Below are 57,671 nucleotides of genomic sequence, written 5' to 3' on the forward strand. Positions count from 1 at the left end.
ATAGAACAGCTTTAAAAAATAACTTTAAAAATAGTGCCTTAAAAAATTAAATTTTAAAAAACAATCAAAGATATTAAAAAATACGATGCTATGTTATGGATTTAAGCATGTTTTTTTTGTGAATTATCAACCATAATGTTGACTGAGCTTGTTTTAAGACAGAGTTGAGCTATGCCTACATTAGATGAAATGACCACAGCAACTGATGATCAGTCTGAATTGACGATGTCAGTTTTGATGACGCCTGATATGGCAAATTTTTCAGGTAATGTTCATGGTGGTACGATTCTAAAACTACTAGACCAAGTCGCTTATGCTTGCGCAAGTCGTTATTCGGGTGGCTACGTGGTGACTTTATCTGTAGATAAAGTAAATTTTAAAGAACCTATTTATGTAGGTGAGTTGGTAACCTTCTTGGCAAGTGTGAACCATGTAGGTCGTACTTCAATGGAAGTTGGTATCCGTGTTGAAGCGCAAAATATCCAGAAGCGGACAGTGCGCCATACCAATAGCTGTTATTTCACGATGGTTGCTGTTGATGAACAGGGCAAGCCATGTGAAGTACCTCAATTAAATCTAAATACAGAATGGAAGCGCTGCCGCTTTGAAGCTGCTGAGCATCGCAAGGTTTTACGTCTTCAAGAAAATCACAACCCATCTTGTAGCATGTATAAGAAAACTTCTTAAAAAAGATTGAATTAAAAAAGGATCGAACCGCAGCATGGTTCGATCCTTTTTCTTCTTTACCAAAATTCAGCGTCCATTTTTCATTTCAGTAAAATTATCTCTGAGCTTGGAGGAGAATGCTGAGAGAATTAACGAGTTGCAGGAGCAGCTTCAGAAGCAGAACCTACAGCATCAGATGCAGCATTTGCAGTGTTTGCTTGTTCTTGAGTTGAAACAACAACTTTTTCTTCACCAGCAGCGTTATGTGCTTGGTCGTGCTTAGAAGCAGCAAAAGTTGAAGCAGCAGTTAAAGCAAGTGTAGTAGCGAGTAAAGTTTTAGCTAATTTCATTTTATGGCATCCTTAAATTTCATTTAAAAATAAATTAAACCTAATCGTTCATACATACCTGAAACCTGTATGGCTGAATGACTAAGCTAGGACACATGCTAAGCCGAGGTTGGTATTACATCAATTAACTTAACAATCTATTACGGCTATCTTAACAATAATGAAATATACGGGTCATTTATGTGAGCAATCTGTAAAATAAAGGGACTTAAATACACCTTAAAATGTGAAAAAATATTTCTTATCGAGTAAAAAAAAGCCAACTCTGTTACGTAAACCTAACACTCTGGCATGAATTGTGAATATGTTTGAATAGGATATTTCGTTTGAATTGTAGAGGTTAAAAGTTAATTTAGATAATTGATGAGATGCCTGTCACAAATTGAGAGCTTTAGCCTGATAATTGAAAAGTATATCTTCAAAGTGAAAAATCATTTTCATGGGATTTAAACAGTGATATACCTTTCTTAGTTTTTTATACTTTGTTGATTTGAGCCGCTTGTGAAACTGATAGCCCCAAAAACTGTTCCCACCCATATTATTTCCGGTTTTTTAGGGGCAGGAAAAACCACGTTGTTACAGCATTTATTAAGCCAAAAGCCTAAAGATGAGGTTTGGGCTGTATTAATGAATGAATTTGGGCAAATTGGAGTAGACCAACAACTCTTACCCCAAGAAGAAGGATATGCGGTCAAAGAACTATTAGGGGGCTGTCTATGTTGTAGCAGTCAATTACCGATGCATATTGCTTTAGCCCGTCTATTGAGTGAACAAAAGCCAGATCGACTCTTTATTGAGCCGACTGGACTTGGACATCCTTCTCAGTTATTTGACCAACTGACTGAACCTTATTGGCAAAGTAGTTTAGCTATGCGAGCACTGATTACGGTGGTAGATGGCAGTCGTTTGCACGATACCAATTGGGTTAAACAAAACCTTTATGAAGATCAGTTAAAAGCTGCTCAAATTGTGGTGGTATCACATACCGATGTGATGACTTTTGAAGATGATCAGGCGCTTGAGCTATTAAAAGACGAATACCAGCCTTATCACCAAGAGTGGATTAAAATTGAACATGGTCAGTTAGCGTTAAATAAAATTGATGTAGCTGCTCGTTTAACTGAGCGATCTATACAACCTTTACTTAAACTTCAAAAGCAAATGACTGAAACCGAAGTCACAAAGGAAATTCAGCAATTACCTTATCATTATGTCGAGTCGGCACAAGGTTATATTGTGGCAGGTTGGAAATTACCTAGACGCTGGAAATTCGATTTTTATGCTTTGCTAGACCTATTATGTGCGCAGCAGGATTGGCTAAGAATCAAGGGAATTTTTAATACAGATCAAGGGTGGAAAGTTTTTAACTTTAATCCTGATCAGTTTAATTATAAGTCAGGTGAAGAGGGCATTGATAACCGTATTGAAATCATTAGCGAACATAACCATGATTGGTTGGCTTTTGAAACAGCATTACTTGCCTGTCAGCTTGAAGAGTAGAGAACATTAAACAAAAAGTAATTCAATGTTCTCTGAATAGTGGGATTAAGGTTTGCTATCTAACACAGCTTTAGCTTGCGCATGGTCAATATCTTTTTCCCAGTGAGCAATCACTACGGTCGCGACACAGTTACCAATTAAGTTGGTACAGGCACGAATAATTCCAATAAACCAGTCGACTGAAAGTAGAAGCACTAAGCCAATTGCAGGGAGACTTGGTATCACTGAAAGTGTGGCTGCAAGAATAACTAAAGCCGAGCCTGGAATACCGTGAGCGCCTTTAGATGTAATGAGCGAAACCAGCAAAATAGCCAGTAAGTCATGCATAGACAAATCAATATTGCAGGCCTGTGCAATAAAGATCACCCCTAAAGTTAAGTAAATTGAAAATCCGTCTAGATTAAAAGAATAACCGGTAGGTATGACTAACCCTACAGTTGAATCTTTGATTCCCAAATTTTTGAGTTTTTTCATAATTTGTGGAAGAACAGAGTCAGAAGAAGCGGTACCTAAAACAATAGCGAGTTCATCTTTAAAATAGCCCACAAATTTGAAAATATTGAGACCAGTAAGTTTTAAAATTGAACCTAAAACAATAACGACAAATAAAATGCAGGTTGCATAAAATAGTAAAACTAAATAACCCAATTGTAGGAGTGAATCTAAACCAAATTTGGCAGTCGTATAAGCCACTGAACCGAATACACCAATTGGAGCTAATCGAATAATAAGTCCCATAATTTTAAAGAAGACTTCTGAAAAAGCTTCAAGTGCTTGACGTACCAGCTCTGCTAAATGTTTAGGAATTAAAAGTAGGGAAACACCAAATAAAATAGCGATCAATAAAACCTGTAAAATATCGCCGTTTGCAAAAGCAGCAGTGAAGGTTTTTGGAATAATATTGAGTAGAAATTCCGAACCTGTATGCATCTCGTGGGCACGTTCGGTATAGGTACTTAAATCTTTTGCATCTAAATGGCTAATATCGATATTCATACCGACGCCCGGTTTAAATACATAGGCCACAATAATGCCTAAAATTAAGGCAATAGTAGTAACCACTTCAAAATAAAGAATGGTTTTTGCACCGACTTTGCCCATTTTTTTTATGTCATTTGCACCATAGATTCCCAGTACAACAACACAAAACACAATTGGTGCAATAAGCATCTTAATTAAAGAAATAAAACCATCACCTAATGGCTTGAGAGATAGGGAGAAATCATGGAAACCGATTCCAACTGCAACTCCAAGGAATAGAGCACAAAGAACCTGTAAAAATAAACTACGCTTGAGCTTTAGCCACATAAGTCATCAATTTTAGCAAGAGGAAAATATATCTCTCTAAAGCAAAAAGCCGGCCAACTATAACTTGAGGGGAGCGTTTTGGAAGAATATGCAAATTTCACATGACTATGCTTTGGATTGTTCAGTTTTTTTATAATTTCTTATCCAAAATCGAGTATCCTTAGCGCCAAATTTTGGGACATATTAATCATGGCGCTTAAAGCAACAATTTATAAGGCAGACTTGAATATTGCCAATATGGATGACCATATTTATGGTGATTATCAACTGACGCTTGCCTTGCATCCTTCGGAAACTTTAGAACGCTTAATGGTTCGTTTGATGGCCTTTGCTCGTTTCGCAAGTGATGAGCTTGAGTTTACTAAAGACCTTTTTGAAACTGACGAGCCCGCGTTATGGCAAAAAGATTTAACGGGTCAGTTAGAAACATGGATTGAAGTTGGTTTGCCATCTGAAGATAAAGTCAAAAAAGCCAGTGCACGTTGTAAAACAGTGGCGATTGTTGTTTATGGCACACAAGTCGAAGACTGGTGGAAACGAAACAGTAAAATTAAAACGTTAAGTAACGTTCAGGTTTGGCAAATTGCCCCTCAAAGTACAGTAGAGCTAGAGCAACTGTGTGAACGTACGATGCAGCTTCAATTAAATGTCATGGACAACGAGTGGACGCTTTTAGGTGAAAAGGGTCAAGCAAATGTTGTGTGGACACAGTTACAGTAACACAGAAAAGCGCAACAAATTCTACAGATTCAGTTGGTACACTAATGTACCAACTGCGATTTTAAAGATTCAGATTAAAGGGTAAACCATGTCAAATGAATTAGAAATTATCGATTTAAAAGTAGGCGAGGGTAAAGAGGCTGTTAAAGGCGCTTTAATCACGACTCACTATACCGGTTGGTTAGAAGATGGCACAAAATTCGATTCTTCAATTGATCGCGGTAATTATTTTGAATGTGTGATTGGAACAGGCCGTGTAATTAAAGGCTGGGACCAAGGCATTATGGGAATGAAAGTTGGCGGCAAGCGTAAATTAATCGTACCTGCTCATTTAGCTTATGGCGAGCGTAAAATGGGTAAGATTATCCCAGCTAATTCTAATTTAATTTTTGAAATTGAATTATTCGATGTCAAAACTCGTGACTAGTGAAGAACTTAAAGCCCTTTAGAGGGCTTTCTTGTTTATATGAGCTTTAAATATAAATACATTATTAATTTATATTTTAGCTTTATGAATATTTAAGATTATTTTCAGATTATTTGATTATAAATGCTAACTGAAAAACTGTTCATTTATGGGCAGGATGATATTAAGACCAAATTTCAAAAAAGTTTGCGTTCTAAAAATCAAACTTCGCATAAATAATCTATATTGTTATTGAGACGCTATTTCATGATTATCCGCTTTGCATCTCCTTTGTTGAACATATCACTTGGCTTGGCTTTGGCTGGCTTGTCGGGTATGGCATTAGCCAAACCACCTAAACTGGACGCATCAACACTTACAGTTATTGGTTATCATGAAATTACCGATACTAAAAATGCATTAATTCCTCAATATGCAGTAACGACGCAACAATTTACACAGCATGTTGAATGGCTGCAAAAAAATGGATTCCATTTTATTACGGTTGATCAGTTGATCCGTGCTCATCAAGGTAAATTTCAACTACCTACAAAACCTGTTCTATTAACTGTAGATGATGGTTATCAATCTTTTTATCAAAATGCTTATCCTGTCATTAAAGCTAAAAAAATCCCTGTTGTCCTTGCAGTGGTTGGTTCATGGTTAGAGCCTAAGGCAGGACAGAAAGTTGATTTTTCAGGTGAAGAAATTCCACGTGATAAAATCTTAAGCTGGGGTGAGCTTAAAGAGATGCAAGATAGTGGCTTTGTAGAGATTGCAAGCCATAGCTACCATTTGCACCGCGGTATTACAGGCAATCCACAAGGCAACTCTGAACCTGCTGCAACAACTCGTTTTTATGACGCTAAAACTCAAACTTATGAAAACGATGAACAGTATCAATCACGTATCTATAACGACTTAAAGAAAAATAATGAGCTACTCAAAGCTCATGGCTTACGTTCACCACGTATTATGGTCTGGCCTTATGGTCGCTATAATATGCAAACAGTTCAAATTGCTAAAAAGCTTGGTATGCCAATTACCATTACACTTGATGATGGGGCTGATCACGCAAAACAATCTCTACAAAATATGAGCCGTATTTTGGTAGAAGGCGATATGACGACTGATGATTTGGCTCAAGAAATTAAAAATCGTGAATTGAATTTAACGGATAACAATCGTCCGCAAAAAATTATGCATGTCGATCTGGACTATATTTATGATCCAGACCCGAAACAGCAAGAACGTAATTTAGGTCACTTGTTAGACCGAATTAATGCGATGGGTGTAAATACTGTCTATTTACAAGCATTTTCAGATCCAGATGCGAATGGCTCTGCTGATATGGTGTATTTCCCAAACCGCCATATTCCAATGCGTGCTGACTTGTTTAACCGTGTTGCATGGCAAATTCAAACGCGTACGCCTGTAAGTCGTATTTATGCGTGGATGCCTTTATTGGCATGGGAACTACCAAAAACTGATCCAGTTTCTAAAGACTTAGTTGTGACAGAACAGGCAAAATCTGGTGAACACCTCAACATGGGTTATATCCGTTTAAGTCCATTTTCACCAGAGGCGCGCCAAACTATTCGCGAGATTTATCAAGATTTGGCGAAGTCATCTTCATTTAACGGCATTTTATTCCATGATGATGTCACCTTATCTGACTATGAAGATGCAAGCCCGGAAGCATTAAAAGCCTATGCAAAACAAGGCTTGCCAACAGATTTGGCAAAAATCCGTGATAACGATCAAGATTTGCAAAAATGGACTGCATATAAGACAAAATATCTAGATGATTTTGCAATGCAACTCGTTGATGACGTGCGACAATATGAACCGTTCTTGCTCACCGCACGTAACTTATACGCGCAAGTTGCTTTAAAACCATACGCAGAAAACTGGTATTCACAATCGCTTGAAGAGTCATTAAAACGTTATGACTTTACGGCTATTATGGCAATGCCTTATATGGAACAGGTAGATAATGCCGATCAGTTCTATAAAGATATGGTTGATCGCGTGAAACAATATCCAAATGGCATTAAGAAAACCGTTTTTGAATTACAGGCAACTGACTGGCGTAAAAACGAAAAGGTACCTTCAACTGAAATGGCTGCAACAATTCATTCTCTTTATCAGCAAGGTGTAATGCATGTCGGATATTATCCAGATGACCCAATTAAAGATCATCCGGATGTGGACACTATGCATAAAGCATTTGCTGAAAAATCATCTCGTCTTGTGCCGTAGTTGAGGCTAAAACATGACAATCTTTGCTGCAATATGGTCGCATGCCTTAAAATTCGTTTTCTATTATCCATTATTCATGTCGTATTTATGGATGATTGGCGCGATCATTTTCTATTGGAAAGAACGTCAGGCTCCGCCTTACGATCAACCTGCTCCATTAGAGAGTTATCCAAAAGTTGCTGTATTAATTCCTTGTTTTAATGAAGGGGATAATGCAGAAGAAACCATTAGCCATGCATTAAAACTGGACTATCCTCATTTTGAAGTGATTGCGATTAATGATGGTAGCTCGGACAATACTGGTGAGGTACTTGACCGTTTAGCCGCACAACATGAAAAACTCCGTGTTGTTCATTTGGCTCAAAACCAAGGTAAAGCGATGGGGCTGCAAGCCGGAAGCTTAATGACCGATGCCGAGTTTTTAATTGGTATTGATGGTGATGCTTTACTTGATCCTCATGCAGCAAAGTGGATGATTCGTCATTTTCAGGAAAATCCAACAGTTGCAGCTGTGACAGGTAACCCACGTATCCGTACTCGTTCAACTTTATTAGGGCGTATTCAGGTCGGTGAGTTTTCTTCGATTGTCGGCATGATTAAACGTGCACAACGTACCTTTGGACGCTTATTTACCGTATCTGGTGTTATTACCGCTTTTCGTAAGAGCGCTGTTCATCAAGTGGATTATTGGTCACCAAATATGTTGACTGAAGATATCGATATTACGTGGAAATTGCAGCGTGCAGGCTGGGACATTCGTTTTGAACCGAATGCCTTAGTCTGGATTTTAATGCCTGAAACTTTAAACGGTTTGTGGAAACAGCGTTTACGTTGGGCTATGGGTGGGGCACAGGTATTAATTAAAAATATTGATGTGTTCACTAAGCCAAAATTAAATTTTTTATGGCCATTAATGTTTGAGCTGTGCTTAACCTTAGTTTGGTCGTATTTAATGCTCGCGATGGCTTTATTATGGTTGGTACATTTTATTTTACCAGTCCCTGCTTTAGCCGTTGTGAGCTCTCCATTTTTACCGTATGGTAGCGGTATTTTATTGGGGGCGACTTGTCTCATTCAGTTTGCTTTAAGCAAATGGATGGATAGTCGTTATGAACCACATCTAGGAAAAAACTATTTCTGGATGATCTGGTATCCATTGGTCTTTTGGCTAATCACCATCTCGGCAACTATTGTGGCATTTCCGAAAGTTTTAAAACGTGGAGATGAGAAACGTGCGCGTTGGGTGAGCCCGGATCGGGGCATTCGTGGATGAAATGCAAGAGTCATGAGATTTTAAAGATCGTGCTGTATTGATGTCTGGGGAAAACCACAGCACTTCGTTAGGTAAAGAGAGAAATGAAGACAAATTCGTTGATTATTGATTTACGTCGTCAATTACCATGGCATAAACGCTATGCTTCTACAACAAGCACAGCCATGATGTGGGCGGTTTGGTTGTTGCTGTGGCGTCCATTTGTACTGATCTGGGTATTGGCTGAACTCCAAAAAACACATTTAGTTCACCGTTTGTTTAGTGCCTTTGGTTTGGGCATTGAACATGGCATTACTGCGTTAATTGCTTGTGCAATTTGCTTATTGTTGTGGAGTCATGTGCTGCCTGAGCATCGTGTTGGCGGTAATGCGCTTAAAGCAAAACAGACAGATGATTATGCGCGTTATTTTGATTTACCTGAACATGAAATTGAGCAGGGACGTAGTCAGAAAATTACAGTCGTTCACCATGATGAACTAGGTAAAATCATTAGAGTTGAATAAAGCATATTAATGAAAAAAGCCCGCATCATGTGGGCTTTTTTTACATTAATTTCGCTATATCCATAAGTTTTAAACTGGAGAGTGCAGTGCTTGTGCGGGTATTATTTACCTTTGAAAACAGGAGGTCGTTTTTGCAACATGGCAAAAACACCTTCTTGAACATCTTCTGTTGTGAGCAATGGTTGAAGATGGCTTTGCAATTGCTTAAAGGCAACCTCGTAACCTTCGTTAATAGCTTCACGAGCAGAGGCGAGGGTCGCTTTTACAGCAAGAGGAGCAGCTTGCGCAACATGTTCAGCAAGTTCTATTGCACGGTTGAGCTGAGAACCATCTGGGCATATTTCGGTAATCAGGTTCATATCAAATGCTGCTTTTGCATCGAAAGAGTCACCAGTGAGTAAATAACGCATGGCTTTGGCCCAGCCTGCGGCTTGAGTAAAACGGGCGGTTGCTCCGCCAAAAGGTAAGATGCCACGTTGGACTTCCATTTGAGCAAATTGTGTATTTTCACTCGCAATCGTAATATCTGCGTTAAGAAATAGTTCTATACCAGCGGTATAACAATAACCTTGTACCGCTACTATCAAAGGTTTACTGAGCTTTTGGCCGATTGTGCCCCAAGGGTTAATTTCATTTTCACTAAAATCAAAAACACCTGTAGCGAGTTTAGGTTGTAACTCAACTAGGTCCAAACCAGCTGTAAAATGATCGCCATGAGCAAAAATAACCGCGCAGCGCAGGGCATCATTATTTTCATATTCGGTGAGTGCTAGTGATAAGTCTTTGATCATGTGACTATCAAAAGCATTACGTTTTGCTGCTCGATCTAGACCAATTAAAAAAATATGCCCGCGAGTTTCACGGCTGACTTTTCCTTCTTGATTTGACATATTGTCATGCTCTTTATTCGTCTTTAATCATGTTTTAAACAATCATTTAAAAACTAGCAAATATAATTTGTTGATGACTCGATCAGTATTTCTTTTGTCTATGTATTGAAGTAAATCAAATTCATGCGAAAGGACCAATCCTAAGATAACGTCAATTTCTATCATTTATTTAAATTAGCAGTTTGCTTCGCTTTATATTTTTCTCATAATACCTCGTCAAATTGATCTCAATAAGCAGCTGTTTTTATGTCACCTCTAGAAATCTTTGCGGTCTTGATTAGCCTGATTGGAGTCGGATTAACGGTAATCCGTAATATGTGGTGTTGGCTGTTTAATTTCTTTGCCTTTGTTTTATATGCGTATTTGTTTTACGAATTTAAGCTATATGGCGAAACGATTTTGCAGTTCTTTTTTATGGTGGTAAATTTTTATGGCTTTTACTACTGGCTTAAAGGAAAGCAGCAAGATCACGATATTCGAATTGAACCGATAGCAGTTCAAACCGCTATCATCCAAATGATTATTGCTGCGGTAGGTGGCTTGCTTTTTGGCTTAATTCTGAAAAACTTTACTGATGCAGCAGTTCCTATGCTCGACTCACAACTTGCCGCATTTAGTTTGCTCGCAACGTATTGGACTAGCCGAAAACATATTGCGACTTGGATACTTTGGGTATTTGTCGATATTATTTATGTCGGGATGTTCATCTATAAAGATTTATTTTTAACAGCTGCTTTGTATGCAGCATTTGTTTTGATGGCCGCTTATGGTTGGTATCAATGGGAAAAAGTTAAAAAGAAACAGCTTTTAGCCTCGAACCAGCTTTAATTTGGAGAGCGATCATGTTGTTTAGCTTAGAGGTTTATAAACAACAACAGTTTGATCAAATGGCTGAAAAAATAATGGTCAAGCCAAAAGAATATTGTGAATTTAATTCTGTATCTGATTTTTATAACGCCGCGTGGCTCAACGGTTTTCCACAAGGTACTCAGGTCTCTGCGACAGGTTTAGATGATGGTGCTGAATAGTTTTATGCAGTTATTCAGTTTAAACAACAGTATTTAAGATTTGATATTAAAGAAAATAATTCGACAATTATCTTTAAGGATATGAATGGGAACGTTTTAAAAAGTAACTTTTAACTTATGAAATAAAATCTAAAAAAAGCGACTTAACGTCGCTTTTTTTTAATAAATAAATTTGGAAATTTTATTCGCTGTTTCAACAACTAGGTTTGCGATATCTTCTTTAAATGTTCTTTCATCATAAGTGGTAATTGGACAACTTACAGAGATAACAGCGACCATTTTACCATTTGACTGTTTAAAAATAGGTGCTGCACAGGCTGCCATATCATGGTTGTAATGACCCCAGCTCACCATGGTTTTTTGAGTTTTTACGTAAGAGAGTCTTTGCAATAAAGCTTTTAAATTGGTTGGCGTCAGTTCAGAGAAACTGTCCCAATCGCTAAAATTGCGGTAACGCTGACGTACTTCAGTTTCAGGTAAATCAGATAAAAGCATTTGACCAATGACGGTTGCATGGGCAGGCCAGCGAGTTCCTAAACTAATGTTGCTCGTGAAGGTTCCCATAGACTGGATATTATTTACAAAGACAATATGAGTACCTTCTAAAATAGAAAGATGTACAGCGAGTTTGGTTTGGTCACGTAGTTCTTTCATTAATGGTGTCGATAAATCGAGTAATGAAAGTTTAGATAAACTATTAAAACCAAGCTCCATGACTTTAGAATCGAGAGCGTAAGTTTTTTGAGATGCTTTTCTTAAATAGCCACAAGATTCGAGTGTATAGATCAGGCGAAATGCACTAGAACGGTTCACTTCTAAAATTTCAGCAATTTCTGTAATGGTCATTTCTTGCGCTTGTTGATTAAATGCTTGCAAGATAGCTAAACCCCGTACAAGTCCGGGAACTAAATATCGGTCATCATTTTTTGTTGTTTCCGATTCGTGCGAATCTTCTTCAATTGCTATGCTCATTCGTGTCATTTTCCTATAAATAAAACATGATTCAATTTGGGGCATGCTGCTTTATTTTATAACTATTGTAATTGTTAAAAATGCATAAAACAATTTTTATATTTAAAACTTTGTTTCCTTCTTGAAACGTAACAAAATATTTAAAAATTAATAACACAATGAATTTTATATTTATTTTTACTTTGACAAAAAATGATCAAGGGGATTATGCTTAGCTTGTGTTTTGAAAATCAAATTATGTTTTGTATATAAAACAAAATGAGGACGCAAGGTATGAGTTGGATCTCAGTTTGTCAGCAGGGTGACGTTAGCGAAGATGAGCCGAAAGCCATCGAAATTGAAGGGAAAAAAATAGGCATATTTTTCGTCGATGAAAATTACTTTGCTATCGAAAATGTTTGCCCTCATGCGTATGCCTTATTAACCGAAGGATTTATCGAAGATCAGACTGTTGAATGTCCATTGCACGAAGCAATTTTTGACATTCAAACAGGTGAGCTAAAAAGTGGGCCAGGGTGTAGAAACCTATGTACGTACCCAGTTCGTGTTGAAGGACAGGATATTCAAATTCAACTCTAGTCCTCACATGTACAAGGAAGCAGAACAATGAAGACATTTAATGAAAAGTTGGCAAGCTGGATTCATGCAACGCCGGCAACCGAAGCAGGTATCAACAATATTCAAATTCCAGGTCAATCTGAATTGTTGGTTTGGCAGACACGTTATAAAGAGCCAACTCTCTATGAACAAGATTTTGTAAAAAACTTGATTCAGGCATTTTCTGCGGGCGCAACAGAGTTAGATGACGTTGTTTCTGCACTTAATCAACAGGGTTTCCGCTGTGAATCTGGTGATGAATGGACTTCTGCAAGCTTTACAGAAGAAATGCAACGTTTAGGTTATTGATTCAAGGAAGAATAAAATGAACGCAATCGTATCAACTTCACAAAGCGCTGAAGAATATTTAGAACTTGGTTTACGTGACCAATGGCATCCGGTTTTAGCAAGTTGGGAAGTCGCTGCTAATCCAGTCGGAATTACCCGTTTAGGCGAAAATATTGTGGTTTGGCGTGATGCCGAAGGTCAGGTTCATGCACTTGAAGATCGCTGTCCACACCGCGGTGCTCGTCTTTCCCTTGGTTGGAACTTAGGTGACCGAGTTGCTTGCTGGTATCACGGTGTTGAAGTTCGTGCTGATGGTGTGGTTGCTGATGTGCCAGCGGTTCATGAATGTCCAATGACCGGCACTAAATGTTTAAAGAACTATCCTGTCATTGAGCAACATGGCGCAATCTTCATCTGGTTTGGTATTGATGCAAATGAACAACCAGCACCGCTTGAGTTCCCAGAGCAACTTGCAAGTGAAGAGTGGAGTGCGTTCCTTTGCCAAGCAGACTGGAAAGTAAACCATCAATACGCGATTGATAACGTGATGGACCCAATGCATGGGACCTATTTACATGCGACATCGCACTCGATGGCAGATGGTGAACGTACTGCAGAGATGAAGCACCGCACGACCGATAATGGCTTTGTTTTTGAAAAAGAAGGTCAAACAGGTGTGAACTTTGACTGGGTTGAATATGGTTCAACAGGTGCAAGCTGGTTACGTCTTTCAATTCCATACCGTAAACAATTTGGCCCAGGTGGTGAATTCTGGATTGTGGGTTATGCAACGCCAATTGATGCCAACAATACTCGCGTATTTTTCTGGCGCTGCCGTAAGGTGAGTGGTTGGCAACGTAATGTATGGCGTTTCTTATATCGCAATCACTTAGAACAATTGCATTGGGATGTATTGGAACAAGACCGAATTATTTTAGAAAATCTTGCGCCAAATGCGCGTGAAAAAGAATTCCTCTATCAACACGATGTTGGTCTTGCACGTTTACGCCGTTTAATGAAAAAAGAAGCTGAGAAGCAATTAAAGAAAATTGCTGCACTAAATGCATCAAACCGTATCGAGATGCAGGAAGAAGCTCATGGCTAATGTAGCGTTGTTGCAAGGCAAAAAAGTTTTAGTGACTGGTGCTGCGCGTGGTTTAGGCCGAGATTTCGCTCAAGCCATTGCCGAAGCTGGCGCTGAAGTTGTGATGGCAGATATTTTGTCTGACTTGGTGCAACAAGAAGCACAGGCGTTACAGCAACAAGGGCTAAACGTTCATGCTGTCACCGTTGACCTTGCCAATGCAGACTCTATTGAAAATGCGGTTGCAAAAAGTGTGGAAGTATTACAAGGACTAGACGGACTTGTGAACTGTGCGGCACTGGCAACCAATGTCGGTGGAAAAAATATGATTGATTATGATCCTGAACTTTGGGATCGGGTCATGAATATTAATGTGAAAGGCACATGGCTCATCAGTAAGGCATGCGTTCCCCATTTAAAGCAATCGGCTGCAGGCAAGATCATTAATGTTGCTTCCGATACAGCACTTTGGGGCGCACCGAACCTGATGGCTTATGTTGCTAGTAAAGGTGCAATTGTTGCCATGACGCGTTCAATGGCAAGAGAGTTGGGACAGTTCAATATCTGTGTCAACACCTTGTCACCGGGCCTTACTCTGGTTGAAGCAACCGAGTATGTGCCACAGGAACGTCATGATTTATATGTCAACGGAAGAGCGATTCAACGTCAGCAACTTCCACAAGATTTAAATGGAACAGCATTGTATCTACTGTCGGATTTGTCCTCTTTTGTGACAGGTCAAAATATTCCGGTCAATGGCGGTTTTGTCTTTAACTAAGGAGTAGTCAAATGATTACAGGGATCGAGATTTTAAAGTTTGGAGTTGAAGATAGAGCCGCTTCAAACAAGTTTTTGGCAGATTTTGGTTTAAGCCAAAGTACTTCGGATATTGAAGGTACTGATCTTTACCAAACCCAAAATGGTAGCAAGATTTATCTATTTAATTGTGATGATGAGCGTTTGCCGACTGCTATTGAACAAGGTTCAACTTTACGTGAAGTGACTTGGGGCGTTGATAGTGCTCAAGACCTTGAAGACTTGGCAGCTCGTTTGGCCGATGTAGAAGGTTTTAAACGTACTGAAAATACAGTTGAGTGTATTGACCCAAATGGCATGACCATTCGTTTTGAACAAAGTTTTGTTAAAGAAGTACCTGAACTTAAAACGGAAGGTATTAACCAATACGGCAACATTCAACGTGTGAATGCAGCAAGTCCTGTCTATGAAAAAGGTCAACCTGTTGCGATTGGACATGTGGTGTTCTTCACACCGGATTTGGCAACAACTGAAAACTTCTATATTGAAAAAGTAGGTTTCCATTTATCTGATGCTTACAAAAATCGCGGTGCATTCTTACGTTGCCGCGGTGAAGGTTATCACCATGATTTATTCTTGCTCAGTGTTCCGAATAAACCTGCTGGCTTAAATCACGTTGCGTTTGTCGTTCGCGATATCCATGAGGTGATTGGGGGCGGTTTAAATATGAATCGTTCGGAGTGGTCAACCTTTATTGGACCAGGACGTCATCCAATTTCTTCTGCTTATTTCTGGTATGTCAACTCACCATTAGGTGGTGCATTTGAATACTACACCAACGATGATTATTTGACAGAAGAATGGCAACCACGTGTAGAAGAACATCGTCTAGAGCTTTTCACTGAATGGGCGATTGAGGGTGGTCTTGATGACACAACCCGCCGTCAGGTGAAGCCTGTTTAACAGGTATTGCTTTACAAGGAAGATGGCTATGGAAAAGATAGTAATTGTAGGTGCCGGACAGGCAGCGGGTTGGGCAGTAAGTACCTTGCGTCAAAATGGGTATGTGGGCGAAATTCACGTGGTTTCAAATGAAGATCAAGTGTTTTATGAGCGTCCGCCACTGTCTAAGCAAGTACTTTCAAAAGAAGCAACGTATGAAAGTTTGAATCTGTTCTCTCCTGAACAGGTTCAAGAGTTCAACGTTCAATGGCATAAACCGGAAATTGCGACAAAAGTCGATCGTGAGCAAAAACAGGTTCATTTAGAAAGTGGTCAGATTTTGCCGTATGACAAATTGCTGATTGCAACTGGAAGCCGTGCACGTGTACCCGTCAATACATGGCAGTTCATTCCAAATGTTGTGACTTTACGCAATGTGCATGACTGTGAACGTTTGGCTGAAATTTTAAAGAATGCAAAAAATGTCGCTGTGATTGGCGGTGGCTGGATTGGTTTAGAAATTGCTGCAACTGCACGTAAGCAAGGTAAAGATGTTCATATTTTTGAATATGGCGACCGTTTATGTGCAAGAAGCGTGAGCCCGGAAGTTTCTGCATTTTTAAAAAATATGCATGAAACTCAAGGTACAAAAATTCATTTAGACAGCAAGAGTCTTCATTTAGTTGAAGCGCCAAATCAAAAAGTTGAAGTGGTGAATCACCCACAAAATAGCCAGTTATTTGACTGTGTCGTAGTAGGTGCAGGCGCTGAGATTGCCAAAGAGTTAGGTGTACATGCTGGTCTCGATGTGAAAGATGGCATTGTAGTGAATTGTTTTGGGCAAACTTCAGATCAAAACATTTATGCCGCAGGTGATGTCGCGATTCATCCGGGTTTGGGTTATTGCATTCAGTCTTGGGCAAATGCACAAAATCAGGCGATTGCAGCAGCAAAGTCGATGCTCGGCATTGAAACTGAATATACCGATATTCCATGGCTTTGGTCAGATCAATATCACTTTAATATCCAGATTTTAGGTACGTATCAACCTGAAAAAACGAAGGAAGTAGTCATTCGCCAAGGTGAGGAAGATCAGGTGAGCTATTTATATCTGGACCATGAAAATCGTTTGCTCAACATGATTGCCATTAATGATTCTAAACTGATCAAACTGGCAAAACGTTGGATGCAAGCCAACACCGTTTTAGATCCAAAACTATTAGCAGATGCTGAATTTAATGTCATGAAGTTAAAACCGTAAACATTAAATCTGGTTCTCATTACCAAATCGAAGGAATGACACATGAGTAATGAAGAAAAAAGTGGATTGAAGCATTGGGTACCTGCTTTTGTCCTTATGGTGTGTGTGGTACTGGCGTTTTTCGACAAGATTAGTATTGCGGTTTTATTTTCAGATCCTCATTTTCAAAGTGCAATGGGAATTGCTGAAGATAAGGCCAAGCTCGGATGGCTCATGACAAGTTTCTTACTTGCTTATGGTTTTTCATCAGTCTTTCTAAGCTTTTTGGGTGACATCTTTAACCCAAAGAAAATGCTGTTCTGGAGCGTAACGTCGTGGGGCGTACTCATGTTCTGTATGGGGTTCACCACCAGTTATTCAGGCATGTTGGTTTTACGTGTACTGCTTGGTTTAGCAGAAGGCCCGTTATTTGCCTTGGCATACACCATTGTTAAGCAGACTTATACGGACCGTCAGCAGGCACGTGCTTCTACCATGTTCTTACTTGGAACACCGATAGGTGCATTCCTTGGGTTCCCGATCACTGCAAATGTTTTAGCTCACCACGACTGGCACACCACTTTTTTTGTGATGGCTGCGCTAACCCTGATTGCGATTTTTAGCATTGTTTTTGGTCTGCGTAACTTGCAGCTCAAGAAAACTGTCGAAATTGAGGGCGAGAGTAAACGCACTAATTTCAAAGGTCATATTGCCAATACTAAATTGCTGCTCAGCAACAGCGCATTCTGGTTGGTTTGTCTCTTTAACATTGCGTTGATGACGTATTTGTGGGGCTTAAACAGCTGGGTTCCTTCTTACTTAATGCAAGACAAAGGATTCAATCTCAAAGAGTTTGGGATGTATTCAAGCTTTCCATTCATTGCCATGTTAATTGGCGAAATTATCGGTGCGTTTTTATCTGACAAGTTAGGCCGCCGCGCAATTCAAGTATTTAGCGGTTTATTACTCGCGGGCATCTTCATGTATGTGATGGTCATTATGACTGAGCCATTATTGATTATTGCTGCCATGTCTTTAAGTGCTATGGCATGGGGTTTTGGAGTAGCAGCTGTATTTGCTCTGCTTGCAAGAGTAACGACCTCAAATGTAGGGGCGACTGCGGGTGGAATATTTAATGGTTTAGGTAATTTTGCAAGTGCAATTGCGCCTGTTCTTATCGGTTACATCGTGATGCAAACACACAGTTTTAATTTAGGAATTACCTTCTTGGCTGCTGTCGCTGTCATTGGGTCGTTGTTCTTGGTTCCTCTTTTAAAACGTTATTAATTCACTGTATAGGAGTTTAAAAAATGACTACACAACAATTCGAATCGTGGGCACAACCAGAGGGTGCTTCTTTAGAAGATTGGTTAAACACACGTATTGCTCGCTTTGAGACACGTAAATATGACTTCGATGCTTTGAAGTTCCAAGCAGATTACGACCCGAAATATCGCCGTGCACAAATGCGTTACATGGGTACGGGTGCAACAGGTGTTGCAAATGATGGTAACACCGTTCCAGCAGAAAACTTCACGTTTTCAACCATGGTTCTACCACCACAGTGTGAAGGCCCTTTACACATTCATCACGATGTTGAAGAAGTTTTCTTTATGCTCCGCGGCGAAATTGATTTGTTCATTGAGCACAACGGCGAAAAATTTGAAACCCGTTTAAAAGAGCGTGATCTGATTTCAATTCCACCGGGAATCTACCGTGGTCTGTTTAACCCAGGTCAAGAAGATGCCTTGATGTGTGTGATGTTAGGAACAGGTAAACCAACCATTCCGAACTATCCGCCAGAGCATCCATTGTCTCAAATCAAACGTTAATTGTTTGATGAAGTGAATGAAAGGAACGAATTGAAAATGATGACACTCATTGAAAAGTTAGCAGAATTTCCGGTGAAAACCGTTACTGTTCAAGGCCAGCAGCAAGCCTATCGGGAAGCCGGTCAGGGTGAGTACCTTGTGCTGTTGCATGGCATTAGTTCAGGTTCTGCTTCATGGGTAAACCAACTTGAAGTGCTGTCTCATCATTTTCATGTCATTGCCTGGGATGCACCGGGCTATGGCAAATCAGATGAACTTTTAACTGATCAGCCCAATGCTACTGACTACGCAAAGCGTTTGGCAGCATTGTTAGATGTTTTAAAAATTGAAAAAGCAATTGTGGTCGGACACTCATTAGGTGCCTTACAGGCCAGTGCATTTGCTGCACTTTACCCAGAGCGAGTGGAACATTTAGTTGTTGCTAACTTGGCACAAGGCTATCAACGCCACGATGAACAAACACAAATTCAGGTTTTTGAAAAAAGACCAAAAATGTTGAAAGAACTAGGCGCTAAAGGAATGGCTGAAAGCCGTGGACCTCATTTGATTTATAAACAAGAGCCACAAGCCTTAGCTTTAGTTTCAGAGGTGATGCAGCAGCTGACCCTAAAAGGTTTCACCCATGCATCGTACTTACTGGCATATGACGAAATACGTAATTACTTAACCCATTTAAAAGTCCCATGCACAGTCATTGCAGGGCAGCAAGATCAAATCACTCCTGCGTTAGGTATACAAGAGCTTGCTCAGGAATTGCAGTTGGAACAGCGCTTCGTCATAGAAGATGCAGGACATTTAAGTTATGTCGACCAACCGCAAGCATTTAACCAAATTATGTTGACGATTCAGGAACAATCGTAAGAGAGATTAAGGATTATGAGCTTCCAAGTTGAAGGAAAAGTTGCAGTTGTTACCGGTGGCTCATCTGGGATTGGGCTGGCTGCTGTTGAAATACTGGTTGCAGAGGGTGCAAAAGTTGCTTGGTGTGGTCGCGATGAAGAGCGTTTAAATGCTTCAAAGCACTATATTTTAGAAAAATTTCCACATGCCAATATTTTTACCAAAGCATGCAATGTATTGAAAAAAGAAGAAGTTCAGCAATTTGCCAAAGAGGTCAAACTCAATTTGGGCAATGTGGATATGCTCATTAACAATGCTGGACAAGGCCGTGTTTCAAATTTTGAAAATACACAAGATGAAGACTGGATGAAAGAAATTGAGCTGAAATATTTCAGTGTTTTACATCCGGTACGGGCTTTTCTTGACGACTTAAAACAGTCGGCAAATGCCTCAATTACCAATGTGAACTCGTTACTGGCATTGCAACCGGAACCGCACATGATTGCGACTTCATCTGCACGCGCTGCACTGTTGAATTTAACCCATTCGTTGGCGCATGAGTTTACTCAATATGGTGTTCGCGTGAATTCAATTTTACTCGGAATGGTCGAATCTGCGCAGTGGAAACGCCGTTATGAAACCCGTTCAGATTTAAATCTGTCATGGGAAGAATGGACAGGCAATATCGCAAAAAATCGTGGGATTCCTATGCAGCGTTTAGGTCGTCCAGAAGAGCCTGCACGTGCTTTAGTTTTCTTGGCATCACCATTGGCATCTTACACCACAGGTTCGGCAATAGATGTCTCAGGTGGTTTTAACAAACATTTATAAATATTAGGTGCTGTCATGAAAAAGTTGATGATGATTGGTTTTGGCGCAATGGCAGCAGAAGTGTATGCCCACTTGCCTCAAGATCTGCAACTCAAATGGATTGTCGTGCCATCTCGTAGCATTGAAAAAGTTCAATCACAAGTCTCGTCTGACATTCAGGTGATTTCAGATATTGAGCAATGCGATGGTACCCCAGACTATGTCATTGAGGTGGCAGGTCAAGCAGCAGTGAAAGAGCATGCTCAAAAAGTTTTAGCGAAAGGTTGGACCATTGGTCTGATTTCGGTGGGTACGTTGGCTGATAGCGAATTTTTGGTTCAGCTTAAGCAAACTGCCGAAAAAAATGATGCACATCTGCATTTACTTGCAGGGGCTATCGCAGGCATTGACGGTATTTCTGCGGCTAAAGAAGGTGGCTTGCAAAAGGTCACTTATAAAGGCTGTAAAAGCCCAAAAAGTTGGAAGGGCAGTTATGCAGAGCAATTGGTCGATCTAGACCATGTTGCTGAAGCTACAGTCTTTTTCACAGGAACCGCGCGTGAAGCTGCCATGAAATTTCCCGCGAATGCCAACGTTGCAGCAACCATTGCACTTGCAGGGCTTGGAATGGATGAAACCATGGTTGAGTTAACTGTTGATCCAACCATCAACAAAAACAAACACACCATTGTGGCAGAAGGTGGTTTTGGACAAATGACTATTGAACTGGTGGGCGTGCCATTGCCAAGTAACCCCAAAACATCAACTTTGGCTGCGCTTAGCGTGATTCGTGCTTGTCGCAACAGTGTAGAAGCAATACAGATTTAAGAAGGATTTGATCATGGCAAAGGAAATTTATATTGCAGGTGAATGGCGATTAGGCCGTGGTGCAGTCATTCAAAGCCTGTTTCCGGCAGATCAGTCGGTAAACGCTGAGCTTTCAACAGCAACGCTTGAAGATGTAAATGAGGCAATTGAAAAAGCGGATCAGGCGTGGCGTCAACCTAGCTGGAGAAACAGCTTGCCGCATGAGCGTGCACGTATTCTCTATAAAGTTGCAGACATTATTGAAGCGCGTGTAGATGAATTAGCCAAATTACAAACACGTGATAATGGTAAGCCTTTAACTGAAACTCGTGGCTTGGTCATGAGCGCTGCGGCGACTGCACGTTATGTTGCTGCGGCATGTGAAACGTTGAACGATGAGCTCACCACTCAACGTGCTCCAGACTTTATGACCATGAGCGTGCATGAACCTGTAGGCGTTGTGGCAGCCATTACTCCTTGGAACTCTCCAATTGCGAGTGAAGTTCAAAAGCTTGCTCCAGCTTTGGCAGCAGGAAATGCCGTGGTGTTAAAACCAGCTGAAGCGACTTCACTGATTGCTTTAGAGCTTGCCAAAATTTTTGAAGAAGCAGGTTTACCAAAAGGCTTACTCAGCGTGCTAGTTGGGCGCGGTTCTGTGATTGGTGATGCAATTGCTCAGCACCCATTGGTTCGTAAAATTTCTTTTACAGGTGGAACAACCACGGGGCGTCATTTGGCACACATTGCCGCTGACAAACTGATTACTACTTCGCTTGAGTTAGGTGGTAAGTCACCAACCATCGTTCTGCCAGATGCGGATGTCGAACTGGCAGCTAAAGGTGTGGCGTACGGAATTTTTAGCTCGGCAGGCCAAGCGTGTATCGCAGGTTCTCGCTTGTTTATTCATAGTAGTCTTTACGATCAGTTTTTAACGCGTTTGGTTGAAATTACCAAAGGCTTACGTGTGGGCCATCCAGAACAAGCTGATGTGCATTTAGGTCCACTGGTCAATGACAAACATTTGCAGTCAGTTGACCGTTATGTGCAGCTTGCTAAAAGCGAAGGTGGTCAGGTTCTAATTGGTGGTGAAGCGCTTACGGCTGGTGACTATGCCAAAGGAAGCTATTACTTACCCACCATTATCACGGGCTTAAATAACAGTGCTCAAACCTGTCAGGAAGAAATTTTTGGCCCTGTTTTAGTCGTTATGAAATATGACAACGAGCAAGATTTAATTGCCCAAGCCAATGACAGTTGTTTTGGCCTTGCTGCAGGTATCTGGACTGAAAGCTATCGCAAAGCTTGGCGTATTGCACGTGCCTTAGAAGTGGGAACGGTATGGATTAATACCTACAAAAAATTCTCGATTAGTGCGCCGTTTGGTGGCTTTAAAGACAGTGGAATCGGGCGCGAAAAAGGCCGTTTAGGCATTTTATCGTACATGCAACAAAAGAGTATTTATATGGGGCTGAATGAACAGCCTAACCCTTGGTGCGATTAATAAATTCAAGGACTGAAAACAAATTTTGAGGAACAGACATGACTGAACGTGTAAATGTAGGCGAAGCAATCGCAAGAGTTTTAGAAGCGCACCAAGTTGATAGTATTTATGGTGTTATTTCCATCCACAATTTACCTATTGCCGATGCGATAGGGCGCCGTGAAAAAATGCGCTTTGTAGCAGCCCGTGGTGAAGCGGGTGCGGTTACTATGGCAGATGCACACTCACGCTTTAAAGGCCTAGGTGTTGCGTTAACCAGTACGGGTGCTGGTGCTGGTAATGCGGTGGGTTCGTTGATTGAAGCAATGAATGCGGGTAGCCCTGTAGTGCATTTAACGGGTCAAGTTGAGCGTGAATATCTCGACCGTGATGCAAGCTTCATTCATGAAACCAAAGACCAACTTACATTCTTGCGTGCATCGAGCAAAGCGGCGTTCCGTATTACCAGTCCAGACAATGCTGTTGGTGTGATTCGTGAAGCCATCCGTGTTGCAACTACAGTTCCAATGGGTCCCGTTAGTGTTGAGCTCCCAATTGATGTACAGGCAGCAGAAATTGATTTGCCACTTAACTTAGGGCCAGTCAAAGCACTTGAGTTACCACAGGCAGAGCAAGCAGAAATTGATCTTCTTGTCAGCGAAATCAAAAAAGCAAAACGTCCGATTTTCTGGATTGGCGGTGGAACTTTAAATAGCGTTGCCGAAGTTAAAGCAATTGCAGATTTAGGTATTCCTGTTGTGTCATCTACACATGGTCGTGGGGTGTTGGCAGATGATCATCCACGTAGTTTGGGTGCTTTCCATAACTCGGCGGGTGTTGAGCAGTTATTAAAAGATGCTGACCTGATGGTTGTGGTGGGTTCTCGTTTACGTAGTAATGAAACTAAAACTTATTCGGTTGAATTCCCTGAAAACATTATTCAAGTGGATGCAAACCCAGTGGCACAGCAACGTAATTACAAAATCCGCAACTTCATTTGTGGCGATGCTAAAGATGTCTTAACACGTGTGTTAGAACAGCTTCAAGGCACTTCAAAAGTTGATGCTGATTACGATGCTGCTGTAGTAACGGCTAAACAGGCTGCAATTGATGCGCTGCGTAAACAAATCGATCAGTACGCATTAATTTGTGATCACTTGCGTGCAGCTTTACCTCAAGACGGTATTTTTGTACGTGACATCACCATGTCGGGTAGTACATGGGGCAGTCGTTTATTCCCAGTACAAGCACCAAACCAAAACATCCACTCACTCGCGGGTGCAATTGGTTTAGGTCTTGCAACAGCAATCGGTGCTTCAGTTGCTAACCCTGATAAAAAAGTAATTGGTTTAGTCGGTGATGGCGGCTTAATGCTGGGTATTGGTGAAATTGCAACTATGGTGCAAGAAAACACCAACATGGTCTTAATGATTATGAATGACGGTGGTTATGGCGTAATGCGTGGCATTCAAAATAACTACTTTGGTGGTCGTCAGTATTTCAATGAATTGCATACACCTGACTACAAACTCCTTGGCGAATCAATGGGTGTGAAAAGCTGGAAAGTCGGTAGTGCAGATGAGTTTAAAACGGTTATTCAAGAGGCTGTTGCTTTTGAAGGGCCAACCGTGATTGAGCTCGATATGAACTCGATTGGACCATTAAACTTCGCGGGTCCACCGCAAAAGAAACTGTATTAACCAGTTTGGATGGTTTAGTACATATGCGATGGGAGCTGCTAAGCCATCCTTTTTTTAGATAAATTTTTTTGTCTAAAAAATAATAAAAACGAAGTTTTACAGGTAAAACAAATAAAGTTCCAGCAGGACGCTGGAACTCAATCAAGGATGTAGAGATGAAAAAGACTTCATTGATCATGGCATTCATTGCACAGCTTACGCTGGGGGTAAGCGTCAATGCATTTGCAAAAGACTCATTGCTTGAATGGAAAAGTGATGACGGCACCGACTCATTAAAGTTAGGTGGGGTGGTTCGGTTAAATCAACGCTATGAAGATTGGGAAGGGCCAAACCGTGGTTTTGGTAAGCTCCATTTTGATATTTTCAGGGTAGATCTCAAAGGAAAGTTTGATGATGCCTATATCAATGCCAGTTATATGTTTCAAGACCAACAGAAAACGTCCATTGAAAAAGCATATGTTGGCTATAACCTAGATGCGAATAACAGCATTGAAGCGGGCCTAGTTTATAAGCCTTTTACGATTTATCCTTATCCGCAAAATGGCTGGACCTACCACATCCCATTCTTTTTAGGTTATGGCAACAATATTGCGCCGGGGATTAACTGGAATTATCACAACAAAGATTGGGATGTAAAACTCGGTTATTACCCGCAAATGTTAGAGACGAATTTGCGTTATTCCCCTGAGAGTGCAACTTATGATGACTTAGCAGGAAATGCATTTCCATCTCAAAAAGCCTATCAAAATGAAAAACGCAATCAGGTGAATACCCGCATTGTTCGCAAGTTAGAAACTGATTTCGGTAAGCAAGAGTTTGGTGTATCGGGTGCAATTGCCCAGCTACATAATGATATTACCGATAAAGACGGCAAATATTATGCAGTCGGTTTGCATACTGAAAACAACTACAAACGCTTTAATTTACAAAGCTCGGTCATCCACTATCAATACGATGCTAAAAATCCGGATGGTGTAAATAGTGATATGACTTTGATGGGAGCGAATGGCCTTACGCCTGCTTATTTCATTGCTTCGGAAGGTACGATTGCCAGTTTAAACCTTGCCTATACATTGCCTGTGACCAATATGGGCAAGCTAAAAGCCATTAAGTTTTATAATGACTATAGTTATCTCGATAAAAAACGTGATGATTGGTCAGATTCGCAAATGAACACTACAGGGATGATGTTTATTGCTTCACCATTTATGGTTTGGGCAGATTATACGTGGGGTAAAAACTCTAACATCATTGGTGGCTCGACCAACTCAACAGGGTATACCTCTGCCACTTCACCAAATAGTGATAAGTGGCTATACCGTATTAACTTTAATATCGGGTTTACTTTCTAAAGTAAGCTGCAATAAAAAACCACGCAATTGGCGTGGTTTTTTATTTAATAAATGAAAATTTTTAATACCTGTTTTTTTCAAACTTATTCCAAAACACAAAGGCAGTCACAAAGGCCAAAATGGTTAGCGCGAAAATATAATACATCGCACCAATATCACTATATTGACTGAGCCAATGCACTAAAGGCAGGGTCATACCACCAACAATTGCATACGATAAATTATAAGAAAATGAAATGCCCGAGAAGCGAACAGGCGCGGGGAACATTTTGACCATACTGCTCGACACCATGCCGACGGTACCAGAGCATAGACCCAACAACATATATAAACCAAAAATGGTTGAATGTGCCGCGTGCCCCAAACTGTTATAAAAAACTGCTGCTGTGAGTGCCACGGCAAGCGCACCGACCATCATGACTTTGCCACAGCCAAAACGGTCAGCAAAATAGCCTGCCAAAATACAGCCTACCATTTGCATGACAATGGCTGCACTTTGCATTTCAAAAGTTTGAGCACGCTCAAAGCCAAACGTACCAGTTAATAAATTTGGCATGGCTAAAATCACCACCACCACACAACCTGTTAAAAACCATGTAAATAACATACCAATCGCTACGGCTGTTTTATGCGTTTTTAAGACTTGTTTTACAGGCATTTCTTTTGAGATTTCTTTGCGAGCCTGCATAGCTTTAAACACAGGCGTTTCTTTTAAATAAGTCCGTAAATAAAGTGCAACCAGACCAAAAATACCACCTGCAATGAAAGGAATACGCCATGCCCAGTCATGGATTTGTCCTTCACTAAAATTCAGTGAAATCCATAAAGACATCAGTGCACCCAATAAAATTCCTAAAGACAGCCCAGCGGTGAGTAAACCATTTGCCACTCCAATTTTTCTTTCTGGTACGTGTTCCGATACAAAGGTCCATGCAGCTGGAATTTCACCCCCAATCGCAATACCTTGCACCACACGCATAAGCAATAAAAGTAGTGGTGCCAAATATCCGATATTTTCAAAGGTCGGTAATATCCCGATAAACAGTGTAGGCAGTGCCATCAGTAAAATAGAAAGCGAAAATAGTTTTTTACGACCGACCAAATCACCAAAATGGGCCATGACAACCCCGCCTAAGGGCCTGAAAAAATAACCTGCTGCAAAAATACCATAAGTGTTGAGCATGGCCCAAAACGGACTAAGTGTGCTAGGGAAAAAGAGGTCGGAAATGATTTTGGCGTAAAACACATAAATCACAAAATCATAAAACTCTAAAGCTCCACCCAATGAAGAAAGGGCGAGGGTTCGTTTATCTTCTTTATTAAGATAGTTCGCATCCTGCAAAGTTAATTCCTGATCCATTTTTTACTTAATTGTTGTAATTGAAGTTTGGATATTAATGGAAAAGTGAAGTAAAAGTAAATGGAGGAAATTTGTTCTATATGGTAACGGGTAACGTCGGTTGGACTTGTTCAGATCAAAAAGCTTTAAAACAAAAAACGCTTTAGATGAAACAAAAACAGATGTAGGAATGGCTTTTCTTTTGTTTCGCTCAGCGACACAATAAAACTTGTTATAGCCAGTTTAATGAGAGAGTCAAAGGATGAGTGTAGTTTTACCTGTCGCGAAGCGTGGTGAAGATATTTTGAAACTGACTGCGGCCCCTGTGTCGGCAAATGAGTTAAACAGTAATTGGCTTTATCAGCTTGCTGACGCTATGCATGCGACAATGCTTGAGCGTAATGGGGTAGGAATTGCTGCGCCGCAAGTGTATATCTCTAAACGCGTCATTATTGTGGCGTCTCGTCCAAACCCACGTTATCCCGATGCACCTGAAATGGAAGCAGTGGTCATGGTGAATCCTGAGATTTTAGAGTTCTCAAACGAGGTTTGTTTAGGTGAAGAGGGCTGCTTAAGTGTGCCAGACGAGCGGGGGCAAGTTGAACGCGCAGAAATGGTTAAGGTTAAATATTTAACACTTCAGGGTGAAGCAGTTGAAATGATTTTCCATGGTTTTCCTGCTCGTATTGTTCAACATGAAGTCGATCATTTAAATGGGATCTTATTTGTAGAAAGAATAATCTAATCTTTAGTTTAAAGTTTTGAAAAACCTATAATGAGCTTGAAAAGGATAACTCATCGGAATTAGAATACTTATATCGTGATATTTAAATCATTACAAAAGATATAATTTTAATATTATCAGCAGGTTGTGCTGAAATTTTGCGCGATGTTGTAAATCTCCTCATTTAAGGTTACTGACCATGAAAACCCCTCTCCCAGAATATTTGGCAAATGTTATAGAAGCCTGTGACATCGATAACAGCGGTCATCTCGCCGATTATATTCCTGAGTTGGCAAATGCAAACCCAAATCGATTAGCTTTAGCAATGTCTACGGTAGATGGTGAAATTTATTCGGTCGGCGATGATGATGTTGAATTCACCATACAATCAATTTCTAAACCATTTGTATATGCCTATGTTTTACAACAGCTTGGCATTGATGCAGTACTTGCGAAAGTAGGGGTAGAGCCTTCGGGGGAAGCCTTTAATGAAATTTCATTAGGTAAAGACGGCCGTCCCAAAAACCCGATGATCAACTCTGGCGCAATTACTGTACATTCCTTGATTCAGGTTAAACATGGTTTGCATAGCGCAGAAATCCTACGCCGTTTTATGAGCGAGCTTGCTGGTCGTGAATTAAGTTTTGATGAGTCTGTTTATGATTCGGAAGTCAAAACAGCCTACCGTAATCTTTCGATCGGCTATATGTTGCGCACGGTGGGGATTTTGGAAACTGACCCTGTCGATATTGTGAATGGTTACATTCGTCAATGTGCGATTATGGTTACAGTTAAAGATCTGGTACGCATGGGCAGTGTACTTGCCAATGGCGGGGTTGACCCTAGAACTGGAAAACGCCTATTAAACCGATCTGTAGTTAGACAAGTTCTCAGTGTCATGATGAGCTGTGGTATGTATGATGCTGCGGGTGACTGGCTTTCAACTGTAGGTATTCCTGCTAAAAGCGGTGTAGCCGGGGGGATTTTGGGTGTGCTGCCGGGTCAGGTCAGTATTGCTGCTTTTTCACCTCGACTAGATGAGCATGGTCATAGTGTTCGAGGAATCGATATTTTAGAACGATTATCTCGTGACATGGGATTACATCTCATGGAAGGTACGCCTTCTGCCCAGACCATTGTACAAAGTCATTACCGTACAGGAAAAGATGCATCATTAAGTGTGTATGTGCTTCGGGGTGTATTGAAATTTACCGAAGCTGAAATGTTGTTGCGTATTTTACAAGACGAGACAACTGATCAAAGCACAATCGTTATTGATTTAACCCAGATTTCACTTATCCACGATGTGGGTAAACGTATGTTTTTAGAAGGCGTAGATCGTCTGATTGATGATGGTCATACCCTTGTTTTAGTTGATCCTGAACAGCGCTTAGACCATGCCAGAACCGCCAAAGATCGAGAACTTCATGTCTATCATGATTTCGATGATTTATTGGAAAAACATGAGATCCGTACTAAAAAAAAGACTTATAGCGACATCGCGGCACTTCTAAACTGCTGAGGTGTTTTTCCTAGATGTCGCTTAAACATCGCACTGAATGCGCTGGGGTTTGTATACCCCAGTGACTCTGAAATTTGGGCAATAGATTCGCCATTCGCGATTTTACTCAAGGCAAGTGCAATATGCATTTGCTGTACCCATGCCCGATAAGACAGCCCAGTTTCTTTTTGGAACATACGCATTAAAGTTCTAGAGCTCGTACCAATATCATCAGCCCAATCTGTTAAATCTTTTGAATGGTCAGGAGTATGTAATAACTCTTGGCAAATTTTTAAGAGTCTTTTGTCTTTCGGCCACGGAATCTGAATAGACAACAAATTAGCGCGATGGATTTCTTCAAAAATCAAAATTTGTAAAGAACGGGAAAGCTCTTGAGAGGTCGCTGTATTTGGAGTGTCCTCTCGTTCAATTTCATTTAAACGAATCAAAAGCTCATGTAACAGGTTACTGACTCGAATAATAAAGCAATGTTGTCCCATTAAAGCTGCTGCATTTACTTCAACCAATGCCGTATTTAACTTAACGTGACTCAGTGAAATCACGCTGTGCTCTACATGTGCTGGAATCCATAATGCACACATGGGCGGCACAATCCACACATGATTAGGCGTAAAAACTTGAATGTTTCCAGTAGACGCATATAAAAACTGCGCACGTGTATGCGTATGGGTAGGAGTGATTTCTCGGTAAGAATGCTCGGAAGATAGCCCAATCACCAGTTCAGATAAATCAGACTGAATAAGAGAATCGGACATAAACTATCCTAAAAATTGTCACTTATACGATGATTATTGGAAGATAACTTTATAAGCGACAATTTACAATAAGCTTCTCATTTAAAAATATTGGAGTTTTTCAGGTATGACGTCTTCAATACAATTGAAAGATGGTATTGCCAATACCGTTGCAAATGATCAGTCTCAAGGAATGATTATTAAAATTGTAGGCGCCGTGGCAGTCGCACATTTACTGAATGATTTAATTCAGGCGGTGCTACCAGCCATCTATCCAATGCTAAAAGCAAACTTTTCGCTGAGTTTTGCTCAAGTCGGCCTCATCTCGTTTGTATATCAAATTACAGGTTCACTGCTACAGCCTTGGATTGGACTTTATACCGATAAACATCCAAAACCGTATCTTCTCCCACTCGGAATGGTCGTCACATTCTGCGGCATTATCTTGTTAGCATTTTCACCAAGTTTTGCTGTGTTGTTGTGTGCATCTGCGCTTATTGGGGTAGGGTCTGCAACCTTTCATCCAGAGGCTTCACGGGTGGCGCGAATGGCATCGGGCGGGCGCTTTGGTACGGCTCAGTCGACTTTCCAAGTAGGCGGAAACACAGGTACTGCCATTGGTCCATTATTAGCAGCTTTACTCATTGTCCCATTTGGACAGCATGCAGTTGCCGGCTTAGTGATATTTGCACTTTTGGCGATTTGGGTTTTATTTGGTGTAAGCCGTTGGACTGTGAGCCATGCTAAAAATCAGGTAGCTGCACGTGCAACTCAAGCACATACTAAATTGCATGGTCGTAAGCTCATTATTGCTTTGAGCACAATTAGTGTATTGATGTTTGCCAAATTTACCTACATTGCCAGCATTAGTAACTACTTTACTTTTTACTTAATTCAAAAGTTCCATATCAGTATTCAAACAGCTCAATTGCATTTGTTTGCCTTCTTGGCAGCTGTTGCTTTAGGTACATTTGCAGGTGGCCCAATTGGTGACAAAATTGGCCGTAAAGCGGTTATTTGGGTTTCATTTGTTGGTATGGCACCGTTTGCATTAATGATGCCGTATGCAAACTTATTATGGACAACAGTTTTCTCAATTATTGCAGGTTTAGTGTTGTCATCTGCTTTTGCTGCAATGGTAGTTTACGCACAAGAAGCTGTTCCGGGCCGTGTGGGTATGATTGCAGGTTTAATGTTTGGTCTGATGTTTGGGGTAAGTGGTATTGCCGCAGCTGGGTTGGGACATTTAGCCGATATTAACGGCATTGAATGGGTATTTGGTTTATGTTCATTGTTGCCATTACTTGGTTTTGCAACTGCATTTTTACCCAACACAAAAGTAAAATAAATGAAAAGACTCTCAGCCATATTTAGCTGAGAGTCTTTGTAATATGAACATAGCCTCATTAGAAAGACTATTTTTGAACACCAAACTTAAATACGGTGACACTGTTATAAGTTTGATTTGGGTTTAAACGTGTAGAAGGGAAAGCTGATTGATTCGGGCTATCTGGAAAATGCTGTGTTTCTAATGCTAGCGCATCTGCTTGTCGATAGAGTACGCCATTTGCACCAGTAACATTTCCGAGTAAATGATTGGCTGTATACATTTGAACGCTTGGTTCAGTGGTTAAAACCTGCATGGTTCGTTTAGATTTTGGGTCAACCACAATAGCTGCAAGATTGAGTTTCCCTTGAGACTTTTGATTAATTACCCAAGTTTGGTCATAGCCATATCCATAGGCCAATTGCTGATTATTCGCTCGAATATCTTTTACGATAGCTTTAGGTGTCCGAAAATCAAAAGGTGTACCTGCAACCGAAGCTATTTCACCTGTGGGTAAAGAGTTTTGATCGGTTACCAATATACGGTCTGCATTGAGTTGCACCACATGATCTAGCACGCCATAAGGGTTATTGCCAGCGCCTGATAAGTTGAAATAACTGTGGTTGGTGAGATTGACGACTGTCGGTTGATCAGTTTTGGCTTTATATTCGATCTGGAATTCATTTTGATCTGAAAGACTGTAGATCACTTCTACATCTAATTTTCCGGGAAAACCTTGATCGCCATTTGGACTGGTTAACTTAAGAGAAGCTTTAACGGTTTCACCTTTAGAAACGAGGGGCTTAACTTGCCAAACACGTTTATCAAAACCGGGATTACCGCTATGTAATGAATTCGGCCCATTATTTTTTTCAAGGTTATACGTTTTTCCATCTAAGTTAAATTTAGCATTGCCAATACGGTTCGCATAACGACCAATTAATCCGCCAAAATGAATGCCTTCCTTGGTATCAGTGACTTCATAACCTTTTAGATCATCAAAGCCCAAAACAATATTATTTTGTTTGCCTTGTGCATCGGGAGTCAAAATCTGTGTAATTACACCACCGAAGCTAATAAAAGATACCGAGACTCCTTTGTTATTGCTCATGGTGTATAAATCAACTTTTTGACCGTCTTGAGTCGTACCATATGGTTTTACATTTAATGTGGCTGCATTGGTAAGTTGTGCAAAGCTATAAATCGTAATACCTAAAATTACTAATTTTTTCATGTTTATACTCTATTTTTTAATCGTAGGATTGGATGAATATAAGATTGATTCTTCATCTTTTTAAAGAGGTTTTTATTATAGATAGTGTTAATGATGCTTAGTGCCATTAACTCTAAATATTGAACAAACTTGCACAATTTAAGGTTATAAAGAAATTAATCTTATGAGTAAAACTCAACGGTAAGCTATTTTTATGATTCATCCCGACTCGATTTTAAAATTTTCACTTGGTCTAAATAGTCTCTCGTTTGATGTAGACAGCCAGCACATTCACGTTGAGCAGGGCTTAGGTTTTATTAATTCAAAAAGTATCAGCAATAGTGTTATTGATGAGCTTGCGATTGAAAAGATGATTTATTTTATTGAAGAAATCATCGAGTCACAGCCACTCAGAAATCTCAATATAAATGGTGTAGCCGTTACGGCTGATACCGCCATGACACAGCTCAGTGAGTTATTTTTTAGTGCTAAAAAGCAAATCAGCCGTATCGAGCTTGAGCATGGTTTTAATGATTTTATTGAGCGTTTAAGCTACTACATAAACCAAGTAGCCCCAGATCAGCTTTATATTTTTACCTACTTTGTATTTATTCGAGAGATGATGCATCACTTACGAGTTGAGGAAATTCAGATCATTTAAGAAATGATTTCTCAGCCTGCCAATTCATCATGAATCCAGTTTAAAAACAGCTCAATTTTAGGAATAAATTGATGGGTTCGTGGATACACCAAATGATGAGCCGAGATAGGAATCGATAGTTCATCTGCAAAAACTCTAACTAATTTTCCAGATTCTAAGTAATTTTGAGTGAGTAAATTACTTTCCAAAACAAAACCTAGTCCATGTGTGGCTGCTTCAAGTGACATATAAGAGCGGTCAAAACTCAAAGTATAGGGAAACTCAGGAATGCTTAAACCCAGATGGGCAAACCACTGCGGCCAAGTGACTAAGGTCGAGCGCGATAAAATCAGTTCTTTCTTTAATAAATCTTGAGGTTTATTTACTGGACTACGTTCAAGTAGCTTAGGAGATGCAAGCACTTCTAGCTTTTCATTACGAATCGTTCTGATTTCTACGCCTGTCCAGTTGGGTAATCCATGACGAATATCAATGTCGATCTTGTCGCGGGTAAAATGCAAGTTTTCATAAGAACATGACAAGTTGACCTGAATCATGGGGAACTTTTCTTTAAATGACTCGAGGCGAGGGAGCAACCAAAGCAAACCAAAACTTGGGGATGAATGAATATATAAACTGTCTTTAGGGCTTTTATCGGCAGCTTTTTCAGTGGCTAACATCAGGTTATGCAAAATGGTGGTGACATCTTGAAAATAGCGCTCGCCAGAAGGGGTAAGCGTCACACCACGGGCACCACGAATAAATAAACTCTGCCCAATCATTTCTTCAAGCTTAGCAATTTGATGACTTACTGCTGAAGGTGTGAGATTTAAATTCTCTGCTGCCTTAGCAACATTGCCAAAACGGGCAGTTTGCTCAAAAGCCTGTAATGTTTTAATTGATGGCATCTGGTTGAAATTGTTTTCACTACTGTCCATGAAATAATCCGTTTTTATCCCTAAAACTTATTTAAAAATAGCATAGACATGAATTTTTTTCATGCCTTGTTGAATTCGACATGATTGCTGGGCTTTGTGAAAAAAGAGATTCTAAGTCAGAACTCAGGAAATAAAGCGTAAAAGAGGATTGAACATGTTACTACAAGGAAAAGTGGCATTAATTACCGGTGCAGCATCAGAACGTGGAATTGGGCGAGCAACCGCAGAAATCTTTGCACAACAGGGTGCCAAAGTCATTATTGTTGATTTAGATCTTGCTCAAAGCCAAAATGCTGCAAAGGCGCTTGGTGAAGGACATTTAGGCCTTGCTGCAAACGTTGCGAACGAAGAACAGGTCAAAGCAGCTGTTGAACAAGCACTACAGCACTACGGAAAGATTGATATTTTAATTAACAATGCTGGTATTACTCAGCCAGTTAAAACACTCGAAATCCAGCGCAATGACTATGACCGCATTTTAGATGTTAGCCTACGCGGAACATTGATTATGTCGCAAGCTGTTATTCCATCCATGAAGGCAAATGGTGGTGGAAGCATTGTATGCCTATCTTCAGTTTCAGCGCAGCGCGGTGGTGGTATTTTTGGCGGGCCACACTATAGTGCTGCGAAAGCAGGTGTGTTAGGTCTGGCAAAAGCGATGGCACGTGAGTTTGGTGGTGACCAGATCCGTGTAAATTCTCTTACTCCCGGTCTAATCCAGACTGATATTACTGGCGGTTTAATGAATGATGACCGTCGTCATGACATTTTGGCAGGTATTCCTCTCGGCCGCTTAGGTAAAGCGCAAGATGTTGCAAATGCAGCATTATTTTTGGCAAGTGATCTGTCAGCTTATTTAACTGGTGTCACACTCGATGTAAATGGTGGCATGCTGATTCATTAATCGCTCACTATTTCAAAACTAAAAATAGAACGATGGTCACAAGAGGATACTGTGGCCAAATGTAAAGGGATTCGCATGATGGATACAGTATTTTCATCTGAAGTAGATACGGCGGTTCGTAAATCTGCCTATCGAAAAATTGCATTTCGGCTTATGCCATTTTTAATGCTTTGTTATTTTTGTGCCTATTTAGATCGAGTAAACGTGGGTTTTGCCAAGCTCCAAATGATGAGCGATTTACAGTTTAGTGAAGCTGTATATGGTCTAGGCGCAGGGATTTTCTTTATTGGTTATTTCCTCTGTGAAGTACCAAGTAACATTGTGCTTCACAAAGTAGGTGCACGGCGTTGGATTGCCCGAATCATGATTACATGGGGCATCTTGTCAGGCTGTTTTGCGTTTGTTCAAACCGAATGGCAATTTTACACCTTACGTTTTTTGCTTGGTGTTGCGGAAGCTGGACTAGCTCCGGGATTGTTGCTTTATCTCACTTATTGGTTCCCGTCTTACCGCCGCGCACGCATGACAGTTCTTTGGTTTATCGCGATTCCAATTTCAGGAATGATTGGTGGACCACTTTCAGGCTTAATCATGGACCGAATGAGCGGTGTACATGGCTGGTTTGGCTGGCAATGGATGTTTGTAATTGAAGCCATTCCCACAGTGATTGTTGGCTTGCTTGTACTTGCTGTTTTAAATGATTCAGTTCAAGACGCCAATTGGTTAACCCAAGACGAAAAGAACTTGGTGAAGCAAGAGCTTGCTCGGGATAACCAGCACAAAGAAGGTCATGCTAGCGTCAAAGAGTTCATCGCAGATAAACGCTTATGGCTACTCGCAGGCATTTACTTCTGTGTAGTGATGGGCCAATACGCCATTACATTTTGGTTACCAACTCTCATTCGTAACTCGGGCATTAGTGATAACTGGCATATCGGTTTGCTCACAAGCCTGCCTTATATGTGTGCCATTGTGGTCATGATTTTGGCAGGGCGTAGTGGTGACCATTTCCAAGAACGCCGCTGGCACTTAATTATTCCAATGTGTGCAGGCGCTATAGCACTCACATTTGCGACTTTATTCGCTTCAAATCTAACGCTCTCTTTAATTTGCCTTTGCATCGCAGCGTCAGGTGTGCTGACGGCATCCTCTTTATTCTGGATGTTACCGACTAACTTTTTGGGTGGTGTTTCCGCAGCGGCAGGTATTGCAGCAGTGAATAGCTTTGCCAATCTTGCAGGATTTTGCTCACCTTATTTAATCGGTTGGGTCACTACCAACACAGGTTCAAATGCAATCGGCATGTTCTTAATCACCGCAGTATTAATTTTCGGTGCCAGTCTGGTTCTGCGTGTTCCGGCAAAACTGGTTAATCGTTAATAAGGAATAGTAAATGACAATGTTAAATGTTGATAAAGCAGGCCAAATTGCCGAGTTGCAACAACGTGCCTACCACATTCGCCAACATGCTTTACGTATGGGGCAAGTACAAGGCCAAGGCTATGTTGGACAAGCCTTAGGTGCAGCAGATCTACTGGCAGTATCTTATTTCCATGCCATGAAATATCAGCCTGAAAACCCTGAATGGGAAGCCCGTGACCGTTTTTATCTTTCTATTGGGCACTATGCAATTGCACTCTATGCAGCCTTAATTGAAGCAAAAATTATCCCGTTTGAGGAACTTGAAACCTATGGTGCAGATGACAGTCGTTTACCGATGTCGGGCATGGCTTCCTATACACCGGGTATGGAAATTACAGGTGGCTCATTGGGTCATGGTCTTGGAATTGCAGTCGGCGCATGTTTAGGACTAAAACAGAAAAAGTCAGATGCTTTTGTTTATAACTTATTGTCCGATGGAGAGCTAAATGAAGGCTCAACATGGGAAGCCGTGATGTCTGCTTCGCATTGGAAACTAGATAACCTAATTGCCATTATTGATGTGAATAATCAGCAGGCAGATGGACATTCCAGCGAAATTTTAGCGTTTGAGCCGATTGTAGACCGTTGGCAGTCATTTGGTTGGTACACCCAACGCGTAGATGGCAACAACATGGAAGCTTTGCTTGAAGCATTCGATCAGGCACGAAACCATGAGGGAGCATGCCCAAGAGTCATTATTTGTGACACAAAAATGGGTAAAGGCGTGTCGTTCTTGGAAAGTCGCGAAAAAACACACTTCATTCGTGTTGATGAACATGAATGGGACGACGCTTTAAATATTTTGACCCACTACGGACAGTAAGGAATATACCATGAGCCAGTTAGCCAATCCCCCTAAGAAAAAACTAACCACTTCGGCAATGATTGCTTCTATTGCTGCCGAGGGCCAACCGACCAAACCAGCACCATTCGGACATGCACTGAATGCCTTGGCAAAAGAGCGTGACGATATCGTAGGTTTGTCAGCAGATTTATCAAAATATACTGACCTACATATTTTTGCCAAAGAAAACCCAGATAAGTTTTTCCAAATGGGCATGGCAGAACAACTTTTGATGAGCGCAGCAGCAGGACTTGCTCGTGAAGGATTTGTTCCTTTTGCGACGACCTATGCCGTGTTTGCATCACGCCGTGCCTATGACTTTATTTGTATGGCAATTGCAGAAGATAACCTGAATGTCAAAATTGTAGCAGCACTTCCTGGGTTAACCACGGGTTATGGCCCAAGTCATCAGGCAACGGATGATATTGCAATTTTCCGTGCTATGCCGAACTTGATGGTCATCGATCCATGTGATGCCTTGGAAATAGAACAGGCGATACCTCAGATTGCCGCGCATAATGGACCGGTATATATGCGTTTATTGCGTGGTCAAGTTCCATTAGTACTCGATAAATATAATTACCAGTTTAAATTGGGTAAGGCACAGGTGATTAAACCCGGTAAAGACTTACTCATTATTTCGACTGGTTTATTGACCATGCGTGCGCTTGAGGCAGCCGAAGAACTTGAAAAAGAGGGCATTGAGGTTTCAGTGCTACATGTACCTACGATTAAACCTTTAGACGAACAAACTATTTTGGATGAAGTCGCTAAAGGTGGCCGACCTGTTTTAACTGCCGAAAATCACTCAGTCATTGGTGGGTTAGGCGAAGCAGTCGGCTCACTATTTCTAAGAAATGGACAACATCCTCGTTTTGACATGATTGGTTTGCCAGATGCATTTTTAGATGCAGGGGCATTGCCCACTTTGCATGATCGCTATGGTATTTCAACTGAAGCAGTTAAAGAGAAGATTAAGGTACATTTGAAGTAAAAGATTAAATTTTCAAATTGAAAAGGGCGTGATGGATTTCCTTCACTCCCTATTTTTTTAATCAGGTTTATTTATATCAACTTAAGCAATCGAATCATCTAAATTCGGCGCCAACCAACGTTTCGCTTCATCCAGTGTCCAACCTTTACGTTTTGCATAATCTTCAAGTTGGTCTTGAGAGATCTTGCCCACGTTAAAGTATTCACTTTGTGGATGAGAATAATAGAAACCACTTACTGAAGATGGCGGCATCATTGCAAAGTGCTCAGTCAGTTTGGTGCCGATTTTGTCGGTAGAACCTAACCAGTCAAACAACACTGCTTTTTCAGAGTGCTCTGGGCAAGCAGGGTAGCCCGGTGCAGGGCGAATACCGACGTATTTCTCTTTAATCAGTTCTTCATTGCTGAGCTGCTCATCAGCTTTATAGCCCCAGAACTCTTTACGAATGCGTTCATGCAAGTGTTCTGCAAAGGCTTCAGCAAAACGGTCAGCCAATGACTGAACTAAGATTGCAGAGTAGTCATCACCTTTAGCTTTGTATTCATTTGCCAGTTCTTCTGCACCAAAAATCGATACAGTGAATCCGCCTAAGTAGTCTTGTTGCTCACGGTCATTACGAATGTAATCTGCCAAAGACAAGTTTGGTTTACCTGTCACTTTGTCAGATTGCTGACGTAAGTGCTCAAAAGTATGCGTAACATTTTGACCCGCTTCATCAAATACGCTCACTGTGTCTGCATTAGTGCGCTGTGCAGGGAACATACCGAATACGGCACGAGCATCAAAACGATTGTTGTCGATAATATCTTTCAACATCGCTTGAGCTTGGTTATACAAATCTGTTGCAGCCTCACCAACCACTTCATCTTCTAAAATTTTCGGGAATTTACCTGCCAAGCTCCAGGAAATGAAGAATGGTGTCCAGTCAAAATACTCTACAAGCGTTGCAAGAGGATAGTTGGTGAGGACTTGTGTTCCCAAAAGATTTGGTTTTGGTGGTACATAGCTTTCTTCAATTTTAAAACCGTTTTCAACTGACTCAGCATAGGTCAACTTTGCAGCTTTTGGTTGCTTATTGGCTAAGCGCTCACGAATCTTGGCATATTCGGCACGGTGTTCTGCGATGAAGTTTCCACGCATTTCAGGAGAAAGTAGGGTGGTTGCCACACCAACTGCACGTGAAGCATCGGCAACATAAATCACCGCATCGTTTTGATACTGAGGATCAATTTTTACTGCTGTGTGTGCTTTAGAAGTAGTCGCACCACCAATCAATAAAGGAATGTTAAAACCTTTGCGTTGCATTTCTTTCGCAACAAAGACCATCTCATCTAAAGATGGGGTAATCAGACCTGACAAGCCGATGATGTCACATTTTTCATCAATTGCAGTTTGCAAGATTTTCTCGCAAGGGACCATCACGCCAAGGTCAACAATGTCGTAACCATTACAGCCGAGTACAACACCTACAATATTCTTACCAATATCGTGTACGTCACCCTTAACAGTTGCCATCAGGACTTTACCTTTAGATTGGCTACCTGTTTTTTCAGCTTCAATGTACGGGTTGAGCCAAGCCACAGCTTGCTTCATAACGCGTGCAGATTTCACAACCTGTGGTAAGAACATTTTGCCTGACCCGAACAAGTCACCAACCACGTTCATACCGTCCATTAAAGCGCCTTCGATTACATCTAAAGGACGTTTGGCTTTGAGGCGAGCTTCTTCGGTATCTTCATCAATGTAAGTCGTAATACCTTTAACTAAAGCGTATTCAAGACGTTTTTCGACTGACTCATTACGCCATTCAAGGTTCTCGGCTTCTTTGATAGCACCACCTTGTCCGCGGTATTTTTCCGCAACTTCAAGTAGTTTCTCGGTTGCAGCCTGACCAGACTCACCTTGGTTTTGGTTTAAGATGACATCTTCAACTGCTTGTTTTAGCTCGGCTGGAATATCATCATAAATTGCCATTTGGCCAGCATTCACAATACCCATGGTCATGCCTTGCTTGATGGCATGGTATAAGAACACAGAGTGGATGGCTTCACGAACAGGCTCGTTACCTCGGAATGAGAACGAAACGTTCGATACACCACCAGAAATCATGGCGTGAGGTAAGTTCTGTTTAATCCAACCTGTGGCCTCAATAAAATCGACGCCATAGTTATTGTGCTCTTCAATACCTGTTGCTACTGCAAACACGTTCGGGTCAAAAATAATATCTTCAGCAGGGAAGCCAACATCGTTAACCAAAATGTCATATGAGCGTTTACAGATTTCACGCTTACGTGCAGCAGTGTCTGCCTGACCTGTTTCGTCAAATGCCATGACAATAATCGCAGCGCCATATTGACGGCACAGGCGAGCTTTTTCTACAAACTCGTCATAACCTTCTTTTAAAGAAATCGAGTTAACAACGGGTTTACCTTGTACACATTTTAAGCCAGCTTCAATGATTTCCCATTTTGATGAGTCAATCATAATTGGTACACGTGAAATATCTGGTTCAGAAGCCACAAGGTTTAAGAAATGCACCATCGCATTTTGCGAATCGAGCATCCCTTCATCCATGTTAATGTCGATAATCTGTGCGCCAGCTTCCACTTGTTGCTGTGCAACTTCTAAAGCTTCAGCAAAGTTTTCTTCACGGATTAAGCGTAAGAATTTTTTCGAACCTGTAACGTTAGTACGTTCACCCACGTTAACGAACAATGAGTCATCATAAATATTAAATGGTTCTAAACCACTCAAACGGCATGCAGGTACAGTTTCAGGAACTTGACGAGGGGCAATATCTTTTACCGCATTGGCAATCGCACGGATATGATCAGGTGTTGTACCACAGCAACCACCAGTAATATTAATTAAACCGCTTTCTGCAAATTCTTTTAAGAATGCTGCAGTTTGCTCTGGTGTTTCATCATATTCACCAAAAGCATTTGGTAAGCCCGCATTTGGGTGCGCTGAAACAAAGGTATCTGCGACATCGGAAATGGTTTTTACGTGAGGACGCATGGCATCTGCACCAAGCGCACAGTTAAAACCAATCGATAGCAAGTCACCATGACGTACAGAGTTCCAGAACGCTTCGGCAGTTTGACCTGTTAAGGTACGACCCGATGCATCGGTAATGGTCCCTGAAATCATAATTGGTAATTCGCGACCAATCTGTTTAAAGACTTCTTTTACCGCAAAAATCGCAGCTTTACAGTTTAATGTGTCAAATACGGTTTCAATCAAAATGATATCTGCACCGCCTTCAATCAACGCATGAGTCGCTTCAATATAGTTTTCTTTTAGCTCATCAAAGGTAATGTTACGAAAGGCAGGGTCATTTACATTAGGTGAAATTGAACAAGTACGTGATGTTGGCCCAAGCACGCCTGCAACAAAACGCGGTTTATCTGGAGTCGAATACTTCTCACACGCTGCTTTGGCCAAACGTGCTGCTTCACGGTTAATCTCTGGAACAAGATCTTCCATGTGGTAATCCGACATAGAAACACGTGTGCCGTTAAAGCTGTTGGTTTCAATAATGTCTGCACCAGCATCAAGATAAGCTTCATGAATACCTTGAATGATTTGAGGTTGTGTCAGAACCAAAAGGTCATTGTTACCTTTTAAGTCATGTGCCCAATCGGCAAAACGCTCACCACGGTAGTCAGCTTCTTCCAATTTATGGCGCTGGATCATAGTTCCCATTGCACCATCAATAATCAGAATGCGTTTAGCAAGAAGCGCTTTTAGGGTGGCAAGCGTAGACATAGAAAACCCCGATCTTTTATATGAATTTAAAAATGCGGCGCTATTGTAACAGAATAGTTGCGCAATTGATGACCTATAACGACCCATCATTCATTGTAATAGATTCATTAAAAAACGGCTTTTATGACAAATGAAGACTGTTTTTTCATCAAATATTCATAAAATGATCATGATGTTGAAATATTTCATCTCCAATATTCGGTTTTATGACAGTTGCGGTGTTTAAAAAGTATTCGTTTAGGTAATTTTTTAGATATTTTTGCTTCAAAAATAGTCATAAAATAGATGGGTGGGGGTTTATGTAAATTATTGTATTTAAATAAAAAAATAAAAATCATAGAGGAAAGGTGCATCAAATGAGGTCAAAATGTGAAAAATTGACTTCATCAGGCGCCGCTTTGTCATATAATTGTCATAATTTAATTTAAGAATACAGAGGATTTTTTTATCCTCTTACCGTCTGCATGAATTCTAATCTACCCCCTGTTTCGGATTCAAAACTTGCGGCAAACCTGCAAGTCAAATCGACGAATGTACATGTCCCGACACCTAAGTTTTTTATGCCGGTGTTTCTGACGATTATTGTTGCAACACTTATTTATATTGGATTTCAGGTGAGTGCGGATTTAGCGCATGTACCACCTTTGAGTCTTTATTCAGTTATTCTTTTATCAACTGCACTCTTGATTGCTTTAGGCTTTGAGTTTGTAAATGGCTTCCACGATACTGCAAATGCAGTGGCAACAGTGATTTACACCAATGCTTTACCAGCACCAGTTGCAGTCATGTGGGCTGGTTTTTGTAATTTCCTTGGGGTAATGGTTGCAAGCGGTGCAGTCGCTTACGGCATTATTGCATTGCTGCCTGTTGAACTGATCATGAATATGGGTAGCGGTGCAGGTTTCGCAATGGTTTTTGCATTGTTGCTCGCTGCAATTCTTTGGAATCTTGGTACATGGTTCTTAGGAATTCCTGCGTCTAGCTCTCATACTTTGATTGGTTCAATCTTGGGTGTGGGCATTATGAACCATCTATTGAGTGCATCGACCGGCGTAACGACCAGTGGTGTTGATATGGATCAGGTGATTAAAGTCGGTAAGGCATTATTATTTTCACCTTTAATTGGTTTCGCTTTTGCAGCGATTGTATTCTTGTTGGTTAAAACTATTTTTAAACGCCAAGTAGAATTATTCCAACCACCGGAAGGTAATAAACCACCACCAGCAATCATTCGTGCAATTTTGATCTTTACCTGTACAGGTGTAAGTTTTGCACATGGTTCTAATGACGGTCAAAAAGGTATGGGACTCATCATGCTGATTTTGGTTGGTCTGGTGCCATTGGCTTATTCATTAAATAAAAATCTTGATACACAACAAGTTCAATCATTCCATCAGCTTTCTTCTCAAACTGCCGTATTGTTGAAGCAAAATCAGCCAGAATTAACTGATGAAAAAGCACGTGTTATTCTGACTAAATATATTCAAACTAAACAGCAAACTCCAGAAGTCGTGCCTGCATTGGCAAGTATGACTGACCACTTGGGTGAGCGAGTTTCTAGCTATAACAACTTAAAAGATATTCCTGAAGCTGCAATTAGTGAAATTCGTAATGATATGTATTTAAGCACCACGACGTTTAAGCGTTTGGATAAAGCAGATGCTTTACCAAAAATGGATGACTCACAGAAAAAGCTTGTGAAAGAATACCGTAGTAGCTTAGATTCATTCTTACAATACATTCCGACTTGGGTAAAAGTAGCTGTTGCTTTAGCACTTGGCCTAGGCACAATGGTTGGTTGGAAACGTATTGTTGTGACTGTAGGTGAGCGTATTGGTAAGCATCACATGACTTATGGTCAAGGGATGTCTGCTGAACTTGTTGCAATGAGTACAATTGCAGCTGCTGATGGTTTAGGTATGCCGGTTTCAACAACACATGTTTTAAACAGTGCTGTTGCGGGTACGATGGTGGCGAATAAATCAGGTTTAAACTTTAATACAGTTAAAACAATTTTATCTGCATGGGTATTTACTCTTCCTGCAACAATCTGTTTGTCAGGTGGTTTGTACTGGTTATTCTTGCAGTTTGTATAAAAGCATTTAAAAAATTAAAGCCACTGTGAACAGTGGCTTTTTTATTTGTTTAGTTTTTAAAGTTGAGACTATTTTTCATGTACATTCATCTATAAATTAATAAGTTGCTATAGGCCATCAAACAGCTTTATAGGTTGGGCTTAAAATTTTATATCAGGATATATTATGAATGCGGTTCAAATAGATCAGCTAAAACAACAATTTCCACTTATTGAAACACTTCAAGCCTATCAAGAAACATTTTGGTTTACACCTCATCGATATCTTTTAAAAGAAGCTTTAGAAAAAGTTGGACTAACTGCTAAGGACGTAAGTGAAGCAGAAGCAAGACTAGCGCGTTTCGCACCTTATTTGGCAAAGGTGTTTCCCGAAACTCAAGCGCAACATGGAAAAATTGAATCAGATATCGTTGAAATTGCTCATATGCAACAAGCGCTTTCTTCAGCAAAACAAGTACAACTTAATGGAAAATTCTGGCTGAAAAAAGATAGTCATTTACCTATTTCAGGCTCCATCAAAGCACGTGGTGGCATTTATGAAGTGCTCACACATGCAGAAAAACTTGCCATGCAGGCGGGGCTACTCAAACCAGAAGACGATTACAGTAAACTCGATCAAGATGCATTTCGAACATTTTTTTCTAAGTATCAAATTGCGGTAGGTTCTACAGGCAACCTTGGGCTTTCTATAGGCATTATGAGTGCCAAACTCGGCTTTAGAGTCACTGTTCATATGTCGGCTGATGCTAGACAGTGGAAAAAAGACAAACTACGTTCACTCGGCGTTAACGTTGTAGAATATGCCAGTGATTACGGAGTAGCTGTTGAAGAGGGACGAAAAGCCGCAGAGCAAGATCCACATTGCTTTTTCATTGATGATGAGAACTCAACAACATTATTTTTAGGTTATGCCGTTGCAGGAATACGCCTAAAACAGCAATTTGAGCAAAAACAAATTAAAGTCGATGCTGAACACCCTTTATTTGTTTATTTGCCGTGTGGCGTCGGTGGTGGGCCTGGTGGGGTGAGTTTTGGACTAAAACTGGCTTTTGGTGAGCATGTACATTGTATCTTTGCCGAACCCACACATTCGCCGTGCATGTTACTTGGTGTCCACACAGGTTTGCATGATCAGATTTCAGTTAATGACATTGGCATTGATAACGTTACTGCGGCAGACGGGCTTGCGGTAGGGCGTGCTTCAGGTTTTGTCGGACGTGCTATGCAACAGTTAATTGATGGCTATTACACCATTCATGATGAACGTTTATATGAGCTTATTGCGCTTTTAAATCAAACTGAGAATATTCAGCTTGAGCCTTCTGCGGCAGCAGGTATGATGGGGCCGTATTATGTTCAGACGACTCCTGCTTACTTGGCTTTACACCAGTTAACAGCTGAGCAGTTGCAGCAGGCAAATCATGTGATATGGGCTACCGGGGGCGGTATGGTGCCGCCTGATGAAATGCAAAAATATCTATCACACTTTCAACGTAAATAAAGACATATTAGAAAAAAGCCCAATTCTAGGATTGGGCTTTAATCAAATTATTTTTTAGATGATTTTCTAAAAGGGAGTTTTTCTGTAGCAAAACCATAAATTGCAGCGAAAGGTAGGGCAGTCCGTGCTAAATAAGCGACACGCCATAATCCACCGTGGTTGGCACCTTCCATCATAAGTTCAAGCGGATGATCCAGTACAGTTTCAGGATTCGCTACTGAAGACTCATTTCTTAAGTCATGAATCCAGAGTGCTGCCATAATGGCATTAGTGGTTTCAGGACTAAATGCTTCTACGTCAAAAAGCTCTGCGCCATTAAAAGCAGCTTTCAATAGTGGATTTTTAGTTACTGAGTGAGTCGTTGTCGATGGAGCAATATTAATGCTAACGCGTTGGCCTTGATGGCGAGCCAAAATAGCACGCCATTGTTGAATACGTTTTGCCAAAGCATAGTTTGGACCTTGTTCAACCACTAAACAGTCTGCAATACCATAAGTTTTGCCATTCTCACACTTAATCAAGTCTTGGTATGGTGCTTGAAAAAAACGATTGAGCGAAAGTGTAGAAACACCTTTCACTGCCAATTTTTGCATTTTTGTGCGGGATTTAAATTTTTGTTGTGCGGCCTCGGCAACTTCTTTAGGTACTGCATAAACATCAGTTGGGGTGCACATAAACATAAGGCTTGTATCGGGCTTATGCTCGCTCACGAATTGCATGATGCTATCCATCGCCATGGAAACACGTACATGCTTTTCACCATCTAAATAGGCGATTGCTGCCAAATCTAATTTTTGTGGAAACTGAACCAACCACTGTGCAATTTCAGGTAGTTGAGTGAGTAAATTTGCTCCCAACTTATCTTTTAATTCAGAGGCTTTTGCTGATGAATTCACTTGCTCTACAGTTGGTGCAATGAGAGTAGCATTCCCTTGTTGAATCGTATTTAAAATTTTGCTCCAAACTCGTGGGTTTGGTAAATCTACTGCAACAATATTCGCTTTCCATTTGGCTAACCAAGGCAGTGGTCCTGCTTCTGAGGCTGCACCAAATAACACCATTGTACGGTCAGATAAATCGAACCATTCAGGATGAGCAATAGCTTCACGAAGTGCTTTTGCATGGCTTGGCTCAACAATACCAGTCTCTTCCCAGCGTTGAATTTGGTCCAGTAAGCTTTGTCCACTCAGCTTTTGTCCTTTATAAGGAACATACCACTCCGGTGCTGCATCACTTTCACCTTTAAGTTTTACTGTATAAAGCGGCTTGGATGAAGCAATATGAACGGCATCTTTTAAAAGGTAATGTTTACCATCACGATAATAATCAAAAATATGGTGAGCTTTATGCAATCCTTGCTTCGCGATAGTAATGGGGTTGTTGATATTAGAAATCCCTTGTTTAACAAGTGCTTTAAAATATACAGGATAGTTTTTTCGCCAGTTTTTTTCATTCAACACTTGTTGTGCGGTTTTATTATCTACAATAGATAGGGCCTCCGACAAAATCTCTTGACCTGTAAGAGATGTACTTTGTTTTTTTGTTGAGGCGTTTACCGGAAATTGCAGACCTTCGACTTGACTTGTGCTGGACATAAAATATCTCGTTTATACGACTGGGTTAATATACAGATGTATACATTATCTATGCCAATGAAAGGAAACGAGTGGCAATAACTGACAAAATAATATTGATTATTTATGTGATGAAACGTGAAAGAGAAACTTATTATGATAAATTCATCTCATTTTGGTCTTAATTTTTTTCACATTTTTAGAACATTTTTATAGACTTACGTTACATAAATGTTTATTTTGTATTAAGCAAATACATCGGTTTTAGCCTGAAGGTAAAATGTTCAAAATGTATCAATAATAGAGATACAGAAATGATTAAAAACTAGACTTTTTTCTTAAGGAATAAGGAAAGTCGGACGGAATAAGAAAGAATTGGGGTGAAACTAGATAGAAGACAACGTAAGATTGTCTTTTAAAAATCTTGGGGATATGGTGACTTTTTTACACCATAATTTTCTAGTTTCATCCCATCTATTTTTGGGTTGGAACCCTCCATTTTTAGTATTCAATTCAGTACAGGATTGAATTCTATTTCTTTAGAGTAACTTAAAAATTACTTTAAAAGAGCCTATGCTTAGCAACGCCCTTTTTTCGCTTGTCCTGGTGGGCAAAAGTCTCCCGGATGGTTATGATGAGGTGAATCGGGATCAATCACAATACTACCATCGGGCGTGTGGACTGCACATGCTGATAGTGACATTGTAAAAATTGCTGCGGCACAAAGAAGTAAAGTTTTCATCTTGTTCTCACTTTTTTATCATTCTCCTTTGTACTATAGAAATATTTTGATTGTTTTTCGATCTAATTTTGGTTAACAAATATCTTTAATGCGCTTAATTAAGAAGAGATTAAGGAGATCGTAAAATAGTTCGAAAACCAACATGTGTTGCGGCTAAATCAAAATCCTGAGGATAGCGACTACTGCTACGATAACGTGAACAATAATTTTGTGCACAAAGAAAAGATCCACCTTTAATTACATATTGCGTGCTAGTGATTTGTTGTTGTCGTAAATCAGAATAATTTCCCATATGCTGGTCATGTGCACCCTGATAGGGAGATGATGTCCATTCCCATAGATTTCCAATCATATCGAATAGTTTAAAACCGTTAGATTTAAAACATCCGACAGGAGCAATATCAGTAAAATGATCTTGGTTCAGATTTTCAAAGGGAAATACACCTTGCCAGTAATTGGCTTGCGGATGTTGATGTTCATCAGTAGGGGCCTGATGTAAAGGTGTATCAGTCTTTGAATTGGCTTTAGCTGCATATTCCCATTCTAGTTCTGTTGGTAAATCACGTCCTAGCCACACTGCATAATGTTCAGCATCATTTTTACTTACATACCTTACAGGCTCATTAGGATTTGCAATAGCACCATTACTGCCGTTTGGCGTTTTCCATGTGTAACCTGATTTTAGCTGCCACCATTGCTGTGGGTGATCAGGATCAGGTGAAAAAACAGCGGCCTGCTTTTGTTTTTCGGCATCGGTAATATAGCCAGTTGCTTTTACAAAACTTGCAAATTGAGCGACAGTAACTTCAGTTTGGTCAATCCAAAATCCTTTAACTTCCCGCTGCTTTTTTCCAAAATTAAGTTCGTCGGGATAGGCTTTCTCAGAACCAAAATTAAAATTCCCATCGGCAATTAAAACCATTCCAGCTGTAGGTTGTTTGAGCCAACCCTGAGGCAAACCAGTATAGTTTTGACACTTTTCAATAGACCCTAAATCAGCTAAAGAGGTTTGCTGTTGCGTTGAGGGGGCTGATTCAGAAACTTTTGAAGATTGGCTACACCCTGTCATGATAGACAGGCTGATGGTGGTGACTAAAAAGGGTTTCAATTTCATTTGGGGTTATATTCCTGCACACCATTTTTCTCAGTATATTTTTGATAGACCGATAAGAGTTCTTGAACTTTTGCAGGATAAAGCTGAGCAACGTTTTGTCTTTCTCCTCGATCTAATTTAATGTTGTATAGCTCCCAAGTCCCTGTGCCTAATTCAGGGCGCCCTTGAAGTGCGATTTTCCATTCACCTTGTTTTGCATATTTGCTGCCATGTAACTCATCCGCAAAGCTAAAATTAGCAGGGCGAATAGTATTGGTTTTGTTTTCAAGCAAAGGTTTCCATGAAATCCCAGATGGCGTATTAATGGCCCGGCCATTATATTGGCCTTGAGGTACTGGAATATGAGCATATTCTAGTAAGGTAGGGAAAACATCGAGTACCGATGCAAAGCTATGATTGGTTTCTTCTGCTTTTTTCTGGTTCGGTAATTTCACAATAGCAGGGGCAGTTGTTGCGCCTTCGCCCGCCGTATCTTTCCATAAGTGGAAAGGTGCCGCACTGACTTCGGCCCAACGTGGCCCAATATAGTGATATGAAGTAGGTGTGCCAACATTAGCTACCGAGTTATCAAAACCAGATTCACTGCCATATCCGCCACGTACAAAACCTTCTGCACCATTGTCTGAGACAAAGAATTAAAGTATTGTCATAAAGATTATTTTGTTTGAGATATTGAATAATGCGGCCTACATTCGCATCAAGATTTTCTACCATGCCCGCATAGATTTCCATCTTACGAGCTTCTAGTGCTTTTTGTTCGGCTGTTAATTCATCCCATTTCCCATATTTTTGTGGAGCATTTTGTGTCGCAATTGGTTCTGCTGCATCAAAGTTTGCAGGAATAATTCCAAGCTGTTTTTGTCTGGCAATGCGGGCATTACGAATTGCATCGTAACCGACATCATAAACTCCGCGATATTTTTCACGATATTCGGCTGGGGCTTGAATTGGCCAGTGAGGCGCCGTATAGGCAGCATAAGCAAAGAACGGTTTGCCACTATTTTTGCCTGAATCTAAGTAGCTTAGTAATTTATCGGTGAAATAGTTGGTAGAGAAAAAGTCAGTCATCAGGCAAAGCTGAAACAGGAATAACTTGACCATCTTCTGTATAAGTTGAATTTCGTTTAAATGCACTTGGTGCTTGCTTAAAATGATGGTCTAGACCTTGTAATAAAGTAAATGAATGATCAAAACCTTTTGCATGTGCATTTGCTTGAGGGGTTAAGCCTAAATGCCATTTACCACTGATGTACGTGCGGTAACCATTGTCTTTAAGTACTTGTGCGATAGATAGAGAGCGTTCATTCAAATATCCCTCGTAACCTGGTTGTCCCTTCAAATGTTCTGGGGTGAGTTCTGCCATTGCGCCAATACCAGCTAAATGATGATCAGTACCGGAAATAAGTTGAGAGCGTGTTGGGGAACAGGTCGGGGCAGTATGATAATCCGTTAAAAGGCGTCCTTCTTGAGCCAGACTATCAATATTAGGGGTGTGAATTTCACCACCAAAAGCTCCTAAATCTGAATAGCCTAAGTCATCAGCCATAATAAATAAGATATTCGGTTGCTTAGGCGTGCTTACAACATTTTCTTGATTAACATTGTCATTACATCCAGCCAAAGATAAGCTAAATAATGCAATAGAAAGGCTAGATAAAATTGCTTTGTACTTCATTGTATCATCTGAATTATTAAAGGAATTGGCACGAGTTTAATCAGATGGTTTTTGCAAACAAAACAAGGAAATGATCAAAGAAAATCAGAAAAAAGACAGAGAATTTATGCAGATAAATAAATCAGAAAAAAAGAAAAGCCCATAACGGACTTTTCTTAGATTTATATGCTTTAAAAAGGAAGGCGAGTAAGCTGGTCTAAGAAATGTGGAATAACTTTAGGTTCAAGTAAAATGGTTACGATGATTCCGTAAGCTGCACCCCATAAATGAGCACTATGGTTAATATTGCTATTACCACGCTTACCAGCCCAAATACTATACGCCACATATAAAATAGCAAAAATAATAGCGGGTACAGGAATGAAGAATACAAAAATCAGCTTCCATGGCTGAAACAGAATATAAGCAAATAAAACTGCTGAAACAGCACCTGAGGCACCTAGGCTGGCCCAATTCGCATCATTTTTATGTTGTAAATAGCTTGGCAAAATCGCAAAGATTAAGCCACCTAAATAGAACAACACAAAACCCATGTCATAGAAATATTGGCGGTAAAAACTTTCAATGATACTGCCAAAGAAAAACAGGGTAATCATGTTGAAAAGTAGATGTGTTCCGTCGGCATGGATAAAGCCATGAGTAATGAATCGATCAATTTGTCCACGTTGCATTGCAGGCGGCCAAAAAATCAATCGGTTCATTACATTTTGATTGCTAAAAGCAAGTAAAGAAATAATGACCGTAATAATAATAAGAGTAACTGTATGGTTAAACGGCAAATGCAACATAAGAAATATTTAAAAAATGATCAATACTGAGCTCAATAATGCCATTAAAAACTTAACTTGAAACCCTGTTGTGTATAAATCCGACAAATTTAGTTGATTTTTTTTAAATCCACCTCATCTTCGGTTAATATAAAGGCATCAGCTTGAGGAATATTGTTATGTCGACTGAGAACACCAACACTGCTATTGCAGAAGAAATTCCAAACCTTTTGATTACACCATCTGCACAAGAGTATTTGCACGATTTACTAACGAAGCAAAATACTCCGGGAATTGGCGTTCGAATTTTTGTTGAGCATCCGGGTACGCCACGTGCGGAATGCTGTATGGCATATAGTGCGCCAGAAGAAGTGATCCCAACGGATTATAAACAGGACTATCCTGATTTTCCTGCATATATTGATGCGCCATCTATTCCTTATCTTTTAGATGCCGTAATCGATTACAACAAGGACCGTTTTGGTGGTCAGCTCACTTTCCGTGCTCCAAACTCTAAAGTTCCACGTGTTGGTCCAGATGCTTCGATTGAAGAACGTATTACTTACATTCTTCAGGCAGAAATTAACCCAGGTCTTGCAGGGCATGGCGGAAATTGTAGCTTGGTAGAAGTACAAGATGATCCAGAACATGGTTTAACTGCTGTATTGAAATTTGGTGGTGGTTGCCAAGGTTGTTCTGCAATTGATGTTACCTTGAAACAAGGTGTAGAAACTACTTTAAGAGAGAACATTCCTGAGCTTCAACGTGTGGTTGACCAAACAGACCATACACAAGCTGAAGGTGCTTATTTCAAATAATCAAATTATTTGAAAAGTGAAATAAAAAAGCCTCGCAGTGAGGTTTTTTTATTATTCAATATAAATAATGATAATTATTATCAATAACATTTGTAATTTTATTTATCTTTGTTACAATGCGAAACTGAAAATGAGAGATGTTTAATAAATCAATATATTGGGAATACTTATGTCGAAGCGTATTATCCAGTCAGTGCTTTCTGTTTCAGTACTGGCAAGTATGATGTCTATGGCTTATGCTGCACAAAATGAGCAAGAACAAGCTGAACAAGCATTAGAAAAGCCTGCTGAACCTGTGAAATTGGAAACAATTTTTGTAACAGCTGAAGAGCAAGTGAAGCAGTCGCTCGGTGTATCAGTAATCACCCAAGAAGATTTAGAAAAACTACCAGTTCGTAATGATATTTCTGATTATGTGCGCCGTATGCCTGGTGTCAACTTAACAGGTAACAGCGCAACAGGGCAGCGTGGCAATAATAGACAAATTGATATTCGTGGAATGGGGCCCGAAAACACGCTTATTTTAGTAGATGGAAAACCAATTAACTCTCGTAATTCAGTTCGTTATGGCTGGAAAGGAGAGCGTGATACACGCGGTGACTCAAACTGGGTGCCAGCAGAAGCAATCGAGTCGATTGAGGTTTTACGTGGTCCAGCAGCAGCTCGTTATGGCTCTGGTGCGGCAGGTGGTGTGGTTAACATCATTACTAAAAAAGTGACTAATGAAACCCATGGCTCAGTAGAATTTTATACATCGCAACCTGAAGACTCTAAAGAAGGCGCATCAAATCGTGTTGGTTTTAACGTAAGTGGGCCACTGATTAAAGATGTTTTGTCTTATCGTTTATATGGTAATTACAATAAAACAGAAGCTGACGATGTTGACATTAATAAATCAATTGGTAGTACCGCAGCTGGGCGTGAAGGCGTTAAAAATAAAGATATTTCAGGTCGTTTAGCTTGGCAGGCAACAGATCAGCAAACTATTTTGCTTGATGTCTCTTCTAGCAAACAAGGTAATATTTATTCTGGTGACTCTCAGTTAAATGCAAATGCTGAGGCGGATGCGATTCTTTCAGAACTTATTGGTAAAGAAACCAATACTATGTACCGTGATAGCTATGCATTAACACATGAGGGTGATTGGTCTTGGGGTAAGAGTAAGCTCGTTGCTCAATATGACAAAACGCATAATAAACGTCTTCCAGAAGGCCTTGGTGGCAGCACAGAAGGAAAAATTAATAATCTTGATGATAAAGCCACTTCACGTTTAGAAACTCTTCGATTTAATGGTGAAGCCAATATTCCTTTTGAATATTATGTGCTGCATGTATTAACACTTGGTACTGAATGGGTTGAAGACAGATTTAAAGATAATGTGTCGACAAATCAAGGAAAAGACAGTAGTGGTTCAGGCTATGGCGATCAATTGGCTAAAGGCGATCGCAGTAAAATGGAGTCACGTATTGCTTCTGCATATATTGAAGATAACTTGAAACTCACAGAGAGCACAGATGTCGTGTTAGGTCTGCGTTTTGATGACCATAGTAAATCTGGTTCTAACTGGAGTCCAAGCTTAAATATTACCCAAAGACTTAACGATTATTTCACTTTAAAAGGTGGGGTAGCAAAAGCTTATAAAGCACCGAATATGTATCAAAATGCCGAAGGGTATTTATTAAGTACAAATGGCAATGGTTGTCCGGCCAATATTGAGTCACGTTGCTTATTACAAGGTAATGGTGATTTAAAACCAGAAACTTCGGTTAACAAAGAGCTCGGTATCCAGTTCCAAAAAGACATCGTGAATGCGAGCTTAACTTGGTTCCGCAATGACTATAAAGATAAAATTGTGGCTGGTACAAATGTTGTTGGAACAGTTGATGGTTCAAGCACCAATGCAAATACAGGAGCTGTGACCAATACTAAGTGGAATATCTTACGTTGGGAAAATACGCCTAAAGCATTAATTCAAGGTTTTGAAGGAAGCTTAGGATTAGATTTCGGTAATATCCGCTGGACTAACAACTTTACGTATATGATGGATTCAAAAGATAAACAAACAGGTAATCCATTATCTTTAGTTCCAGTTTATACAATTAACTCAATTTTTGATTATGACATCACAGATCAGTTAGATGTGAATTTTGTGTTCACTCAATATGGCCGTCAAAAATCACGCCAGTTTGCAGAAAGTAGAATCGAATCTGGTATTGGTTCAGGTGGAGCAGATTCTGCGCTCAAGCCAAGTACTGTAAAAAGCTATAGTACCGCTGGAATTAATGTTGGTTATAAATTTTCAGACAATATAAGTACGCGTGTTGGTGTAAGTAATCTGTTTGATAAACAAATTTTAAGAGATAGTAATTCAATCAGCCAAACTTATAATGAACCAGGTCGAGCTTATTACGCTTCTTTAAAATATTCTTTCTAATCAATATAAATAACAAAGGCGCTCTAAGCGCCTTTGTTATTTAAAATATCTAATGCTTTTTCAGAATAATAGAATTTTTCTAAGTACACACGGGCACGGCGTCTTAAATGTCCTGTTGTAATTAACTGCTGTAATACAGGCACAAGTAACGTGGTCAGCTCATGTTGCACTAAGCTTTCATCAATATTGAGGTCACGGAGCAATAAATCAAAACTACGCTCTTGATTACGTACATACCAAGTATAGATACCATCATGTACTTGTTGTTTTAAATAATCAGTTTGGCGAATGTGGTCCCATATTTCATGCCCTAAACCAACCGTTTTTGATAAGTCTTGAGTTTCTACATAATTTTTTAAAACAGAAAGTCGCATAGTTTTAACTTTATGCCAAACATTTGCCTGAAAATGGTAGAGCTTATCATTGTCAAAATGTTGGTTTAAAACACGCTCACTCATTTGGCTGAGTTTTAGAATATTCTTTTGCAAATAATGATTAATCGTATCGTCCAGATTGGAATCGGTTACTGTTTCTAAAACAGATTTCCCCATTTTCATAAAACGCCCTACACCAGGTACGCGTTTTGACATGGATTCATCTAAATAATCATGCATTGTTTGCTGAATCAGTTGCGTGAGTAGGGTCGAAAAAGCAGGATTATTCACAATTGTTTTAATGAGCTTTTTACGGTGCTGCTCTTTACTCGCAACGTATTGTGCAATTCTATCAATCGTTAAAACAGGAATAACATCCTCAATAGTTGCGGTGTCATTTGCAGGATGAATTAATGCAAAGCGAATATGCTCAGCAATTTGTTCAATTAGAAAATCAGAAGCAGGCGTATCTAAAATCTGCTTTTGAATGAGCTGTTGAATTTGTTCAAAAGTCCACAGATGCTGTAATTGCCGACTCCCCAACCAATGATAAAATTGCTCAAACTCTTGCTGGATCACCTGAGTCTGAGCAAATTGCTCATCTAAAAAATCTAGATGAGCTTCAATAAGTTTTTCAATAAGTGGTTGGGTAGACATAAGGTCTCACAAGTCCGAAGTTTTATTTAAGGTGTGGTCGTTTTTGACGACTGATTTGTTTCTACTTTAAGTAAAAACGGTAGATATTGTTGCATAACCAATTGTTCTGCTTCTAAAATCGGCATATGGCCTACATTTTCTAAAATAACTGGAGGCTGAGCATTCTTTAAAAGTCGTTTTAGTTCACTTGCTACTTCAACATTAATAATCTTATCTTGTTTACCCCATAAAATGAGCGTCGGTGCATCGATTGTTTTGGTAAGTACCGCAAATGAGTCTGGTGTATAGACTTTATTAAGTGCAATCAATTGATCAACCAGTTTTTGTGTTTGAGGTGCCTGATCAATCATCAACTTTTCTTGAGCTTGAAGAAACTCTTTAGGAATAAACGGAGGATTAAACATGGTTTGTTTTAATAAATAATTAAAGTCACCTTTTTTAGAGACTAAAAGTTGTTTTAGGTAAGCAGGATCTTTTAAATAAATTGTATTGGCTGAGCGAAAAATACCGCCGCTATCCACCAAGAATAGACTTTTGGTTTCAAATGGATATTGTCCGGCATAGAGTAGGGCAATAGAGCCGCCGAGTGAGTGCCCAGCAATATGAATTGGACCTTTTAAATTTGCAGCCTCAACAAAGCGACGTAACTTTTCAGCAAGATTTGGTACTGAATAATCGAAATCTTGTGGAACGATAGTTTCGCCACTACCCGGCAAATCGGGAATAATGACATGATAATTTGTGGTGAGATAACGAGTCACTCGGTTCCAGTTATCACGGCTGCCTGCTAGGCCATGAATAAGCAGTAAAGTCGGTTTTGTTGTGGAGCCGCCTTCGCTATATGACCAAGTCACATCACCGACTTTTAAGTTTTTACTTTGTAAACCTGCCCAGCTACGTTCTTGCTGTAAAACATTCTGGAACGTCACATCAATATTATCGGCTGCCTGTGTTTGAGAAATACTCATCACTGACAATAAGCTACAAGCCAATGTCAGGGCGGTAGCAGTTTTTTTCATAGAGGCCTTAATTGATGTGGACACCCTTGTCATAGATTTCATCCTTGAAGCTTAAGCGAGTTTGAAAAATTATTGAAAAACTTTGCCAATGAGTCATTTGCCAAATGTTTAGAATGAAGAAAATTATAGTCAATCCGAGAACCAAAGTATGTCTATTTTTTCACTAAACAGTAGCGAATATGCAGTGAGCTCTACATTAAAACAGGTTAAGTATTTTTAAATTTTTTCATAGAAAAGGATTTATTTTTTGTCAGTGACATTCAAATTTTGACACATTAAAATGATTTCCAACCTTGAAAAAACAATGGAAATATAAAATGCCTACTGCGCAAGAAGTTTTAGATCGTCTGAAAGCCGGCAATCAACGATTTGTAAATGGAAATACTTCCCTTGCAAAAACCTTATCTCATCAAGAACGCGCTGAAATGGCAAAGGATCAAAATCCGTTTGCAATTGTACTTGGCTGCTCAGATTCTCGTGTTCCAGCAGAGATGGTATTTGACCAAGGTCTTGGTGATTTATTTGTAATCCGTGTTGCTGGTAATGTGGTTGCACCTTCACAAGTCGGTAGTGTCGAGTTCGCAGCAGAGCGTTATGACTGCCCGGTTGTAGTTGTATTAGGACACAGTCATTGTGGCGCAATTCAGGCGACAATTGATACGTTAATGAATCCTGATCACCCGCCATCATCTAACCTAATGTCGATTGTGAACCGCGTTCGTCCATCAGTTGAAATTTTAATGCAGACTGATTTAAAAAATGATTTGAAAAAATTATCATGTCATGCGGTGCGTTCAAACGTTTTTGCTTCGGTAAATCAATTACGCCATGGTTCAGCGGTGTTAGAGAGCCTGATTGCAAAAGGTGAGTTGATTGTTGTCGGTGCAGAATATTCACTCGAAACTGGTGAAGTTACTTTTTTTGAT

General features: G+C 40.2%; 50 protein-coding genes and 2 pseudogenes (1 of these 52 running past the window's edge). 36 read left to right on the plus strand and 16 right to left on the minus strand.

Annotated elements, in window-relative coordinates:
• The first annotated feature begins 171 nt into the window (after positions 1-171).
• On the plus strand, positions 172-687 hold the full coding sequence (locus ACXM0J_RS01060; protein WP_005070756.1) for an acyl-CoA thioesterase: 516 nt from the start codon (positions 172-174) through the stop codon (positions 685-687).
• 128 nt (positions 688-815) lie between these two features.
• On the opposite strand, the gene ACXM0J_RS01065 is transcribed toward ACXM0J_RS01060, so the two are convergent.
• Entirely contained in the window at positions 816-1,016 is a 201-nt protein-coding gene (locus ACXM0J_RS01065; protein ID WP_032005829.1) for a hypothetical protein, read from the minus strand.
• A gap of 501 nt (positions 1,017-1,517) precedes the next feature.
• Between ACXM0J_RS01065 and ACXM0J_RS01070 the strand changes: the two genes are divergently transcribed.
• Positions 1,518-2,516 carry a CobW family GTP-binding protein gene (locus tag ACXM0J_RS01070; protein WP_139841465.1) on the plus strand — a complete coding sequence of 333 codons (999 nt, stop codon included), beginning with the start codon at positions 1,518-1,520 and terminating at the stop codon, positions 2,514-2,516.
• Between the two features lie 45 nt (positions 2,517-2,561).
• Here the strand turns inward: ACXM0J_RS01070 and dctA are convergent, their stop codons facing one another.
• Positions 2,562-3,824: a C4-dicarboxylate transporter DctA gene (gene dctA, locus ACXM0J_RS01075; RefSeq protein ID WP_005075395.1), complete on the minus strand. Its 1,263-nt coding sequence runs from the start codon at positions 3,822-3,824 to the stop codon at positions 2,562-2,564.
• A gap of 189 nt (positions 3,825-4,013) precedes the next feature.
• Between dctA and ACXM0J_RS01080 the strand changes: the two genes are divergently transcribed.
• From ACXM0J_RS01080 to pgaD, 5 genes are all read left to right on the plus strand, one after another.
• Entirely contained in the window at positions 4,014-4,544 is a 531-nt protein-coding gene (locus ACXM0J_RS01080) for a YaeQ family protein (RefSeq protein ID WP_039757051.1), read from the plus strand.
• An 88-nt stretch (positions 4,545-4,632) separates the two neighbouring features.
• Positions 4,633-4,971, plus strand: coding sequence for an FKBP-type peptidyl-prolyl cis-trans isomerase (locus ACXM0J_RS01085; RefSeq protein ID WP_002117532.1), 339 nt, complete (start codon positions 4,633-4,635; stop codon positions 4,969-4,971).
• Positions 4,972-5,217: 246 nt separating this feature from the next.
• Positions 5,218-7,212, plus strand: coding sequence for a poly-beta-1,6-N-acetyl-D-glucosamine N-deacetylase PgaB (gene pgaB, locus ACXM0J_RS01090; RefSeq protein WP_086264859.1), 1,995 nt, complete (start codon positions 5,218-5,220; stop codon positions 7,210-7,212).
• 13 nt (positions 7,213-7,225) lie between these two features.
• A complete protein-coding gene (pgaC, locus tag ACXM0J_RS01095; protein WP_002117710.1) occupies positions 7,226-8,485 on the plus strand; it encodes a poly-beta-1,6-N-acetyl-D-glucosamine synthase in 1,260 nt (419 codons plus the stop codon).
• Positions 8,486-8,568: 83 nt separating this feature from the next.
• Positions 8,569-8,988, plus strand: a complete 420-nt coding sequence (gene pgaD / locus ACXM0J_RS01100; protein ID WP_044100554.1) for a poly-beta-1,6-N-acetyl-D-glucosamine biosynthesis protein PgaD — start codon at positions 8,569-8,571, stop codon at positions 8,986-8,988.
• A 101-nt stretch (positions 8,989-9,089) separates the two neighbouring features.
• On the opposite strand, the gene ACXM0J_RS01105 is transcribed toward pgaD, so the two are convergent.
• Positions 9,090-9,878, minus strand: coding sequence for a crotonase/enoyl-CoA hydratase family protein (locus tag ACXM0J_RS01105; RefSeq protein WP_086264860.1), 789 nt, complete (start codon positions 9,876-9,878; stop codon positions 9,090-9,092).
• A 246-nt stretch (positions 9,879-10,124) separates the two neighbouring features.
• Between ACXM0J_RS01105 and pnuC the strand changes: the two genes are divergently transcribed.
• On the plus strand, positions 10,125-10,706 hold the full coding sequence (gene pnuC, locus ACXM0J_RS01110) for a nicotinamide riboside transporter PnuC (RefSeq protein WP_005070736.1): 582 nt from the start codon (positions 10,125-10,127) through the stop codon (positions 10,704-10,706).
• A 14-nt stretch (positions 10,707-10,720) separates the two neighbouring features.
• Positions 10,721-11,020, plus strand: a pseudogene (locus tag ACXM0J_RS01115) (hypothetical protein).
• Between the two features lie 45 nt (positions 11,021-11,065).
• Here ACXM0J_RS01115 and ACXM0J_RS01120 read toward each other — a convergent pair.
• The gene (locus ACXM0J_RS01120) at positions 11,066-11,878 is read right to left on the minus strand and encodes an IclR family transcriptional regulator (protein ID WP_005803024.1); all 813 of its coding nucleotides are present in this window, start codon (positions 11,876-11,878) and stop codon (positions 11,066-11,068) included.
• A 273-nt stretch (positions 11,879-12,151) separates the two neighbouring features.
• On the opposite strand from ACXM0J_RS01120, the gene ACXM0J_RS01125 reads away from it, so the two are divergent.
• The 14 genes from ACXM0J_RS01125 to ACXM0J_RS01190 all read left to right on the plus strand — a co-directional run bounded on the left by ACXM0J_RS01125 (position 12,152) and on the right by ACXM0J_RS01190 (position 25,606).
• Positions 12,152-12,457: a non-heme iron oxygenase ferredoxin subunit gene (locus ACXM0J_RS01125; RefSeq protein WP_086264861.1), complete on the plus strand. Its 306-nt coding sequence runs from the start codon at positions 12,152-12,154 to the stop codon at positions 12,455-12,457.
• 27 nt (positions 12,458-12,484) lie between these two features.
• The gene (locus ACXM0J_RS01130; RefSeq protein WP_005070730.1) at positions 12,485-12,784 is read left to right on the plus strand and encodes a recombinase-like helix-turn-helix domain-containing protein; all 300 of its coding nucleotides are present in this window, start codon (positions 12,485-12,487) and stop codon (positions 12,782-12,784) included.
• A 16-nt stretch (positions 12,785-12,800) separates the two neighbouring features.
• The gene (locus ACXM0J_RS01135) at positions 12,801-13,868 is read left to right on the plus strand and encodes an aromatic ring-hydroxylating oxygenase subunit alpha (RefSeq protein ID WP_005070727.1); all 1,068 of its coding nucleotides are present in this window, start codon (positions 12,801-12,803) and stop codon (positions 13,866-13,868) included.
• Positions 13,861-14,625: an SDR family oxidoreductase gene (locus ACXM0J_RS01140; protein WP_033848558.1), complete on the plus strand. Its 765-nt coding sequence runs from the start codon at positions 13,861-13,863 to the stop codon at positions 14,623-14,625. The genes ACXM0J_RS01135 and ACXM0J_RS01140 overlap by 8 nt, the downstream gene beginning before the upstream one ends.
• An 11-nt stretch (positions 14,626-14,636) precedes the next feature.
• A complete protein-coding gene (locus ACXM0J_RS01145; RefSeq protein WP_069037295.1) occupies positions 14,637-15,566 on the plus strand; it encodes a VOC family protein in 930 nt (309 codons plus the stop codon).
• Between the two features lie 28 nt (positions 15,567-15,594).
• Positions 15,595-16,806 carry an NAD(P)/FAD-dependent oxidoreductase gene (locus ACXM0J_RS01150; RefSeq protein WP_086264862.1) on the plus strand — a complete coding sequence of 404 codons (1,212 nt, stop codon included), beginning with the start codon at positions 15,595-15,597 and terminating at the stop codon, positions 16,804-16,806.
• 42 nt (positions 16,807-16,848) lie between these two features.
• Positions 16,849-18,072 (plus strand): MFS transporter, encoded by a 1,224-nt coding sequence (locus tag ACXM0J_RS01155; protein ID WP_005803015.1) that lies wholly within the window; start codon positions 16,849-16,851, stop codon positions 18,070-18,072.
• Between the two features lie 23 nt (positions 18,073-18,095).
• The gene (locus ACXM0J_RS01160) at positions 18,096-18,617 is read left to right on the plus strand and encodes a cupin domain-containing protein (RefSeq protein ID WP_002117566.1); all 522 of its coding nucleotides are present in this window, start codon (positions 18,096-18,098) and stop codon (positions 18,615-18,617) included.
• 36 nt (positions 18,618-18,653) lie between these two features.
• Positions 18,654-19,478, plus strand: a complete 825-nt coding sequence (locus ACXM0J_RS01165) for an alpha/beta fold hydrolase (RefSeq protein WP_005803013.1) — start codon at positions 18,654-18,656, stop codon at positions 19,476-19,478.
• A gap of 15 nt (positions 19,479-19,493) precedes the next feature.
• Positions 19,494-20,288, plus strand: coding sequence for an SDR family oxidoreductase (locus tag ACXM0J_RS01170; RefSeq protein WP_000009973.1), 795 nt, complete (start codon positions 19,494-19,496; stop codon positions 20,286-20,288).
• A 15-nt stretch (positions 20,289-20,303) separates the two neighbouring features.
• Positions 20,304-21,095, plus strand: a complete 792-nt coding sequence (locus ACXM0J_RS01175) for an aspartate dehydrogenase (protein WP_064784326.1) — start codon at positions 20,304-20,306, stop codon at positions 21,093-21,095.
• Positions 21,096-21,108: 13 nt separating this feature from the next.
• Positions 21,109-22,575 carry an aldehyde dehydrogenase gene (locus ACXM0J_RS01180; RefSeq protein WP_086264863.1) on the plus strand — a complete coding sequence of 489 codons (1,467 nt, stop codon included), beginning with the start codon at positions 21,109-21,111 and terminating at the stop codon, positions 22,573-22,575.
• 38 nt (positions 22,576-22,613) lie between these two features.
• A complete protein-coding gene (locus tag ACXM0J_RS01185; protein WP_086264864.1) occupies positions 22,614-24,254 on the plus strand; it encodes a thiamine pyrophosphate-binding protein in 1,641 nt (546 codons plus the stop codon).
• Between the two features lie 155 nt (positions 24,255-24,409).
• Positions 24,410-25,606, plus strand: a complete 1,197-nt coding sequence (locus ACXM0J_RS01190; RefSeq protein WP_213034390.1) for a hypothetical protein — start codon at positions 24,410-24,412, stop codon at positions 25,604-25,606.
• 61 nt (positions 25,607-25,667) lie between these two features.
• Here the strand turns inward: ACXM0J_RS01190 and ACXM0J_RS01195 are convergent, their stop codons facing one another.
• A complete protein-coding gene (locus tag ACXM0J_RS01195) occupies positions 25,668-26,966 on the minus strand; it encodes an MFS transporter (protein ID WP_086264865.1) in 1,299 nt (432 codons plus the stop codon).
• Positions 26,967-27,207: 241 nt separating this feature from the next.
• Here ACXM0J_RS01195 and def point away from each other — a divergent pair, with 241 nt between their 5' ends.
• Together def and ACXM0J_RS01205 are read left to right on the plus strand one after the other, a co-directional pair.
• Positions 27,208-27,690, plus strand: a complete 483-nt coding sequence (gene def, locus ACXM0J_RS01200) for a peptide deformylase (protein ID WP_086264866.1) — start codon at positions 27,208-27,210, stop codon at positions 27,688-27,690.
• Positions 27,691-27,868: 178 nt separating this feature from the next.
• Positions 27,869-29,191, plus strand: coding sequence for a glutaminase (locus tag ACXM0J_RS01205; RefSeq protein ID WP_068566367.1), 1,323 nt, complete (start codon positions 27,869-27,871; stop codon positions 29,189-29,191).
• On the opposite strand, the gene ACXM0J_RS01210 is transcribed toward ACXM0J_RS01205, so the two are convergent.
• A complete protein-coding gene (locus tag ACXM0J_RS01210; RefSeq protein ID WP_086264867.1) occupies positions 29,158-29,946 on the minus strand; it encodes an AraC family transcriptional regulator in 789 nt (262 codons plus the stop codon). The genes ACXM0J_RS01205 and ACXM0J_RS01210 overlap by 34 nt on opposite strands.
• A gap of 106 nt (positions 29,947-30,052) precedes the next feature.
• Here ACXM0J_RS01210 and ACXM0J_RS01215 point away from each other — a divergent pair, with 106 nt between their 5' ends.
• A complete protein-coding gene (locus tag ACXM0J_RS01215) occupies positions 30,053-31,273 on the plus strand; it encodes an MFS transporter (protein WP_086264868.1) in 1,221 nt (406 codons plus the stop codon).
• Between the two features lie 67 nt (positions 31,274-31,340).
• Here ACXM0J_RS01215 and ACXM0J_RS01220 read toward each other — a convergent pair whose 3' ends face one another.
• Positions 31,341-32,486, minus strand: coding sequence for an aldose epimerase family protein (locus ACXM0J_RS01220; RefSeq protein WP_033848584.1), 1,146 nt, complete (start codon positions 32,484-32,486; stop codon positions 31,341-31,343).
• Positions 32,487-32,679: 193 nt separating this feature from the next.
• On the opposite strand from ACXM0J_RS01220, the gene ACXM0J_RS01225 reads away from it, so the two are divergent.
• Complete coding sequence (locus ACXM0J_RS01225) at positions 32,680-33,126, plus strand: hypothetical protein (RefSeq protein WP_086264869.1); 447 nt, start codon at positions 32,680-32,682, stop codon at positions 33,124-33,126.
• Positions 33,127-33,137: 11 nt separating this feature from the next.
• Here ACXM0J_RS01225 and ACXM0J_RS01230 read toward each other — a convergent pair whose 3' ends face one another.
• Positions 33,138-34,013: a LysR substrate-binding domain-containing protein gene (locus ACXM0J_RS01230; protein ID WP_086264935.1), complete on the minus strand. Its 876-nt coding sequence runs from the start codon at positions 34,011-34,013 to the stop codon at positions 33,138-33,140.
• 184 nt (positions 34,014-34,197) lie between these two features.
• On the opposite strand from ACXM0J_RS01230, the gene ACXM0J_RS01235 reads away from it, so the two are divergent.
• The 4 genes from ACXM0J_RS01235 to ACXM0J_RS01250 all read left to right on the plus strand — a co-directional run bounded on the left by ACXM0J_RS01235 (position 34,198) and on the right by ACXM0J_RS01250 (position 38,207).
• Positions 34,198-34,947 carry an SDR family NAD(P)-dependent oxidoreductase gene (locus ACXM0J_RS01235; RefSeq protein ID WP_086264870.1) on the plus strand — a complete coding sequence of 250 codons (750 nt, stop codon included), beginning with the start codon at positions 34,198-34,200 and terminating at the stop codon, positions 34,945-34,947.
• A 78-nt stretch (positions 34,948-35,025) separates the two neighbouring features.
• Positions 35,026-36,327 (plus strand): MFS transporter, encoded by a 1,302-nt coding sequence (locus ACXM0J_RS01240; RefSeq protein WP_213034391.1) that lies wholly within the window; start codon positions 35,026-35,028, stop codon positions 36,325-36,327.
• A gap of 19 nt (positions 36,328-36,346) precedes the next feature.
• Positions 36,347-37,192 carry a transketolase gene (locus ACXM0J_RS01245; protein WP_086264936.1) on the plus strand — a complete coding sequence of 282 codons (846 nt, stop codon included), beginning with the start codon at positions 36,347-36,349 and terminating at the stop codon, positions 37,190-37,192.
• Positions 37,193-37,202: 10 nt separating this feature from the next.
• Complete coding sequence (locus ACXM0J_RS01250; RefSeq protein ID WP_086264872.1) at positions 37,203-38,207, plus strand: transketolase family protein; 1,005 nt, start codon at positions 37,203-37,205, stop codon at positions 38,205-38,207.
• Between the two features lie 81 nt (positions 38,208-38,288).
• On the opposite strand, the gene metH is transcribed toward ACXM0J_RS01250, so the two are convergent.
• A complete protein-coding gene (metH, locus tag ACXM0J_RS01255) occupies positions 38,289-41,975 on the minus strand; it encodes a methionine synthase (RefSeq protein WP_086264873.1) in 3,687 nt (1,228 codons plus the stop codon).
• 464 nt (positions 41,976-42,439) lie between these two features.
• On the opposite strand from metH, the gene ACXM0J_RS01260 reads away from it, so the two are divergent.
• Positions 42,440-44,071, plus strand: a complete 1,632-nt coding sequence (locus tag ACXM0J_RS01260) for an inorganic phosphate transporter (RefSeq protein WP_086264874.1) — start codon at positions 42,440-42,442, stop codon at positions 44,069-44,071.
• A gap of 165 nt (positions 44,072-44,236) precedes the next feature.
• Complete coding sequence (locus ACXM0J_RS01265; RefSeq protein WP_086264875.1) at positions 44,237-45,571, plus strand: D-serine ammonia-lyase; 1,335 nt, start codon at positions 44,237-44,239, stop codon at positions 45,569-45,571.
• A gap of 47 nt (positions 45,572-45,618) precedes the next feature.
• Here ACXM0J_RS01265 and ACXM0J_RS01270 read toward each other — a convergent pair whose 3' ends face one another.
• The 5 genes and pseudogenes from ACXM0J_RS01270 to ACXM0J_RS01290 form a co-directional block, all read right to left on the minus strand.
• The gene (locus ACXM0J_RS01270; RefSeq protein ID WP_086264876.1) at positions 45,619-47,166 is read right to left on the minus strand and encodes a hypothetical protein; all 1,548 of its coding nucleotides are present in this window, start codon (positions 47,164-47,166) and stop codon (positions 45,619-45,621) included.
• Positions 47,167-47,722: 556 nt separating this feature from the next.
• Complete coding sequence (locus ACXM0J_RS01275; RefSeq protein ID WP_086264877.1) at positions 47,723-47,887, minus strand: hypothetical protein; 165 nt, start codon at positions 47,885-47,887, stop codon at positions 47,723-47,725.
• A gap of 109 nt (positions 47,888-47,996) precedes the next feature.
• On the minus strand, positions 47,997-49,001 hold the full coding sequence (locus tag ACXM0J_RS01280) for a formylglycine-generating enzyme family protein (RefSeq protein ID WP_213034392.1): 1,005 nt from the start codon (positions 48,999-49,001) through the stop codon (positions 47,997-47,999).
• Positions 48,998-50,676, minus strand: a pseudogene (locus ACXM0J_RS01285) (arylsulfatase). Before ACXM0J_RS01285 ends, ACXM0J_RS01280 begins: the two are co-directional and overlap by 4 nt.
• A 170-nt stretch (positions 50,677-50,846) precedes the next feature.
• On the minus strand, positions 50,847-51,464 hold the full coding sequence (locus ACXM0J_RS01290; RefSeq protein ID WP_017387134.1) for a rhomboid family intramembrane serine protease: 618 nt from the start codon (positions 51,462-51,464) through the stop codon (positions 50,847-50,849).
• A gap of 158 nt (positions 51,465-51,622) precedes the next feature.
• Between ACXM0J_RS01290 and nfuA the strand changes: the two genes are divergently transcribed.
• Positions 51,623-52,261 carry a Fe-S biogenesis protein NfuA gene (nfuA, locus tag ACXM0J_RS01295; RefSeq protein WP_086264878.1) on the plus strand — a complete coding sequence of 213 codons (639 nt, stop codon included), beginning with the start codon at positions 51,623-51,625 and terminating at the stop codon, positions 52,259-52,261.
• A 169-nt stretch (positions 52,262-52,430) separates the two neighbouring features.
• Entirely contained in the window at positions 52,431-54,695 is a 2,265-nt protein-coding gene (locus tag ACXM0J_RS01300; protein WP_086264879.1) for a TonB-dependent siderophore receptor, read from the plus strand.
• A 23-nt stretch (positions 54,696-54,718) separates the two neighbouring features.
• On the opposite strand, the gene ACXM0J_RS01305 is transcribed toward ACXM0J_RS01300, so the two are convergent.
• Together ACXM0J_RS01305 and ACXM0J_RS01310 are read right to left on the minus strand one after the other, a co-directional pair.
• Positions 54,719-55,726, minus strand: a complete 1,008-nt coding sequence (locus ACXM0J_RS01305) for a hypothetical protein (RefSeq protein WP_086264880.1) — start codon at positions 55,724-55,726, stop codon at positions 54,719-54,721.
• 26 nt (positions 55,727-55,752) lie between these two features.
• A complete protein-coding gene (locus ACXM0J_RS01310) occupies positions 55,753-56,778 on the minus strand; it encodes an alpha/beta fold hydrolase (protein ID WP_086264881.1) in 1,026 nt (341 codons plus the stop codon).
• Between the two features lie 284 nt (positions 56,779-57,062).
• On the opposite strand from ACXM0J_RS01310, the gene ACXM0J_RS01315 reads away from it, so the two are divergent.
• On the plus strand, positions 57,063-57,671 hold the 5' portion of the coding sequence (locus ACXM0J_RS01315) for a carbonic anhydrase (RefSeq protein WP_002117769.1). Its footprint extends 6 nt past the window's final position; the window shows 609 of its 615 coding nt (coding positions 1-609); the start codon lies at positions 57,063-57,065; its stop codon lies beyond the right edge, outside the window.

It is taken from the genome of Acinetobacter sp. GRABPA_MV_2, from assembly GCF_056725885.1.

Coding starts and splice junctions, on each gene's coding strand:
- ACXM0J_RS01205 (WP_068566367.1), top strand. CDS start 27,869: ATGAAAACCCCTCTCCCAGAATATTTGGCAAATGTTATAGAAGCCTGT.
- ACXM0J_RS01155 (WP_005803015.1), top strand. CDS start 16,849: ATGAGTAATGAAGAAAAAAGTGGATTGAAGCATTGGGTACCTGCTTTT.
- ACXM0J_RS01185 (WP_086264864.1), top strand. CDS start 22,614: ATGACTGAACGTGTAAATGTAGGCGAAGCAATCGCAAGAGTTTTAGAA.
- ACXM0J_RS01245 (WP_086264936.1), top strand. CDS start 36,347: ATGTTAAATGTTGATAAAGCAGGCCAAATTGCCGAGTTGCAACAACGT.
- ACXM0J_RS01085 (WP_002117532.1), top strand. CDS start 4,633: ATGTCAAATGAATTAGAAATTATCGATTTAAAAGTAGGCGAGGGTAAA.
- ACXM0J_RS01130 (WP_005070730.1), top strand. CDS start 12,485: ATGAAGACATTTAATGAAAAGTTGGCAAGCTGGATTCATGCAACGCCG.
- ACXM0J_RS01060 (WP_005070756.1), top strand. CDS start 172: ATGCCTACATTAGATGAAATGACCACAGCAACTGATGATCAGTCTGAA.
- ACXM0J_RS01300 (WP_086264879.1), top strand. CDS start 52,431: ATGTCGAAGCGTATTATCCAGTCAGTGCTTTCTGTTTCAGTACTGGCA.
- ACXM0J_RS01165 (WP_005803013.1), top strand. CDS start 18,654: ATGATGACACTCATTGAAAAGTTAGCAGAATTTCCGGTGAAAACCGTT.
- ACXM0J_RS01120 (WP_005803024.1), bottom strand. CDS start 11,878: ATGAGCATAGCAATTGAAGAAGATTCGCACGAATCGGAAACAACAAAA.
- ACXM0J_RS01135 (WP_005070727.1), top strand. CDS start 12,801: ATGAACGCAATCGTATCAACTTCACAAAGCGCTGAAGAATATTTAGAA.
- ACXM0J_RS01260 (WP_086264874.1), top strand. CDS start 42,440: ATGAATTCTAATCTACCCCCTGTTTCGGATTCAAAACTTGCGGCAAAC.
- ACXM0J_RS01235 (WP_086264870.1), top strand. CDS start 34,198: ATGTTACTACAAGGAAAAGTGGCATTAATTACCGGTGCAGCATCAGAA.
- ACXM0J_RS01170 (WP_000009973.1), top strand. CDS start 19,494: ATGAGCTTCCAAGTTGAAGGAAAAGTTGCAGTTGTTACCGGTGGCTCA.
- ACXM0J_RS01305 (WP_086264880.1), bottom strand. CDS start 55,726: ATGTCTACCCAACCACTTATTGAAAAACTTATTGAAGCTCATCTAGAT.
- pgaC (WP_002117710.1), top strand. CDS start 7,226: ATGACAATCTTTGCTGCAATATGGTCGCATGCCTTAAAATTCGTTTTC.
- ACXM0J_RS01190 (WP_213034390.1), top strand. CDS start 24,410: ATGAAAAAGACTTCATTGATCATGGCATTCATTGCACAGCTTACGCTG.
- ACXM0J_RS01230 (WP_086264935.1), bottom strand. CDS start 34,013: ATGCCATCAATTAAAACATTACAGGCTTTTGAGCAAACTGCCCGTTTT.
- ACXM0J_RS01150 (WP_086264862.1), top strand. CDS start 15,595: ATGGAAAAGATAGTAATTGTAGGTGCCGGACAGGCAGCGGGTTGGGCA.
- ACXM0J_RS01225 (WP_086264869.1), top strand. CDS start 32,680: ATGATTCATCCCGACTCGATTTTAAAATTTTCACTTGGTCTAAATAGT.
- ACXM0J_RS01265 (WP_086264875.1), top strand. CDS start 44,237: ATGAATGCGGTTCAAATAGATCAGCTAAAACAACAATTTCCACTTATT.
- ACXM0J_RS01080 (WP_039757051.1), top strand. CDS start 4,014: ATGGCGCTTAAAGCAACAATTTATAAGGCAGACTTGAATATTGCCAAT.
- ACXM0J_RS01280 (WP_213034392.1), bottom strand. CDS start 49,001: ATGAAATTGAAACCCTTTTTAGTCACCACCATCAGCCTGTCTATCATG.
- ACXM0J_RS01310 (WP_086264881.1), bottom strand. CDS start 56,778: ATGACAAGGGTGTCCACATCAATTAAGGCCTCTATGAAAAAAACTGCT.
- ACXM0J_RS01215 (WP_086264868.1), top strand. CDS start 30,053: ATGACGTCTTCAATACAATTGAAAGATGGTATTGCCAATACCGTTGCA.
- ACXM0J_RS01105 (WP_086264860.1), bottom strand. CDS start 9,878: ATGTCAAATCAAGAAGGAAAAGTCAGCCGTGAAACTCGCGGGCATATT.
- ACXM0J_RS01180 (WP_086264863.1), top strand. CDS start 21,109: ATGGCAAAGGAAATTTATATTGCAGGTGAATGGCGATTAGGCCGTGGT.
- ACXM0J_RS01240 (WP_213034391.1), top strand. CDS start 35,026: ATGGATACAGTATTTTCATCTGAAGTAGATACGGCGGTTCGTAAATCT.
- dctA (WP_005075395.1), bottom strand. CDS start 3,824: ATGTGGCTAAAGCTCAAGCGTAGTTTATTTTTACAGGTTCTTTGTGCT.
- nfuA (WP_086264878.1), top strand. CDS start 51,623: ATGTCGACTGAGAACACCAACACTGCTATTGCAGAAGAAATTCCAAAC.
- ACXM0J_RS01160 (WP_002117566.1), top strand. CDS start 18,096: ATGACTACACAACAATTCGAATCGTGGGCACAACCAGAGGGTGCTTCT.
- ACXM0J_RS01210 (WP_086264867.1), bottom strand. CDS start 29,946: ATGTCCGATTCTCTTATTCAGTCTGATTTATCTGAACTGGTGATTGGG.
- pnuC (WP_005070736.1), top strand. CDS start 10,125: ATGTCACCTCTAGAAATCTTTGCGGTCTTGATTAGCCTGATTGGAGTC.
- ACXM0J_RS01275 (WP_086264877.1), bottom strand. CDS start 47,887: ATGAAAACTTTACTTCTTTGTGCCGCAGCAATTTTTACAATGTCACTA.
- ACXM0J_RS01290 (WP_017387134.1), bottom strand. CDS start 51,464: ATGTTGCATTTGCCGTTTAACCATACAGTTACTCTTATTATTATTACG.
- metH (WP_086264873.1), bottom strand. CDS start 41,975: ATGTCTACGCTTGCCACCCTAAAAGCGCTTCTTGCTAAACGCATTCTG.
- def (WP_086264866.1), top strand. CDS start 27,208: ATGAGTGTAGTTTTACCTGTCGCGAAGCGTGGTGAAGATATTTTGAAA.
- ACXM0J_RS01250 (WP_086264872.1), top strand. CDS start 37,203: ATGAGCCAGTTAGCCAATCCCCCTAAGAAAAAACTAACCACTTCGGCA.
- ACXM0J_RS01125 (WP_086264861.1), top strand. CDS start 12,152: ATGAGTTGGATCTCAGTTTGTCAGCAGGGTGACGTTAGCGAAGATGAG.
- ACXM0J_RS01145 (WP_069037295.1), top strand. CDS start 14,637: ATGATTACAGGGATCGAGATTTTAAAGTTTGGAGTTGAAGATAGAGCC.
- ACXM0J_RS01140 (WP_033848558.1), top strand. CDS start 13,861: ATGGCTAATGTAGCGTTGTTGCAAGGCAAAAAAGTTTTAGTGACTGGT.
- ACXM0J_RS01065 (WP_032005829.1), bottom strand. CDS start 1,016: ATGAAATTAGCTAAAACTTTACTCGCTACTACACTTGCTTTAACTGCT.
- ACXM0J_RS01270 (WP_086264876.1), bottom strand. CDS start 47,166: ATGTCCAGCACAAGTCAAGTCGAAGGTCTGCAATTTCCGGTAAACGCC.
- ACXM0J_RS01220 (WP_033848584.1), bottom strand. CDS start 32,486: ATGAAAAAATTAGTAATTTTAGGTATTACGATTTATAGCTTTGCACAA.
- ACXM0J_RS01195 (WP_086264865.1), bottom strand. CDS start 26,966: ATGGATCAGGAATTAACTTTGCAGGATGCGAACTATCTTAATAAAGAA.
- pgaD (WP_044100554.1), top strand. CDS start 8,569: ATGAAGACAAATTCGTTGATTATTGATTTACGTCGTCAATTACCATGG.
- pgaB (WP_086264859.1), top strand. CDS start 5,218: ATGATTATCCGCTTTGCATCTCCTTTGTTGAACATATCACTTGGCTTG.
- ACXM0J_RS01175 (WP_064784326.1), top strand. CDS start 20,304: ATGAAAAAGTTGATGATGATTGGTTTTGGCGCAATGGCAGCAGAAGTG.